The organism is Pseudomonas lundensis (genome assembly GCF_002269125.1).
Lineage (GTDB): Bacteria > Pseudomonadota > Gammaproteobacteria > Pseudomonadales > Pseudomonadaceae > Aquipseudomonas > Aquipseudomonas lundensis_A.
The window spans coordinates 1-48,275 of the sequence record NZ_NQKI01000035.1 but is presented as its reverse complement, the minus strand read 5'-3'; the positions used below and the strand labels follow the sequence as shown (position 1 = coordinate 48,275).

Below are 48,275 nucleotides of genomic sequence, written 5' to 3'. Positions count from 1 at the left end.
CCATCTTGGCCTCCTGGCTTTAATGGCGGTGTATTTTACAGAAAATCGTATTTCTTGGGTTTACGTACAGAGCCTAGAGCAACGGAGTGGGACAATCCACAGATCCTGTGGATAAGTCAGTGGACAACCCCCTTTTGCCCTCGTCAAACCCCCACAGGGCGGGGGTCAGGGTCAAACTGACGATTTTTTCACCAATTAAAAAAAACGATGTTTTTCATTGACTTAAATTTGCGAAACAGGCTAAGCGCCTGCGTGGCTTTCTGCCTGCAGTGCGTTTATATGACGCACTGCAAATGTGCACAAGTTCACACTCAGCAGCAGGAATGGACTCAAAACGTACTGAAATCTGTAGGACTGCGACCCCACTGGGTTCGTCATTCAAAGGCGTTCGCTAACCCTTGTACCCCTGCCCTATCGAGTGGCATTTTGACAAAAACCGACTAACGGCTCACGGCCGCACTTCAGCAGGCACAGAAAGTATTTTGGCTAGCACAGTTGCGTTTATTTTTTCAAGCCGTTAGTATCCGCAGCGTTAGTACCAAGCTGAAAGTCAATTCGGGCCGAACAAATCCCCCAGCCACCTTCCCTAAAGAGAAGCCACGCTGATACACACGGGATCGACCCCCTCGATGGTTTCCAGGTAAATCTTGCGACGATACGGCCTTTGAACAAACACAAAGGGTATCGCCAAGCGCTTTTACTCTGACAGAACCAACCTGCCAATTGATCAGGATCTTCACCCCGAGCACGGAACCTTAGCTCTTGTTGTGATTGCCTGCCCTCCTAAGTACCTACCTGCCAGCCCAAGCGCCACATACTTAAATGCGCTCCAACTGGCGGCTTTGTTCCAGTCAGGTTCTTCGTCACGCCAAAGATGGCTCGACGTCACTGGAACGTTTTAACGTTGCACGGATCATATCCGTGTCATTTGCAGGAACACCTAATAACTATGTCTACTCAAATCCATACTCAGGATGCCATTCGCACCCTAACCAACGCCTTCGCTCCTATGAACTGCCTGATTATGGCCGCTCGCAAAGGCTGCTTTAGCTTCACACTGGTCAACGAACACGGCATCGCACGTCACAGCGAACGCCTGTACCCGGATCAATATTCCAGCGCAGAACCCCTGCAAGCTGTGATTGACCGGACACGTCAGGCATTGATCGCCTGACAACGCGCCCAGCGTCTATACAACAAGCCCTGCTCCAATAGTGGGGCTTTTTGTTGTCTTGAATTTAAGAAATATACCGCATTATTTAATTACTTGCGGGTATATAGCTACAGCCTAGATGCTGCAAATGTTTTAAAAACAGTCCGTTACAGCAAAGATATGACACTACACTTCAACTCAAGCGGTTCATTCCGCTTCCGGCGAACCCTACCGACTCATCGCTGCCAAGCGCCTGGGTGTAGCCGGCCAATTTCAGGCTTCGAGGTTGCCATGGGTATTGCTGCCAGGGAGTTGAGACTTTACGTGATCCGGCCAACGCTTCTTTATTTAGGCATGAACAATCCTGATGCAGAGGCGTTGTTGCTGGGCATTGCTGCAAGTCAGTCCAACTTGGGCTCCGCACTCCACGACCGACGCGGGCATGGTCTTTACAGTATTCGTGAACCTCGACACGCCGCGCTGTGGGATGACTACCTCGCACATGACCCGGATCTGGCAAGCCTTGTAAGGGGGCTCGCCAGTCAACACGCTTTTTTATGCAGTCCTCACCTCGAGCTAACTGTAAATTTGCGTTACGCCACCGCAATCGCATGGATGTTGATTGAAGAGCAAAAAGCCATCATCCCGAAAACCAACGATGTAGTGGGCATGGCCAAAGTTTGGCGCCAAGTCTTTGAGCCACAAGGACGTTTACGTGACTTCGCTCATGCTTGGCGCATCTGCGTTACACATCTCAACCAGGTGGCCTGAGATTTCCAACCGCCTTAACAACTAGAAAAAGACCTAAAACCGGTAGGATTGTCCTACAAAACAACGCTATCTCCTGCGATTTGGCCTATAGCGCTTAAACAAAAATGTTGGTAGCTTTCCACCCGGTGATCAAAAGGAGTTCTAATAATGAAAAAAGTAATGCTCAAGACCACACTTAGCCTCGCCGTCACTTTGGCTTCCAGCCAGATTTTCGCCAGTGGCTTCGCCCTCAACGAACAAAGCGTCAGCGGTATGGGGACCGGTTTCGCAGGTCGTTCGTCTCAAGCGGATGATGCAAGCACCGTATTTGGTAACCCTGCCGGTATGTCCCGCCTACAAGGTCAGCAAGTGACCGGTGGCGTTGCAGTCATTGACGCAACAACCGATATCAAAGATGCGCGAGGTAATGCCCGGGGAACCAACAAAGGTGACATGGTTCCCTTCACCGGTGTTCCAATGGGTTTCTACACGAACCGCATCAATGATCAGTGGGCTGTAGGTTTCGGTGTATACGCGCCCTTTGGCCTCGCCACTGAATATGAAAAAAGCTTCCAGGGTCGCGCTTTCGGCAGTACTAGCGACGTTGCAGTTGTCACCTTCCAACCGACCGTCAGCTACGCGTTCAATGACAAGGTGTCGATCGGTTTCGGTCCAACCATCAACCGCATTGCCGGCAAACTGGAATCCGATCTTGCATTGGTACCAGGAACACCTGAAGCCCATGTAAAGATCAAAGGTGATGACACCGCTCTGGGATGGAACGCCGGTATTTTGGTGCAAGCCACTGACACTACCCGTGTCGGCCTGACCTACCACTCCAAAGTCAGCTACAAGCTCAAAGGCCACACCGACATTGAAGCGGGCGCGGGTACTCCGCCTCAATTGCTGAAAAGCAACCGCTATGATGCTTCGTTGTCGATCGACACCCCTGAATCCTGGGATCTGTCCGTCACACAAGACCTGTCTGATGCTTGGAAAGTCTATGCCGGTTCTACCTGGACACGTTGGAGCCGCCTGAAAGACATAACCGTTAAAAACGAAGGCGTTACGGTTGCCAACGCAGGTCCGGGCGGCGCTCAGGCGTTCACCACCATCAAAGAAGAGCAAAACTGGCATGACACTTGGGCTTACGCCATCGGTACGTCTTATCAGTTGAACAAACAGTGGATTGTGCGTACCGGTCTGACATGGGACCAGTCGCCTACCAACAACACCAACCGTTCGCCACGTATTCCTACCGGTGACCGGACAATCTTCAGCCTGGGTGCTGGCTACGCAATCACTGACGACCTGACTATTGACGTGGCTTACTCTTACCTCAAAGAAGAGTCCGTGAAAGTCAACGACGCGAAGGGCATCAACCGTTACAGCGCCAAATATGAAAACAGCGCAAACGGCTTTGCAGTGGGTGCAACCTACAAGTTCTAATTCGCGACGAACCTCACGGTTCATCTGCTGAATTAAAAAATCCCCGCCTCGGTGACGAGCGCGGGGATTTTTTATTGGCCGTTAATCAGGGTTTTGAAGCAATGGCCTTTTCGATCGCCTCGATCAGCTCCGGACTGTCGGGCTTTGTCAGGCTGGAAAAGTTGGCAATCACATTGCCCTGACGGTCCACCACGTATTTATAGAAGTTCCACTTTGGCGCGCTGCTTTGCTCAGCCAGCACTTTGAAGAGGTGCGTTGCATCTGCCCCACGAACTTTCTGCGGATTGGTCATGGTGAACGTCACGCCGTAGTTCACGTAACACACCTTGGCAGTCTCTTCCCCATCCTTGGCCTCTTGCTTGAAGTCATCCGAGGGCACGCCAATCAGCTCAAGCCCCTGATCCTTATAGCGTTGATTCAACGCTTCAAGCCCTTTGAATTGGGGCGCGAACCCGCAGAAACTTGCGGTATTGACAATGACCAGCGGCTTTCCGGCAAAGCGTTGGCACAAGTCGATGGACTCTTTTGATCGCAACTTGGGCAACGAACCTTCGAGCAGCGGCGGGCATTGTGCCGCCCAAACAGGTCCTGCACACGCCAACAACAGTACGGGCATCGCAATCCAGCGCTTGAGCATCATTGGTGTCCTTTTAAAAAATACAGGCCCTGAACTTACGCGCCCGGCCCATGAACTAGCAAGTAGCCATGCCCAGTTGCAGCAACGCCAGTCCACCCTGATGCCAGCCCCACCATGCCAGAGCGATAAGGGCCGACCCCGCACCCAAGCCACCCAGCCAGATCCAGGTTGAACTCACACCCCACGCTCCTGCAATTGCAAACGCGCAACGGGCCGCTCGCGCACCGGTAAATTAAGGGCCGCCGCCAACAGGCTCAAAACAATCGAAACCTGCCAGATCAAGTCATAACTCCCGGTTTGATCGTAGACCACACCGCCGAGCCAGCCACCCAAAAATGCCCCCAACTGGTGGAACAGAAAAACGATGCCGCCCAGCATCGACAGGTTACGCACACCAAACAGTGTCGCTACCGTACCGTTGGTCAGGGGCACCGTCGACAGCCACAAAAAACCCATGGCCATACCGAACAAGTAAGCACTGAACTGCGTAACCGGCGCCCACAAGAACAGCACGATGACCACCGCCCGCGCTAAATAGAGGCCGGTCAACAAGCGTGGCTTGGACATCCGCCCGCCCAGCCAACCTGCCGTGTAGGTGCCAAAGATATTGAACAGACCGATCAGTGCCAGCACAGACGTACCGACAGTCGCAGGCAGATGCTGATCAACCAGATAGGCCGGCAAATGAATGCCGATAAAGACCACCTGAAAACCGCAGACGAAAAAACCAAAGGCCAAAAGCCAGAACCCCGAGTGGCTGCACGCCTCGTGCAACGCTTGTTTGAGGGTCTGTTCGCCGCCCAGTGCGGGCATGGGGCGATCTTTGAGCATGCTCACCAGCGGCACGATCAGCGCAACCAACAGGCCTAACACCAATAAGGCCGTTGACCAACCGAGCCAGCCGATCAGCCCCAGCGTGCCAGGCAGCATGGCGAACTGCCCGAAGGAACCTGCTGCGCTGGCGATCCCCATGCCCATGCTGCGCTTTTCAGGCGGCAAGGCACGCCCTACGACACCGAGGATCACGGAGAACGAAGTGCCCGACAGGCCAATCCCGATCAGCAGCCCTGCGCTCAATGACAGCGACAGCGGCGAATCGGACATCCCCATCATGACCAGACCCACCGCGTATAGCACGCCGCCGACGATCACGACCTTGGCCGCGCCAAACCGGTCCGCCAGCGCCCCGGTGAAAGGCTGCGCCAAGCCCCAAATCAAATTTTGCAAAGCGATAGCGAACGCAAAGACTTCTCGGCCCCAGCCGAACTGCGCACTCATCGGCGGCAGAAACAGGCCGAAGCCATGCCTCACGCCCAAGGACAGCGCCAAGATCAGCGCGCTGCCCAGCAAGACCCAACCGCTATTACGCCACACCGTTGTCATTTTTATTCTCCGGGAGCGGGTATAAACCCTTTGAAGACACGCGACTTACCCTTAGTCAGTGCCTGCCAATTCGTTCAACAGTTCTAAAAGTTGGGCGCGTCGCGCGTCACCCAAGCGGTCCATCAAGCGTTGCTGCGCGCGCTCCCACGCGGGCAGGGCCGCAGCAAGACGCTCATTACCCGCCTCGGTCAGGCACACCAGTCGGTTACGCTGATCAGCGCCTTCAGAGAGCTTCACCAACCCCATCCCCTCAAGCACCCGCAAATTGCGGCCCAGCGTGCTGCGGTCCAGCCCCATCGCTTCGGCAAGGCTGGAAATGCTCGGTCGGTCCATACGCTTGAGGTTGCAGAGCAGTGAATACTGGGCAACGTTGATCCCCAAGCCATCCAGGGCGCCGTCGTAATGCCTGCTGACGCCACGCGCCGCACGCCGCAGGTTGGTGCATAAACACTGGGTTGGTAACATTTTGTATGTATATACCCGCAATAAAAGAGTTACAAGAATAAAACCTTAGCCGCTGTGGAAGCCTAAGCCAGCCCGAAATACGCCGCGACTGCCCCGGCGGCTCATTCCCGTTCAAAACGGTGGCTACCCGATCAGGGCCAGACCGACCAATACCCACACCTCAAGCAACTCCAGTAGCGCGCCGGCGGTATCGCCGGTGGTGCCGCCCAATCGACGCATCATCATTCGGCGCAACCACGCAAACCCGATGATGGCCAAGACCAGCGACCACACGCCACTCATCCCCCCCAGCAGCACACCAACCAACGCGCTGACGCCCAGCACCCACCAGCCTGTCGAGCGCGGCAAATGATCGGCCAGCGCCTGCCCCAGCCCACCGGCGCGCACATAAGGTGTGGTCAAAAACACACCCAGCAACGCACTGCGCCCGATCAGCGGCACAATCAGCAACGCCACGTACTGTTGCTGCTCGATCATCGCCAGCAAGGCAGAGAACTTAAGCAGCAGCACCAACACCAAGACCACCACGGCAATCGGGCCGCTGCGTGGGTCTTTCATGATGGTCAGCGTGCGCTCGCGATCACCAAACCCGCCCAACCACGCATCAGCGCTGTCCGCCAGGCCGTCCAGGTGCAACCCGCCGCTGAACAGCACCCACACCGTTAGCAGCAGGGCGGCATGTAACATGAGCGGCGCGCCTGACAAGCACACGTTCACGCCCCACAAAACAGCGCCCAACAGCAGGCCCACCAGCGGGTAATACAGGAGCGAACGGCCGGTTTCCCGAGGTGACGGCATACCGGGCAACCGCACCGGCAAACTGCTCAAAAATTGCAAGGCAATCCAGAACGGCCCCCTCATGCGCTCACCTCATGCAACTCACCCTCAGCGCTCACTTGCACGTGCAGCAAGGCGCCGTGGGGCACCGCGACGTTCAGCAACTGTTCGCGGGGCAAGCCGCGAGCTTGAGCCAATAACCGTTTGATCACACCACCGTGGCAAACCACCAGCACTTTTTGACCCGCGTACTGGTGTTGCAGCCGCAGAACCGCTGCCATCACACGCTCGGCAAACTCCAGCACCGGCTCCCCTTCAGGCGGGGTAAAGGCATACGGGTCTGACCAGAACAAGCCCAACGCCTCAGCATCGGTTTCCATTAAGGCCGCCGCGCTCTGCCCTTCCCACACGCCAAAGTGCAACTCCTGAAGATCCTTGTCGAGGGTCAACGGCAGGTCCAGGGACGCAGCCAGATCCTGCGCAAACAGGCGGCAGCGCTGTAATGGCGAGCTGACAATCCGCTCCCACGGCCCCTGTCCCTGAACCGCCTCGCGCATTTGCGACCAGCCCAGTTCGGTCAGCGCATCGTCCAGACTGCCGCGCAGGCCACCGCCCAGTTCGGTTTCCCCATGGCGCAACAGGTCCAGGCGCACAATCATGCCGGGCGATCCGCCACGGCTGCTTCGGCAAACGTCGCCATTTGCCCATGCAGGTCACAGGCCAGCCGCAGCAACGGCACCGCCAGTGCCGCCCCGCTGCCTTCGCCCAGCCGTAGGCCAAGATCAAGCAGAGGCTCTGCTGCGAGGCTCTCGAGCACGTGACGATGCCCCTGTTCGGCTCCGCGATGGCTGAAGACCATCCATTGACGGCACTCGGGATTCAAACGCACGGCAACCATCGCCGCGACCGTACAGATAAAGCCATCCACCAACGCCACAAGCCCTTCTTGGGCGCAGGCCACATACGCGCCCGCCAGCGCGGCGATTTCAAAACCACCGAGACGGAATAACGTTTGCAGCGGATCGTCCAGCCAGCCAGCATGGAACGCCAACGCCTGCTCAATTACCCGTGCTTTGTGGCTGACGCCCGCAGCGTCCAGCCCTGTACCGGGGCCCGTCAACAACGATGCCGGGCATTGAAGCAACGCGCTGGCCACCGCACTGGCGGAGGCGGTGTTGCCAATACCCATTTCGCCGCCGATAAACAGTTCCCCACCGTCCTCACGGGCCCGTATCACGCTGTCGCGCCCTGCTTGCAAGGCCTTCAGGCCTTGTGCGTCCGTCATGGCCGGCCCCGTGGCGAAGTTCGCCGTGCCCGCCCCCAATTGCAAATGACGGACACCCGCCAGATCGAGCATCGGCGTGACCGTCCCCAGGTCAACCACGTCCAGTTGCGCGCCCAATTGCCGTGCCAGCACACTGATCGCCGCACCGCCACTGACAAAATTGTGCAGCATTTGCCCGGTCACGGCTTGTGGGTACGCTGAAACACCCTCGGCCACCACCCCGTGATCTCCGGCGAAAAGGGCGATCCATAACTGATCGACACGCGGTTTGACCCGCCCTTGCAGCCCGGCCAGTTGAATCGCCAGGGTTTCGAGCTGCCCCAGTGAACCAGCAGGTTTGGTCAATTGCTGTTGACGCTCGGCAGCTGCCTTTTGTACGTCACGGTCAAGGGATTTACACGGGCGCAGCCACCACGGCGTGTTCATAAGGCAGTTCCTTTCAACGTCAGGGGCAAGCCTGCGACGGTCAACACAACCCGCTCACAGCGCTCGGCCAAAGCTTGATGCAGCCAACCGGCTTCATCGACATAACGGCGCGTCAACTCGCCCAGCGGCACGACACCCATTCCGGTTTCATTGCTGACAAAAATGATCTCTCCCGGCAGCGCTGTCAGGCACGCCAGCAAGGCATCACGCTCAGCGATCAGGCGTTGCGGGTCTTCGAGCATCAACAGGTTGGTCAACCACAACGTCAAGCAGTCCACCAGCAGGCATGTATCGGCACGGGCACTTTCGCGCAGCACGCGGGCCAATGCCAACGGCTCTTCAATCAACCCCCAATCGGCAGGACGCCGCTCGCGGTGGTGACGAACACGGTCATTCATCTCCAGGTCAAGCGGTTGGCTGGTGGCGATGTAGGTCACCGCGCACCCCGAGCCGGCTGCCAGCGTTTCTGCCAGACGGCTCTTACCCGAACGGGCACCGCCCAAAATCAGTTGCAGCATGTTCATGAACCTCTAAAAAATCAGCCTGCGGCAGCGATCACCGGGTTATTCAAGCCCGCACAGCTGGCGCAAGCGGTCGGTGTCCAAATGGTTTTCCACCAGATCAGCCAACCGCTCAATATCGCGCTCACGCAGCGCGTGGTAGTCCACAGACTGGACGTTGCGCAGGCCGGCCCAGCGCAGCAGGGCACTGCACGCTGCGGGCGACTCGAACAGGCCATGCACGTAAGTCCCGATGATTTGCCCGTCTGCGCTAAGCGCGCCATCGCATCGGCCGTCTTCGAGCCGCACCGCGGGCTGTTCAAGGGCTGGCCCGCTGGTTACCCCGGCGTGAATCTCATAACCACTGACCTCGGCGTTTTCCAGCGCAAGCCGCCCGCGGACATTACGCAGTTGTTTTTCAGCTTCCAGCTGCGTGCTAAACGCCAACAGGCCCAGCCCGTCGCTGGAACCCGGCGCGTCTTCGAGGCCCAGCGGGTCGTGTACCTGTTCGCCAAGCATTTGCAAGCCACCGCAAATCCCCAACACCCGGCCGCCATAGCGCAAATGCCGCTCAATGACCGCGTCCCAGCCATTGGCGCGCAGGTAGTCCAAGTCACTGCGCACGCTTTTGGAACCCGGCAGGATGATCAGGTCGGCGGCTGGAATCGACTGGCCCGGCCCGACAAACTGCACATCCACTTGGGGATGCAAACGCAGCGGGTCAAAATCGGTGTGGTTGCTGATGCGCGGCAGCACCGGCACCACCACCTTCAGCACATGCCCCTCTTTACTGATCTGACGCTGATCGATGCCGTCTTCGGCTTCAAGGTGCAGGTCCATCACATAAGGAAGCACTCCGATCACCGGCTTGCCCGTCCGTTGCTCCAGCCAGTCGAGCCCCGGTTGCAGCAATGCGATATCGCCGCGAAAACGGTTAATGATAAAACCCTGAACCCGTGCCTGTTCGCTTTCCGACAGCAGTTCGAGGGTGCCGACCAAATGGGCGAAAACGCCGCCGCGATTGATGTCGGCAATCAGAATCACCGGGCAATCCACCGCTTCGGCAAAGCCCATGTTGGCAATGTCGCCTGCGCGTAAATTGATCTCGGCCGGCGACCCCGCGCCTTCGACCATCACCACGGGATAGGCCGCACTCAGACGTGCATGGGAGGCCAGCACAGCCTCCATCGCGATGGTTTTGTAATCGTGATAAGCCACCGCGTTCATGCTGGTCACGGCACGCCCGTGAATGATCACTTGCGAGCCGGTGTCGCTGTTGGGTTTGAGCAATACCGGGTTCATGTCGGTGTGCGGCGCCAGCCCGGCAGCCTGCGCCTGAACGGCCTGGGCGCGACCGATCTCGCCGCCCTCAGCTGTCACCGCACTGTTGAGCGCCATGTTCTGCGGCTTGAAAGGCACCACACGCACGCCTTGACGGGTCAACCAACGGCACAACGCCGTTACCAATGTACTTTTGCCCGCATCGGACGTGGTGCCTTGCACCATCAACGTGCTCATGGGATTTCCTTGGTGTAAGCCTGCAAAGCCAGGTCCAGCTTCAGCCAATGGGCCTCCTCGGCGGGAAGGCCAAAACGCAGGCTGCTGTTATGGGCAAACAGGCGCAGGAGTATGCCGCGCCGGGCCATGAAGTCGTAGAGGTGCTCAGCGTGCGGGGTGATCAGCCACTGAAACAGTGCACAGCCGCCCTGTGCAGGCAACCCGTACTGACTGAGCATCGCCACCAGACGCTGGCTGGCCTGCTCGCTGCGCTGGCGTTGCCGGGCATGCGCCTCGGTGTCGAGCAGGCACGCTTGCCCCAGCACCCGCGTCGGTCCGCTGACAGCCCACGGGCCGACGTGCTCAGCGAGCAACTTGAGCAGCTTGAGTTCCGCCAGCACAAAGCCAAGACGCACCCCCGCCAGCCCGAAAAACTTGCCGAACGAACGCAGCACAATCAGGCCGGTACGCTGGCTCTGCGGCGCCAGGCTCAACTCAGGGGTGTTGTCCATGAACGCTTCGTCCACCACCAGCCAGCCGCCGCGCTGTACCAGGCGCGCATGCCAGTCCAGCAACCGTTCGGGTGACAGGCTCAGGCCCGTCGGATTATTGGGGTTGACCACCACCAGCACGTCCAGCGTGTCGAGATAAAAATCGACTTCCTGCTCCAGGATTTCGCGCACGATGTGCCCGTTGCGGCGCCAGGCCTCTGCATGCTCGGCATAACACGGCGACAGCACGCCGACCTTGCCACTGCGACGCAGACGGGGCAGCAACTGGATCGCACATTGCGAACCCGGCACAGGCAAGACTTCAGGGGCGCCGTAATAGCTGCACGCGGCCTGTTCAAGACCGTCATCGGTTTCGGGCAAGCGCGCCCAGGCCCGCTCGGGAATAACAGGGATTGTGAAGGGCCAGGGCGCCAGACCGCTGGACAGGTCCAGCCAGTCAGCTTCGGCAATCCCGTATTGCAGGGCTGCCTGTCGCAAACGTCCACCGTGCTCAAGCATAAAACTCACTCCCGACACACAGAATCAGCAGCCACAGCCACACGCCACGCTGCACCAATTGCCAGCCGCGCCCGATGGAATCGGCGTCGGCGGGCGGGCCTTCACCCAACTGCGGGCGCTCGTGCAATTCACCGTGGTAAATCGCCGGGCCACCCAGTGCGACCCCCAGCGCGCCAGCACCGGCCGCCATGACCGGGCCCGCGTTGGGGCTGTCCCAGTGCGGCGCCTGCGTTCGCCAACACTGCATGGCGAGCCGAGTTTTGCCCAGCAGTGCGTAGGTCAGGGCGACCAGACGCGCAGGCACGTAGTTAAGCAAATCGTCGATGCGCGCAGCAGCCCAGCCAAAACGTTCGAACCGTTCAGTGCGATAGCCCCACATGGCATCGAGGGTATTACTCAAACGATAGAGCACCACGCCGGGAGCACCCGCCACGACAAACCAGAAAATCGCTGCAAACACCGCGTCGCTGCCGTTTTCCAGCACCGACTCGGTGGCGGCCCGCGCCACTTCGGTCGAGTCCAGTTCGCTGGTCTGGCGGCTGACCAGATAACCCACACGGGTGCGGGCGTGATCCAGATCCTGACTGCGCAACGCCTCAGCCACAGGTTGCACGTGTTCGCCAAGGCTGCGCATGCCCAGCGCGCAATACAGCGCCAGAATGTCCACCAGCCAACCGATATAAGGCAGCCATGACAACGCCGTGGCCAAAATCGTCAACGGAATCACGGCCAACACCCAAGCGGTCACGCCGTGACTGCGCCAGCCACGTCCACCGGAATTAAAACGCTGTTCGATGCGGTCTGCCATACGGCCGAACGCAACCAGCGGATGCCAGCGTTTGGGCTCACCCAGCAATGCGTCCAACGCCACCCCGGCGACGCACAGCAACGCCACACTCATGGGCTCACCCCCCAATAGTTCTCGTACACCAATTCGTTGAGAGGACGCGCCTGCGCCCACCCTTCCAGCACCAGCATAGGCGCCGGATAAAACGCCTCGACCGGCCCCAGGCACAACACCGCCAACGGTTTTGCGCCGGCAGGCAGGCCCAGCAGATCCGCCAGTGCTTGCGGCTCGAACAACGACACCCAGCCCATGCCCAACCCTTCAACCCGGGCCGCCAGCCACAGGTTTTGAATGGCACAGGACAACGACGCCATGTCCATCTCCGGCAACGTGCGGCGCCCGAAAATATGCTTCTCGCGATCGTCCATTAATGCGGCAACCAGCACTTCGGCGCAGTCGTTGATGCCTTCGACCTTAAGGGTCATGAATTCATCAGAACGCTCGCCCAGCGCTTGGGCGGTGCGTACACGCTCCTCTTCCACCAGCGCCTGAACCTTGGCGCGCAGTTCACGGTTGGTGATGCGGATAAACCGCCACGGCTGCATCAAACCCACGCTGGGGGCTTGGTGCGCCGCTTCGAGCAAGCGGGCCAGCAGTTCGGGGGCGACCGTTCCCCCACTGAAATGGCGCATATCGCGGCGCTCGGCGATGGCGCGATACACCGCTGCGCGCTCTTGGGAACTGAATGCGTTGTCGCTCATGGCACCTTCACAGCACAGGGCGCGAACAGCGCAGCCACGGCCTTGGGATTGGAGGGAAAGTAAAAGTGCACATAAGACGCCGTCATACGGCCTTCGCGATACACCGCTTCGGCACCGCGCCCCCCGTTAGGGCTCAGGCCGCGGGCAATGGGTTGCAGCTCAGTGCTGGTCAGCGAGTGGTGATAGGTATGACCGCGCAGCAGGCCTTCGGGCATGTCAACAGCTTGCAACGCCAGTGCCGCGAGACGCTTTTGCATGGTTGCCTCCCCCGCCAGCACGCCCACCAATTCAGCACGCTGGCCGTCGACATCCGTCAAGGCATCGAGCAGGTACAGCATGCCGCCACACTCCGCCAGTAACGGCTTGCCTGCAGCGTGGTGAGCGCGAATCGCGTCGAGCATCGCGTGGTTACGCGACAGCTCAAGGTGATGCAACTCCGGGTAGCCTCCCGGCAAATACAGGCTGTGCGCCGCAGGAAGCTGCGTGTCGCGGATCGGCGAAAAGAACAGCAGCTCAGCGCCCATGTCGCGCAGTAAAGCCAAGCTCGCGCCGTATGTAAAAGCGAACGCTTCATCCCGCGCCACGGCAATCCGGACGCCCGCCAACAATGGCTCGACCTTTACCGGCTCGGGCGCCGCGAACTCAACAGCGGGTGGCAGCGCTACCTCGCAGGTGCTGGCGAGGGCGTCGGCGGCCGCATCCAGGCGTGCGTCCAGGTCATTCAACTCGCTGGCCTGCACCAGCCCCAAGTGACGACTGGGCAATTCGATGCCGGTTTCCCGGGACAGCGCGCCATACCAGCGCAACCCTTCGGTCAAACTGCCTTCAAGCAATTGCGCGTGACGCACCGTACCCACCCGATTGGCCAACACCCCGGCAAAGGGCAGGTCCGGCTGATACCGCGCAAGCCCTAGCGCCAAGGCGCCGAAGGTTTGAGCCATTGCGGTGCCATCAATCACGCCCAGTACCGGCACCCCGAAGTGACGCGCCAGGTCAGCGCTGGACGGCGTGCCATCAAACAGCCCCATCACCCCTTCAATGAGGATCAGGTCTGCCTCACCCGCGGCGTCCCACAGCAGACGTCGACTTTCCTGCGCGCCCACCATCCACAAATCGACCTGATACACCGGCGCACCGCTGGCACGCTCCAGAATCATCGGGTCGAGGAAATCCGGGCCACATTTAAACACCCGCACCTTGCGCCCCTGATTGCGGTGCAGTCGGGCCAAAGCGGCGGTAACGGTGGTCTTGCCCTGACCGGAAGCCGGCGCGGCGATCAACACCGCCGGGCAATGACGCGACTCTCTCATGCTTGAACACTCACAGTTCGATGCCTTTCTGGGCTTTGATGCCGGCCTGGAAAGCGTGTTTAACCACATTCATTTCCGTCACGGTGTCGGCCAGATCAATCATTTCAGGTTTTGCACCGCGTCCGGTGACCAGTACGTGCTGCATCGGCGGACGGGCTTGCAGGTCAGTCAGCACCTGTTCCAGATCGAGATAGCCGTGTTTGAGCGCAATGTTCAACTCATCCAGCACGACCAGCCCGATGGACGGATCACGCAGCATTTCGCGGGACACTTCCCACGCAGCCTCGGCAGCGGCGATGTCGCGCTGACGGTCCTGCGTCTCCCAGGTAAAGCCCTCGCCCATCACGTGATAGCGCACTTGCTCCGGGAAGCGACGGAAGAAGAGTTCTTCGCCGGTGCTGTTGCGTCCCTTGATGAACTGCACCACGCCACACTGCATGCCGTGGCCCATGGCGCGGGCCAGCATGCCGAAGGCCGAGCTGCTCTTGCCTTTACCGTTGCCGGTCAACACCAGCAACAGACCACACTCATTGGGTGCGCTGGCAATGCGCTCGTCCATGACGGCTTTTTTGCGCAGCATGCGCGCCTGATGACGTTCGTCGCGTTCGGGGGATTCATTCATGGCAGCTCTCCGTTGGGGCTGAAAAAAGCAAACGGGAGGCGGGGGAGATTTAACAAAAGCGACACACCGTCGCCCGCCGCGAGGTGCTGGATGGATCAGGCCGGTCTCCGGGCTCATGAGCGGGCCGCCTGTACACAAGCAGCCCTGACCGCGCGCCTTCCCGTGAACAGACACAGTGGCACTTAGCGTGGTGTTGACTCATTTACCGTTGCGGGGGCAGCGCCGGAATCGTGGCCCCGGCGCACTGCACCTGAACCCTCACCGGCTTCCCTGTTTCACCCTGCCAGCCCATGGCTGCAGAGCACCTGAAACAAGCGGCGAAGGTTAGAGGGTTGGGGGTGGAGCGTCAATTAAAGGTAGTGCACATACCCACAGCAAAATGGCATTACCCTGAACCTTTGCCTCGCCAAGCTTCTCTATCACTTACACCCCTACTCATGGAGATTCACATGCTCAAGCGCCAGCACGCTGTTGTCATCGTACTTGCAGCAGGATTAGCCGCCTGTGGTGAGAGTTCGACTTTGCAAGTGGCGGATGGCACTGGCCCGTCGCCCAAGCTGCCTGAACCTAACAAGACGCTGATCCCGACGGTCAATATCGCCCCCGCCGTGGGTTGGTCGCAGGGAGCCAAGCCGATTGCTGCCGAAGGCCTGCAGGTCAGCGCCTTTGCCGAGGACCTTGATCACCCGCGCTGGCTGTATGTGCTGCCCAACGGCGATGTGCTGGTGGCGGAAACCAATGCCCCGCCCAAACCGGACGGCAGTAAAGGGATTCGCGGCTGGGTGATGGAAAAGGTCATGGGTAAAGCTGGCGCGGGCGTGCCCAGTGCGAACCGGATCACACTATTACGCGATGCCAATCACGATGGCATCGCCGAAACCCGCAGCGTGTTTTTGCAGAACCTGAACTCGCCATTTGGCATGGCCCTGGTCGGCAACGATCTGTACGTGGCCGACTCTGACAAACTGCTGCGCTTCCCGTACCAAGCCGGTGAAGACAGCATCAGCGCTCAGCCGACCAAAGTGGTCGACCTGCCAGGCGGCCCGCTGAACCACCACTGGACCAAAAACGTGATTGCCAGCCCCGATGGCAAGAAGCTCTACGTGACCGTTGGCTCTAACAGCAACGTGGGCGAGAACGGCATGGACAAGGAAGAAGGCCGCGCGGCGATCTGGGAAGTGGACCCCACCACCGGCAGCCACCGCATTTTCGCGTCCGGCTTGCGCAACCCCAATGGCATGGGCTGGGAACCGTCGACCGGTAAACTCTGGACGGCAGTCAATGAGCGCGACGAGATTGGCAGCGACCTGGTGCCGGACTACATCACGTCTGTCAAAGACGGTGGCTTTTATGGCTGGCCCTACAGCTATTACGGTCAACACGTCGATGCCAGGGTGAATCCGCAAAACCCTGAGCAAGTAGCAAAAGCCATAGCGCCTGACTATGCACTCGGCCCGCACACCGCTTCATTAGGGTTGAGCTTTGCCGACGGCAGCAAGTTGCCGAACTTCACCGAAGGGGCTTTTGTCGGCCAGCACGGCTCATGGAATCGCAAACCCCATAGCGGTTACAAAGTCATTTTCGTACCGTTTGCCGATGGCAAACCGACCGGGATGCCGATGGATGTATTGACCGGGTTCCTCACCGCCGATGAAAAAGCGATGGGCCGTCCGGTGGGCGTAGTGATCGACAAGCAAGGAGATCTGTTGGTGGCAGATGATGTCGGCAACAAGATCTGGCGGGTGTCCGCGAAGTAAGGTACTGCTGCCCGGAATAGAAAAAGAGGCTGTGTGATCACAGCCTCTCTCTGTATAACAGGCCCGCTTAAGGATTGCGGGCCAGGTGCTGCTCGGTTGGCAGTACACGCTTGGCATTCAGGTAGGCTTTTTGCCAGTAGGCTTTGGACAGGCTGTCGAGCTTGACGGTACCGCCGGTGGCTGGCGCGTGTACGAAGCGCCCTTCTCCCACGTAAATTCCCGCATGACTGACTTGCGTCCCGCCACTGGTAGCGAAAAACAGCAAGTCTCCGGTTTGCAGCTTGTCTTTACCCACATTCGGCGCACTCATCACGATCATCTCGCGGGTCGAGCGCGGCAACGAAATCCCGGCAGCGTCGTTGTAGACGTACTTGATCAGGCCACTGCAATCAAAGCCCGAGTCAGGGGTGTTGCCGCCCCAACGATAAGGCGTGCCCACCAGACCCAGCGCACGGAACAACACATCGGCGGCGATGGGCGAGAAATCTTCAGAGGGATTGGCAAATACCACCGGCTTTTTGGCCACTGGGGCGGGCGGCGGGTTACTGGCGCAAGCACTGAGCAGGGCTGCTAGAGTCAAAACTGAGAAGCGGGCCATGATTGACATAAACAGAACGTTCCTGATTCTGGATACGGCAACTCGGCCGCGAAACCTGAAACCGCGACAGGTAATACCTTCGCGGCTCAGGAATTTAACAATGCGACTGAATTCTAGCCCTTAGAGGCCAAACTTCAAGTGAAGCTTTAACTTTACTTGCGGGCGATTACGCTCGTTGGCGCCATGGCCAGTGCACGCTTGGCTTCAATGAAAGTTTTGCTCCAGTAGGTATCGCCCAACTTGTCGATACGCACACCACCGCTGCGGCGGCTGCTGGAGTGGATGAACTGGTCATCACCCAGGTAAATCCCCGCGTGACTGACACGACCGCGGCCGTTGGTGCTGAAGAACAGCAGGTCACCCGGCTTGAGTTTGTTGCGAGCAACCAGCGGCGCATCAACGTTGATCATCTCGCGCGTTGAACGCGGCAATTGCATGCCAGCCTCTTCGCGGAACAGATAACCGATAAAGCCGCTGCAGTCGAAGCCTGCTTCCGAGGTGCCGCCAAAACGGTAACGGGTACCGATCAGGGACATGCCACGCTCAAGAATGCTGTCAGCCAACGCTGGCAACTCGTAAGGCTTGCTGTTCTCGGAGAATTGCGCCAGTTCTTTTTCGGTCGCCAGTTCTTCCTGATAAAGAGCGGAATCCTGGGACACTGATGACTTATGAGCCTGCTGGTCGACCACTTGCTGAGACACTGGCGAGTGCGCAGCGCAACCAAATAACAGGGTAACGAGTGCGAGGGGCACGAGGGGTGCGAAGCGATTTAGCATGGGCACGACCGTGGCTTGTGGGAAAAGTAGCCGCGACTATGCCAACTATGATCCTCATTTGCAAATTCAATCGATCTAAATGTGACTCGCCAGTTTTGTCATGACATCTAAGGTTTTACACCCCTGACGATAAATTCTGCGTTTGCCACCCTTCTGGCACGCGGGTTTTCTGACGCCTGTCATTTGTCGAAACGGCTTGAAACGGCGTGTTTACCAGCCCAGGGTTTCTTTCAGGAAAGGGATGGTCAATTTGCGCTGGGCTTGCAAAGAGGCCTGATCGAGCTGCTCCAGCAGGTCAAACAGCGCACTCATGCTGCGGGTGCCACGGGTGAGGATAAAGTGCCCGACTTCGTCGGTCAGGTGCAGGCCACGACGCGAAGCTCGCAACTGCAAAGCACGCAGCTTGTCCTCGTCGGACAGCGGTCGCATCTGGAAGATCAGGGCCAGGGTGAGGCGGGATTTGAGGTCAGCCAGTTTGATCGGCAGCTCTCGCGGTGACGCCGAAGCCGCAATCAACAGCCGTCGCCCGCTGTCGCGCAGACGGTTGAACAGGTGGAACAGTGCTTCCTCCCAGTCCGCGCGACCGGCGACTGCCTGAAGGTCATCCAGACACACCAGCTCATACTGTTCGAGGTTATCGAGGATTTCGATGCCGCGATCCATCAATTCGCCCAACGGCAGGTACACAGCAGGTTCGCCCATCTGTTCAAAACGCAGGCAGGCTGCCTGCAACAGGTGCGTACGTCCTACGCCATGCTTGCCCCACAGGTAAATCAGACTTTCTGTCCAGCCGGCGTCGGCTTCGCATAGACGCTCGACATAGCCGAGTGCAGCGGCATTGGCGCCTGGATAGTAGTTTATGAAGGTAGCGTCATCACGCAGACGCACACCTAGGGGCAGCTGAATCGGTTTCATGCTGACTGAACAGTTCAAACGAACCGTTAGTGGCCTCTGTGTAAAGTTTGCAAAGTTTATACCCGTTGTAGCCGGGCGCACAATGTAACAGACCACGAGCAAAATCAAAGGTTTGCGTTAAGGCCTTGGATTATTTGAGTTTTTTCCAATTCCAACGGGCCATGCGGTGCAACAAAAAAGGCAGGTCCGTCAAACGACCGGCCTGCCTTTTTCTCACGTGACGAGACCTATAACTCCGGGTCTTCCTCGCCTTTGTACACCTGCGACTCCTTGTACATGTCCTGCACATGGCGGACCAGCACCATGATCACGGCGGCGACCGGCAAAGCCAGCAACACCCCGGTAAACCCAAACAGTTCACCCCCGGCCAAAATCGCAAAAATCACGGCCACCGGGTGCATACCGATTTTGTCACCCACCAGTAAAGGCGTGAGCACCGTACCTTCCAACGCCTGGCCGACCATGAACACCGCCACGATCCCGAGCATCGGGTACAGATCACCACCAAACTGGAACAGCCCGGCAGTTAATGCCGCGCCAATGCCGATGATGAACCCCATGTACGGCACGATGGCCGCGATACCCGCCATCAAGCCGATCAACAACCCCAGCTCCAGCCCGACCAGCATCAGGCCTGCGGAATAAATCACCCCGAGCGCAAGCATTACCAACAACTGCCCACGCACAAACGCGCCGAGTACGTCATGGCACTCTTTGGCCAGCGAAACGATTTGTTCTTCGCGGTCGCGCGGCAGCAAGCCACGGATCTTGGCCAGCATGATGTCCCAGTCGCGCAGCAGGTAGAAAGCCACCACCGGGATCAACACCAGATTGGCCAAAAAGCCGATCAGCGCCAGGCTGGACGCCGTGGCCTGCGACAGCACCACCCCGACGATATCGGACGCCTGCCCCATATGCTCAGTGATAGCGGCCTTGATCTTGTCGAACTTCCAGAAGCCGTCGCTCAGGCCGAATTTGCTTTGCGCCCACGGCACCGCCGTGTGCTGCAACCAGTCCAGCACTTGGGGCGCCAGTTGATAGAGCTTCATCAACTGCTTGGCCAGCAAGGGCACCAGGATCAGCACCAGCCCCGTTACGATCACCGTGAACAGCGCAAATACGGTCACGACGCCCCAGGTTCTGGAGAAGCCGAACTTCTCCAGACGGTCCACCACAGGATCGAACATGTACGCCAGTACGATAGCAACCAGAAACGGCGTGAGTATCGGATGCAAGAAATACACAAACAGGGCGAACACCAGCGCCATGCCCCACCATACCCATCGCCGCGAATCCGTCATCAAGCGTCCATCCTTTATATAGAAGAGAAAAACCTACCAGCGAAAGCGTAGCTGCGCGGCAGGCGTAGCGGGCGTCTGACCCGCCTCAGTCACCGGAGCGCTTTCACTCGTCGGGATTTCCTGCAAATGCGCCAGCCCTAATTGAGAGCGCAACTGCTCGGCGCTGCCATTGACCTGATACACGCTACGGTCGCCGTCCATGCGCACGAGTTGCCCACCAAACGGTTCAAGCAAACGCCCCAGCGAGGCATAACGCTCTAGGGTCATGCCCTGCACTTCCAGCAACTGCTCAGTGGAAACGCCCGGCTTGACCACGTAACGCGGCGCCAGGCGCTCACTCACGGCCAGCATCACTGCATCGGCCAGTGCCGCCTGATCCGCCGCCTGCGCGCTGCCCTGCTCTTGTTGATCACCCAGCCACATGCGCCATTTAGCTTGCCACTGGCCGCCCTCTTCACGGGCATGTACCGCCAGCAACGCATCGGCGCCATAACGCTCGGATGCTTCACGCAACGGGGCAGGATTGGAGCCTTCAATATTGTCGACCGTGCCGACCAGTTGCTCACTCAAGTCAGCCAGCGGCAAACGCAAGGGCAAACCCCTGTGTTGCGCTGCACGGCGCAGGGGTTCGGCGGCCGACTGCCCGTCACCTACCAGGCTTGAGCCTTCAACCGAGTCGCTCAGCCACCAGCTCAACAACGCCGGGCGATTGCTGCCCCACAACGACAGGCCCGCCTGCCGCAACGCACGTTCGGTGCTCACAGGATCGAAATCCACTTGCAGGCTTTCGGGCGGCCCGGCGTCATATCCGTATTGACGAATGATTTGCTGGGGGTCTTTACGCACCGGCTCCAGACCAGGATTTTGCAGCGCCTTGGCATCGCCGGTCAGGCGGATCACCAGTGTTTCCAATGCTTTTTGCGTGGCTTGGGTGCGCTCTTCGGGAGACTGACTGCTCACCGGCTCACGCACTTGATACAAATTGGTCAGAATTTCGGCATGGCTCGCCAGACTAAAAAAGGACAAACAGCCTGCGGCTAAAAGGTGATGAAAACGCATGAAATATTCCTGACGACAAAAAAGCAGTCTTGAAAGACCCGATAAATCCACTGCTGCAGGTTTCAGACAGGGCGCAAGCCAAATCATTCACCGCGGCGGCAGCGTTTTCACGCGGTCATAAAAAATCAAAAGTGAACCCGTATACCTTATACAGGCCTGCCCGCAGCGGCCAGTACGACTAAAAAAGGTTTTTTTCGCGCTATATAACCCTGCCCGTCGGCCCGAGGATGGCCGCTGCCCTTCAAGCCTGATAAAATCGCGCGCCTTCGCAGACCGGCGACAGCCGGGCACCCGGCAAATGCTTCATTCACAGCGATGAGCACTTGCCAGCGGGCCCTCTGAGATCGGTCGACCTCCCCGAATCCCCCCTAAAGGCCTGGATTATGAGCAAGCAACCATCCCTGAGCTACAAAGACGCCGGTGTAGACATCGACGCCGGTGAAGCATTGGTCGAACGCATCAAGAGCGTGGCCAAGCGCACTGCACGCCCGGAAGTGATGGGCGGCCTCGGCGGTTTTGGCGCCCTCTGCGAAATTCCTGCCGGTTACAAGCAGCCTGTTTTGGTCTCCGGCACCGACGGCGTTGGCACCAAGCTGCGTCTGGCCCTGAACCTGAACAAACACGACAGCATCGGCATCGACCTGGTGGCCATGTGCGTGAACGACCTGATCGTGTGCGGCGCCGAGCCACTGTTCTTCCTCGATTACTACGCCACCGGCAAACTCAACGTTGAAACCGCGACCCAGGTGGTAACCGGTATCGGCGCAGGTTGCGAGCTGTCCGGCTGCTCGCTGGTAGGCGGCGAAACCGCTGAAATGCCAGGCATGTACGAAGGCGAAGACTACGACCTGGCAGGTTTCTGCGTTGGCGTGGTCGAAAAATCCGAAATCATCGACGGCTCCAAAGTGGCTGCCGGTGACGCCCTGCTCGCCCTGCCGTCTTCAGGCCCGCACTCCAACGGTTACTCGCTGATCCGCAAGATTATCGAAGTGTCCGGTGCAGACATCGAAAACATCCAGCTCGACGGCAAGCCGCTGACCGACCTGCTGATGGCCCCGACCCGCATCTACGTGAAGCCGCTGCTCAAGCTGATTAAGGAAACCGGCGTGGTCAAGGCCATGGCGCACATCACCGGCGGTGGCCTGCTCGACAACATTCCGCGCGTGCTGCCTAAAGGCGCCCAAGCCGTGGTGGACGTGGCCAGCTGGCAGCGCCCTGCGGTATTCGACTGGCTGCAGGAACAAGGCAACGTGGCCGAAACCGAAATGCACCGCGTACTGAACTGCGGCGTCGGCATGGTGATCTGCGTGGCTCAGGCTGACGTAGAAACCGCTCTGAACGTGCTGCGTGAAGCCGGTGAACAGCCTTGGGTCATCGGCCAGATCGCAACCGCCGCAGAAGGCGCTGCGCAAGTCGAGCTACAAAACCTCAAGGCACACTGATGCCTGACACGTGTGATGTAGTGGTGCTGCTTTCCGGCACAGGCAGCAACTTGCAGGCCTTGATCGACAGCGATGACATCAAGGCTAGCCCGGCCACCCTGCGCGCGGTGATTTCCAACCGCGCTGACGCACCGGGCCTGCAACGCGCCAAGAACGCGGGGATCGACACCCGCGTTCTGGATCACAAAGCATTCGAGGGCCGCGAGGCCTTCGATGCTGCACTGATCGAAATCATCGACACTTTCAATCCGCACCTGGTGGTACTGGCCGGCTTCATGCGCATACTCAGCGCTGACTTCGTGCGCCATTATCAGGGGCGCCTGCTGAATATCCATCCGTCTTTATTGCCCAAACACAAAGGCCTGCACACGCATCAACGTGCACTGGAAGCGCAGGATCGTGAGCATGGTTGCAGCGTGCACTTCGTAACCGAGGAACTCGATGGCGGCCCTCTGGTCGTACAGGCAGTGCTACCTGTCGAGCCTGAAGACACGCCAAGCAGTCTGGCGCAACGGGTTCACGCCCAGGAGCACCGGATTTACCCCCTTGCAGTGCGCTGGTTTGCCGAGGGCCGCTTGTCTCTCGACGAACAAGGTGCATTATTGGACGGTCAATTACTCCCGGCCAGCGGCCACCAGATACAAATCTAGGAGATTTTATGCGTCGTGCCCTGCTCCTTGCCCTTAGCCTGCTAGCCATCCCAGCAGTGCAAGCGGCCGATCTTCAGCCTTTCACGGCCAGCTACACCGCCGACTGGAAACAGTTGCCGATGAGCGGCTCCGCGGAACGCAGCCTGGTCAAAGATAAAGAAAAAGACAACGTCTGGACCTTGAACTTCAAGGCCTCGATGCTGGTAGCGAGCCTGAGCGAAGTAAGCAAACTCAAGCTGGAAAAAGACCAGCCGGTTCCTCTGAGCTATCACTTCGAACGGGGAGGCTTGGGTAAAGTCAAAAATGTAGACCTGAACTTCAACTGGAAGGACATGACGGTTACCGGGACCGACAACAAGACGCCTGTGACGGTAAAACTGCTGACCGGCATGCTCGACAAGTCGACGTACCAACTGGCCCTGCAGCGCGACGTACTGGCCGGCAAAAAGTCGATGAGCTACCAGGTGGTTGATGGCGACGAAGTAGACACTTACGACTTCCGCGTAATCGGCCCCGAAGTAGTCACCACCAAAGCCGGTAAAATCAACGCCATCAAGGTTGAGCGCGTGCGCGATCCAGCCCAGAACAAGCGCATCACCGAAATGTGGTTCGCCAAGCAATGGGATGGCCTGCTGGTTGCCTTGCGTCAGGTCGAAAAAGACGGCAAGGAATACAACATCATGCTGCTCGACGGCACGGTGGACGGCAAGACAGTCAAAGGCGAATGAGCCGCGACTGACAGTGCCAGACAAAAAACCTCGCTCCGGCGAGGTTTTTTTTGACCTTGAAACCCCGGCAAAGATGAAACTTTTCAGAACCCCCCTACAACTTGCCTCTAACTCTTGCAATAGGATGCTCGAAAACTACAAAGAGTGGCACGTATGGCTAACCATGGTTACATGACGATCACCGGCAAGGCTCAAGGCCTGATTTCGGCGGGCTGTTCAACCCAGGACTCCATGGGTAATAAGTATCAGACAGCGCATACTGATGAAATCATGGTGCTGTCCTGCAACCATAATATGGCCAATGTCGGCAATATTAATAAACCAACACATCATCCAATTATCATATCCAAAAATATTGATAAATCTTCGCCGCTACTGGCTCAAGCACTCTCAAGTAGAGAAGAAATAAACTGCATCATCAGCTTTTACCGCGTTTCGCCCTATGGAAAGCAGGAGAAATTTTATTCTATCTCGATGAATAGCGGAATTATTGCTGACCTGACATTTGAAATGCCTCACGCTATTTTGCTGCACGATGCAGAACCGCAAGAACATGTCGCCATCCGTTATCGAGACATCACGTGGACCCACCATTCTGCCGGCACCAGCGGATACAGTACGTGGGGGGAATACGAGTGAAGCCAACCATTGAAAGTTGTATGCCTGGTAGCTGTGACTATTGGATGGTCAGTGCCGCAGCTGGAAAGCTTGGAAGCCAAGCCAGCACATTGGGTGTCCGGCACATTAAGGACGGCGCACTGCGATTACAGTTCAATCGCGAAGTCGCTTACTATGCCAAAAGCATTGTTGATGATGTCTCGCAGGGCAAAAAAAGCCCTGAGCAGGGCTTACAAGATATTGAAAACGAACAGAGAAGCCTGCTGAACCAGTCAATGGAAATTGCTCAAAAAGGCGTGGGAGCAATCGCCGGGGCATTTCAAATTGCCGCAGGGGTCGGGATCTGTTACGCCTCAGCAGGTATCCTGTGCGTAGTTGCAGGCGCACCCATGATGGCCCATGGTGCTAATAATCTTTATGAAAACAGTCGTAACCTCTTAGAGAGTCGTTCTGATACCCAAGGCCCCGTCAGAAAGCTTTATCACGAGGGCGCTAAACTACTCGGCGGCAGCGCACATGATGGGAATATGGCCTATGGCACGGCTGATTTGGGACTTTCTGCATATGCCGTAGGAAGAATGGTATTAAAACCAGATGCCTGGCGCCTATTCAGGTATATAAAAACCGATTACGCCAGGTCATATAAAATAATGGGGAGTCGCGCTCTTGTATTCGAAGGGATTAGCGATAGCGTGACAGGTAGATCAATGTACCAAGAGCACAAAAACAATGATAAATAGCACTCTAGTTTCCTTTTTATACCTAACACTCTCTCTGACAGCACTGTCCTCTTTATATTTTTTTTCACGCTTTTTCTCTGGTAAAAAATTCAAATGGCGATGGTTTTTTTTATGCTTGCTCTTAACTCTTTTTGTTGGATCTTTCCATATGAGCACAGTGAAGTACGGATATGACATTATCTTTCCTGCACTAAAACCTATCCTTAAGGATAATGATGCAGTTGGATGGATCGCATTTGTAAGTATCTTTCTCCATACAGCCTGTATCCCCACCCAATATGAGCCCAAGCGATGGTTTTACCGAAAATAAACTCACATCCAATCAGTCTCGCCAAGAGGTGTGAGCAGGCCGAGGGAGCGATAGGATCATTTGATCAAGGGCCGCCATCGCATACCTTCCACCACTGCTTTTGAAGGTTGATATCCCTGAAGGAAAGCCAAATCGCACTCCGCAGGGAAGCACTTCACTCTGAGCTGAGTACCACGTCAGCCGAGCTTGTTGGAGGTGCACGTGTAGCGTAAACATGCTCCGGCGACGGGTTGTGTCTGCTTTAGCGGGTTTGGACGCGAGCTGAGACTCTACGCAGCCAATCATGTAATCGTCAGCAATGTCAAAAACAGCCTTGGTCGGTATGTTCCACCGCGAAAGCGACGCCCGGGACTACAAGGCCGAGCTGGAAAAGCTGGAAGCGCAACAGCGCCGGTCCTGAAGCATTGATACGACCCTCTTGAAAACAACAAACCCCGCCGAAGCGGGGTTTGTTATGACAGCCATGAAGGCGTGCTTACCACATCAGATCATCTGGGATCTGGTACGCCGCATACGGATCGTCTTCTTCAGGTGTTTTCGGCTCAACCAGAATGTTGAGCTGCACGATCCGGCGCGGGTCGCGCTCCTGAATTTTCAATGCCGCTTCACGCGGGATAACTTCGTAGCCACCCTGATGCTGCACGATCGCCAGCGAGCCATTGGCCAGCTTGTTGCGCATCAGCGTGTTGACCGACAGGCGCTTGACCTTCTTGTCGTCCACGAAGTTGTAGTAGTCCTCAGTGCTGAGCTTGGGCAAGCGCGAAACTTCGATTAATTGCTTGATCTGAGCGGCACGGGCCTTTTGTTCAGCCTTCTCCTGTTGCTGACGGTTCAGCTCCTGGTCGCGCTTGATCTTCTCGGCTTTGGCTTCGGCCGCCAGGCGCTGCTGAGTGTCATCCAGCTCGATCTGGCCTTTATGGGCCAGACGCTGCTGCTTCTGCTTTTCTTTACCGGCCTGCTTGGCCTGTTTCTCGTTGACCAGTCCGGCTTTGAGCAACTGGTCGCGTAGGGAAATGCTCATCTACTTACTCACTTAGGCAAACTCAGCCGCAGCTGGGTAAATTCTTTTCCTGGCGCTTGGCTTCACCCCAGAGGGCGTCCAGGTCTTCAAGGGTGCAATCTTCAATGGGTCGCAGGGTATCGCGCAATGCCTGCTCGATAAACCTGAAACGCCTGTCAAATTTGGCATTTGCCCCACGCAAGGCCGTTTCAGGGTCAACTTTCAGGTGTCGCGCCAGATTCACCACGGAAAACAGCAGGTCACCGACCTCGTCATGGATGGCAGTCGAGTCGTTGTCCGCCATGGCTTCCAGCACTTCGTCGAGTTCTTCACGCACCTTGTCCAGCACCGGCAGGGCCGCAGGCCAGTCGAAGCCTACCTGAGCGGCGCGCTTCTGCAATTTGGCGGCCCGCGATAAGGCGGGCAACGCCACGGGCACGTCATCGAGCAAAGACAACTGATGGGGCGCCGACGCTTTTTCGGCCCGTTCTTGAGCCTTGATTTCATCCCAACGCTGCTTGACCTGTTCTTCGCTCAGGCGCGGCACGTCCAGCGGGGCATACAGATCGCCCGTCGGAAATACATGGGGATGGCGGCGGATGAGCTTGCGGGTGATGCTGTCAATGACCCCGGCAAATTCAAAGCGCCCTTCTTCACGGGCTAACTGGCTGTAATAAACCACTTGAAACAACAAGTCGCCCAACTCGCCTTGCAAGTGCTCGAAGTCGCCCTGCTCGATGACGTCCGCGACTTCATACGCCTCTTCAAGGGTGTAAGGCACGATCGTGCGGTAGGTTTGCTTGATGTCCCACGGGCAGCCGTACTGCGGGTCACGCAGCCGGGCCATGAGGTGAAGCAAATCGTCGAGGTTGTACATCACGGATCTCTTCTACAAAACGCTATGAGCAGGGCCGCACGCAACGCCAGTTACCCGCCTCCAGTGGCTGAAAGCGGGGTTCCTCAGACCTTATCGCGGCTCACTGCGCCCGATACGCCGGGTTTCAATGATGTTGGGCAGTTGCGAGATTTTTCCCAACAGACGCCCCAGCGAATCGAGCCCCGGAATCTCGATGGTCAAGGACATCAGCGCGGTGTTGTCCTCTTTGTTCGAGCGGGTGTTGACCGCCAATACGTTGATCCGCTCGTTGAGCAGCACTTGCGACACGTCACGCAGCAACCCGGAACGATCGTACGCCCGAATCTCGATATCCACCGGGTAGGTGGAGACCGGGATCGGCCCCCAGTTGACCTGAATCATCCGCTCCGGCTCACGACTGCCCAGTTGCAGCACCGAAGCGCAATCCTGACGGTGAATACTCACGCCACGCCCCTGGGTGATGTACCCGACGATGGCATCGCCGGGCAGCGGCTGACAACAACCGGCCATTTGCGTCAGCAGGTTACCCACGCCTTCGATCTGGATGTCGCCGCGTTTGCCCGGCTTGTAGCCTGTGGCCTTGCGTGGAATCAGCTCCATCTGCTCGTTGCCGCGTTCGGGCTCGACCATTTGCTGCGCAAGATTGATCAACTGCGCCAGACGCAAGTCGCCCGCGCCCAGTGCCGCGTACATGTCCTCGGCGGTTTTCATGTTGGCCTTGTCGGCCAGCTTCTCGTAATCCACCGCAGGCAGGCCCAAGCGGCCCAGCTCGCGCTCAAGCAGGGTTTTACCCGCGGCCACGTTCTGGTCACGCGCCTGCAACTTGAACCAGTGCACAATTTTGGCCCGCGCCCGCGACGTGGTGATGTAACCCAGGTTCGGGTTAAGCCAGTCGCGGCTCGGAGTGCCGTGCTTGCTGGTGATAATCTCGACCTGCTCACCCGTTTGCAGGCTGTAGTTGAGCGGCACGATACGCCCGTTGATCTTGGCGCCACGGCAGTTATGGCCGATTTCGGTGTGCACCCGATACGCGAAGTCCAGCGGTGTCGCACCCTTGGGCAAATCGATGGCATGCCCGTCCGGGGTGAAGATATAGACACGGTCCGGTTCGATATCGACCCGCAACTGCTCGGCCAGCCCGCCGATATCGCCCAGTTCCTCGTGCCATTCCAGCACTTGGCGCAGCCACGAGATTTTCTCTTCGTACTGGTTGGAGCCCGCCTTGACGTCAGTGCCCTTGTACCGCCAATGCGCGCACACGCCGAGTTCGGCCTCTTCGTGCATGGCGTGGGTGCGGATCTGCACCTCAAGCACCTTGCCCTCCGGCCCGATCACGGCGGTATGCAGCGAGCGGTAGCCGTTCTCTTTCGGGTTGGCGATGTAATCGTCGAATTCTTTCGGGATATGACGCCACAAGGTGTGGACGATGCCCAGCGCGGTGTAGCAATCGCGCATTTCGGGCACCAGCACCCGCACGGCACGCACGTCATAGATCTGGCTGAAGGCCAGACCCTTGCGCTGCATTTTGCGCCAGATGGAATAGATGTGTTTGGCCCGGCCACTGATGTCAGCATCAACCCCGGTGGCTTCCAGCTCCGTACGTAACTGATTCATGACCTCGGAGATGAAACGCTCGCGATCGAGACGACGCTCATGCAGCAAAGTCGCGATCTGCTTGTACTGCTCAGGCTCAAGGTAACGGAAGGACAAGTCCTCCAGCTCCCACTTGATATGGCCAATGCCCAAGCGGTGCGCCAATGGCGCGTAAATATCGAACACCTCGCGTGCGACGCGATTACGTTTTTCATCCGGGGCGTTTTTGACGGCGCGAATGGCGCAGGTGCGCTCGGCCAGCTTGATGAGCGCGACGCGCACGTCATCGACCATGGCCACCAGCATTTTGCGCAGGTTCTCGACTTGGCCCTGGGTGCCCAGCACCATCGACTGACGCGGGCTCAGGCTGGCGCTGATCGCGGCCATGCGCAGTACGCCATCAATCAACTTGGCCACCACTTGGCCGAATCGCTGAGTAACGGCGGGGAGCTGAATCTGGCCTTCACGCACGCCGCGATAGAGAATCGCCGCGACCAGCGAATCCTGATCCAGCTTCAGATCCGCGAGAATTTCAGCGATTTCAAGCCCGGTGCGAAAGCTCGAGGTGCCTTCGGTCCACAGGTTTTTCGCGGCGTTCGCTTGCTGTTCGGCCTCGCGTGCAAACTCACAGGCTTCTTTCAAGGCTTCACGGTCCAGCGCGACATCCACACTCACGGCATGATCAAGCCATGCCTCGAGGTTGAGACTGCCGTCGGTGTTGATCGGCTGGTGTGCTCTGACCTGTACCATCTTGCTTACCTTCCCTACGGCGCACATTCAATGCGCCGAAATCACCGGCCCGAATCCCGATTCCACGCCACTGGGCCAAGTCGCGTGGAACTGCGGGCCCGTAGAAATAGACAGACCGTCCTAGTCTGCTTCAAATAACGCCATTGCCTCGACATGCGCGGTTTGCGGAAACATATCGAGGATTCCGGCACGTTTTAACCGATAACCCTGTTTCATCAGTTCAACCGTGTCACGCGCCAGCGTAGCCGGGTTGCACGACACATACACCAAGCGTTTGGCCCCAAGGGCAGACAGCTTGCGCACCGCTTCATAGGCACCGTCACGCGGCGGATCCAGCAGCACAGCAGAAAAACCGTCGTTGGCCCACGCTGCTTGCGCCAGCGGCTGCGACAGGTCGGCCTGAAAAAACGCTGCATTATGCAGGTTGTTACTGACCGCGTTTTGCTCAGCGCGTTCGACCATAGTCGCAACCCCCTCAACCGCCACCACGTCGCGGACCTGTTTGGCCAACGGCAACGCGAAGTTACCCAGCCCGCAAAACAAGTCAAGAACCCGCTCGTCGGTTTGAGGCGCCAGCCACTCCAGCGCCTGAGCCACCATGGCTTCGTTGACCCCCGCGTTGACCTGTACAAAGTCGCCGGGACGGTAGGCCAGTTGCAAATCCCATTGTTCTAAACGGTAGCCCAAGGTTTGGGTCAAATCGACAGGTTGCGGCTCACCTTCGCCATGCAACCACAATTGGGCACCGTGGGTCAGGCAAAACGTCTGCAACACCAGCATGTCGGATGCGGTGAGCGGTGCCATGTGGCGCAACAGCACGGCAATGGCCGAACCGCTGAACAGCTCGACATGGCCCAACGCCCGAGGGTTGCTCAACTGGCGCAACATGGCAGGCAGCCCGGCCATAATAGGTTGCAAAGCCTGTACCAGAACCAAACAGTGATCGATGGCCACAATGTCCTGACTGCCCGCCGCACGAAAACCGACCTCCAGCTGTTTGGCACGCGCATCCCAACGCACCGCTATGCGGGCGCGGCGGCGATAGCCAAACTCGGGACCGGTCAAGGGCGCTGCCCACTCGTCAGGTTCGACTCCCGCCACCCGCGACAACTGCTCGGCCAACATGCGCTGTTTCAGTGCAAGCTGCTCCTCATGGGGCATATGTTGCACGCTGCAGCCACCACAGCGCCCGGCGTGGGCGCAAGGGGCGACGCGACGCACATCATTGGCTGTGAAGACGCGTTCGGTGCGGGCCTCAACGATTTTACCGTGGGCGCCCAGCACCCGCGCCTCAACCTCTTCGCCGGCCAGTGCCCCGGCCACGAACCAGGTACGCCCGTCGATGAACGCGATGCCGCGCCCATCGTTGGCCAGACGCTCAATGCGCAAACGCTGCTTTTTGCCCGTGGGCACTTGCGGGGCCTTGGTGCCGCCAGCCGGCTGAAACCGCAGGCCTCTTTCTTGCTTAGCCATCAGTTAGGCGCATCGTAAATGCCGGTCGACAGGTAACGGTCGCCACGGTCACAAATGATCGCGACGATCACCGCGTTTTCCACCTCTCGGGACAACCGCAGCATCGCGGCCACTGCACCGCCAGAAGAGACACCACAGAAGATGCCTTCTTCACGGGCCAGACGACGCATCACGTCTTCGGCTTCGCGCTGAGCCATGTCGACAATCCGGTCGACCCGGTCAGCCTGGTAAATCTTCGGCAGGTACTCGGTCGGCCAACGGCGAATGCCGGGGATGGCTGCGCCTTCCATCGGTTGCAGGCCAATGATCTGGACGTTGGGGTTTTGTTCTTTCAAATAGCGCGACACGCCCATGATGGTGCCGGTGGTGCCCATCGAGCTGACAAAGTGGGTGACGGTGCCTTGGGTCTGATGCCAGATCTCCGGGCCGGTGCTGGTGTAGTGCGCTTCAGGGTTATCGCCGTTGGCAAACTGATCGAGCACCTTGCCACGACCTTCGGCCTGCAGCTTATCGGCCAGATCGCGTGCACCTTCCATGCCGTCTTCCTGGGACACCAGAATCAGCTCCGCGCCATAGGCCGTCATGGCCGCCTTACGCTCGGCACTGGAGTTGTCAGGCATGATCAGGATCATCTTGTAGCCTTTGATCGCAGCGGCCATGGCCAGTGCGATGCCGGTATTGCCGGACGTGGCTTCAATCAGGGTGTCGCCGGGCTGGATCTGGCCGCGCGCTTCGGCGCGGGCAATCATCGACAGCGCCGGGCGGTCTTTGACCGAGCCCGCCGGGTTATTCCCTTCGAGCTTGAGCAATAACGTATTGGTGGTGTCGCCGGCCAGGCGCTGCAAGCGCACCAGCGGCGTGTTGCCGACGCAGTCGGCGATAGTGGGGTACTGCAAAGTCATGGCGTATTCGCAATCCGGACTGCGGGGGCGCACATCATACCGACAAACGCCAATTGGCCATATCACGCAAAGTACGGAGCTTATGGCGAAAGGCTATAAGCCCACATGACGAATGCGGTGTCATCGCTGTCGGACAGCGATTTACAGGCGGTGCGGCAAGTGGCAGGGCAAGCGCAGGTGCACCCGCAAACCCTGCCCCGTGTTTTCTGCCCATAAGCTGCCGCCTTGCAGTCGCAATGCATTGCGCGCAATGCTCAAGCCCAATCCAAAACCGCCATCGCCGGGTCGCGAACCATCGAGCCGGATAAACGGCGCAAAGATGCGCTCCAGCTCTTGCGGCGCCACACCGCCCCCCTGATCGTCGATCCACAAATGCCACTGGTCGCCTTCACGCAGGCCACTGAGGCTGACTAGCCCTGCGGGCGGGGAATGCCGAATGGCATTGCGCAGGATGTTTTCCAGAGCTTGCGCCAGGCTGTTCAGATGCCCGTGTACCCAGCACTCGGCGCCCACAAAACATGGCAGGCGCGATTCAGGCCAGCCGCTTTCAAAGCAGGCGTTTTCGCTGATCATTTCCCACAGCGCCTGGACCTGAATCGCTTCCACCGGCAGTGGTCCGCGCTCAGCGTCGAGCCAGGCCAGTTGCAGGGTGTCTTCCACCAAACGCTGCATGCCATCGACTTCGCGGCTCAAACGCTCGCGCAACGCGGCTTGGCCCTGCTCGCTGTCGCACGCCACGCGTAAACGGCTCAACGGTGTACGCAGCTCGTGGGACAGGTCACGCAGCAACTGCTGCTGTTGGCTGACGGTGTTTTGTAATCGCTCCGACATTTGATCGAACGCACGCCCCAAATCACCCAACTCATCCTGCCGGCTGGTGGTCTGGCTCGACAGGCGTGCACCCAATTGGTCGGCGCGCCAGGCGTGAGCCTGCTCTCGCAGTTGATTGAGCGGCACGATCAGCAAGCGATAAAGGCCTGCACACAGCAATAAGGTGAACAGCCCCGGAATCACACCGTTAATGATGATCCGCCAGACGAGCTGCGAATGCCCCGGCATGAAACGCTGCGGCAGCTCAATGACTAAAAAACCCGTGGACGAGTCCCGCACAAACGGCACTTTCATCCACGGGCGGGCGTTTTTCAAATGGCTGATGGGCCAGTCCACCCCGCGCAGAAAGGTCAGGCGCTGGTTTTCAAGCGCATTGAGCGGGTAACTGCTTAGCGACTGCAAATCCTGCCCGATGACGCCGATCCAGCCACTTTCCACGTGCCCCATCGCTTGCAGCCATTGATCGACACCCGCCTCTCCAGCGTGCTCCCAGGCGGTTTGCGCCTCACCGGCATACCGCATCAGCGTGCTGCGGGCTTCCTGGGAGAGAAATCCGGTGCGTTTGTCCATGTAGCGGCCCCACGACCAGCTCAGCCAGATCATCAGCAAGCAAAAAGCCACCAGCAGACACGCCAGCTTCCAGAACACCGAGTGTTTGCCGGGGACCTTATAAGGCATCGCTGGCACTCAGCACGTAACCTTTGCCCCACACCGTGCGCACTTCCCGGGCGTGATAACCGACGCTCTTGAGCTTGCGGCGAATCTGGCTGATGTGCATGTCGAGGCTGCGATCGTGGGGGGCGTAGCCGCGTTGCAGCACATGCTGGTACAGAAAGGCTTTGCTCAGCACTTCATCGGCATGGCGATTAAGGGTGTCGAGCAGGCGAAATTCGCTGCGGGTCAGGCCTGCGTACTGCGCGCCATGGCGCACGTCGCTGGCAGCGTCATCGAAGACCAGCCCGGTTTCAAGGTCGACCGGCAGTGACACCGCACTGGCACGGGGCGTGCGGTCCAGCGCCACCCGCCGCAAGATGGCTTCGATACGCACTTTCAGTTCGGCCATGCTGAACGGTTTGGGCAGGTAGTCATCGGCGCCCAACTGAAACCCGTTGATGCGGTCTGCTTCGGCGCCCAGGGCCGACATCAGAATGACCGGTAATGCATGGGTCTGGCGCAACTGCGTAAGCACCTGCAAGCCATTCATACCGGGCAGCAAAATGTCCATCAGCACCACGTCAAAGGGCTGCTGTTGCGCAAGGCTCAAACCGTCCTGGCCGTTCTGACACCAGACCACGTCAAACCCGGCGCGCTGCAACTGCTCCTGCAGGTAAGGGCCCAACACGGGATCGTCTTCGATGGTCAACAGGCGGTAAGGATTAATCAGGGCGGGAGTCATTAGCGTCTGCAAGTCATTCTCAATCGCTGATTATTCAAGATTGAACCGACGCGGGCAACCGGCACGACGCTGACTGTCGACTGATGTCGATCAACACCACGCTCCACAGGGTAAATTTCTGCACGTCGGGCACGGGGCAAATCGCTACACTGCCAGGCAAACCTGCGCCGGATGCGCCGGGCAAGATCAGAAAAACGTGGAGCTGGAGAATTGCGTGCTTAAAAATCTGGGAATCAAAGGCCGCGTATTGCTGCTCACGTTACTGCCCGTCACCTTGATGGCGATGGTGCTGGGCGGCTACTTCACCTGGGTGCAACAGTCAGAGTTGCAGTCCCAACTGTTGCAGCGCGGCGAAATGATTGCCGAGCAGCTCGCTCCACTGGTCGCACCCGCACTCGGCCGCCACGACACCGCCCTGCTGGCGCGCATCGCCACCGAGTCCCTGGAGCAACAGGATGTGCGGGCCGTGTCGTTCCTCGACGCTAATCACAAAACCCTCGCCCACGCTGGCCCGATCATGCTCAATCAGGCGCCGTTGGGTAACAGCACACAATTGCTGCAACGTACCGACAACGACGCCACACGCTATTTGCTCCCGGTCTTTGGTCGTCATCGCAACCTGGCGGGCGACGTGATTCCCAACGAAGCCCATCGGCTGCTGGGCTGGGTCGAGCTTGAACTGTCCCACAGCAACATGTTGCTGCGTGGCTATCGCAGCTTGTTTGCCAGTTTGCTGCTGATCGCCAGCGGGCTGGCGTTCACCGCCTTGCTGGCCTTGCGCATGAGCCGCACGATCAATGCGCCGTTGGGGCAGATCAAGCAGGCCGTCGCGCAACTCAAGGACGGGCGACTGGAAACCCGCCTGCCACCGTTGGGCAGTCATGAGCTGGACGAACTGGCTTCGGGCATCAACCGCATGGCCGAAACCCTGCAGAACGCGCAGGAAGAACTGCAAAACAGCGTCGATCAGGCCACCGAAGACGTGCGCCAGAACCTTGAGACCATCGAAATCCAGAACCTTGAGCTGGACCTGGCGCGCAAAGAGGCACTGGAAGCCAGCCGCATCAAGTCCGAGTTTCTGGCCAACATGAGCCACGAAATCCGCACCCCGCTCAATGGCATTCTGGGCTTCACCCATTTGCTGCAAAAAAGCGAGCTGACCCCGCGCCAGTTCGATTACCTGCACACCATCGAAAAATCGGCCGACAACCTGCTGGGCATCATTAACGAAATCCTCGACTTCTCGAAAATCGAAGCCGGCAAGCTGGTGCTCGACAGCACCCCGTTCAACCTGCGTGATTTGTTGCAAGACACGCTGACCATCCTCGCCCCGTCCGCCCACGAGAAGGGTCTGGAGCTGGTCAGCCTGGTGTACCGCGACACCCCCCTGTCGTTGATTGGCGACCCGCTGCGGCTCAAACAAATCCTCACCAATCTGGTCAACAACGCGATCAAGTTCACCCGCGAAGGCACCATCGCCGTGCGCGCCATGCTCGAAGACGAGGATGAGGACGACGGCAGCGTGCAACTGCGCATCAGCGTTCAGGACACTGGCATCGGCCTGACCAGTGAAGATGTGCGGGCGCTGTTTCAGGCCTTCAGCCAGGCAGACAACTCGCTGTCGCGCCAGCCCGGCGGGACGGGGCTGGGCCTGGTCATTTCCAAGCGCCTGGTGGAGCAGATGGGCGGTGAAATCGGGGTCGAGAGCACGCCCGGCGAAGGGTCGGTGTTCTGGATCAGTGTCAAGCTGCCCAAAGCCCGGGACGACGTGGAAGACCTGCCGAGTGCGCCGCTGCTGGGCCGTCGCGTGGCATTGCTGGAAAAACATGACCTGGCCTGCCAGGCCTTGCAGCATCAGCTCGAAGACTGCGGGCTGGACGTCACGCCCTTCAATACCCTCGAAAACCTGTGCAACGGTGTGACCAGTGCCCATCACACCGAACAGGCCTTCGATCTGGCGGTGTTTGGCGTCACCGCCTCGGATTTGCCGCCGGAACGGCTGAATCAGCACATCTGGGACCTCGACCGCATGGGCTGCAAGGTGCTGGTGCTGTGCCCCACCACTGAACAGCAGTTATTTGCCGCAGCGGTGCCCAACTCCCATGAGCAGTTGCAATCCAAACCCTTCTGTACCCGCAAGTTACGTCGCACGCTGGCGGAGCTGGTCCAGCCCCGTCACACCCGCAGCGAGCGTGGCGAGTTACTGGCCAGCCGCGCCCCGCGAATCCTGTGTGTCGACGACAACCCGGCCAACCTGCTGCTGGTGCAAACCCTGCTCGAAGACATGGGCGCCAATGTCACAGCTGTGGACAGCGGCTATGCGGCAATTGATGCGGTCAAGGCCCACGCCTTCGATTTGGTGCTGATGGATGTGCAAATGCCGGGCATGGACGGCCGCGAAACCACTGAGTTGATTCGCCAATGGGAAAGCGAGCGCCAGTCCACCTCGCTACCCATTGTGGCGCTCACTGCCCACGCCATGGCCAACGAGAAACGGGCCCTGCTGCAAAGCGGTATGGACGACTACCTGACCAAACCCATCAGCGAACGCCAACTGGGCCAAGTGGTGTTGAAGTGGACCGGGCTAGCGCTGATCAACCAGGTCAGCGATCACCCTCAAGAGCCGCCGACCACTGACACACACCTTCAGGTGCTGGATCACGAGGAAGGCCTGCGTCTGGCGGCGGGTAAGCCGGATTTGGCCGCTGACATGCTGGCCATGCTGCTGGCCTCGCTGGAGTCCGACCGCGAAGCGATCCGTCAGGCCCGTCAAGCCAACGACAACAGCGCCCTGATCGAACGGGTTCACCGCTTGCATGGCGCCACCCGCTACTGCGGCGTACCGCAATTGCGCGCCGCCTGCCAGCGTACCGAAACACTGCTCAAGCAACAGAGCTCCAACGCGTACGCTGCACTGGACGAGCTGGATCACGCGATTGTCCGGCTCGCCACTGAAGCCCGCAGCGCCGCTTGATACCTTCTGCACTTAACCCAGGAAGACTCCCATGCGCATCCTTCTGTTCAGCAGCCAGACCTACGACCGCGACAGCTTCACCGCTGCCGCGCAACACGACGACCTTGAGCTGCACTTCCAGCCCGCGCGCCTGAACCTCGATACCGTGGCCCTGGCCCATGACTACGACGTGGTCTGCCCATTCATCAATGACGATTTGAGCGCCCCGGTGCTGGAGCAACTGGCCCTCGGCAAAACACGCCTGATCGCCCTGCGTTCGGCCGGTTACAACCATGTCGACCTGCCTGCCGCCAAGCGTCTGGGCCTAAGCGTGGTGCGCGTACCGGCGTATTCGCCACATGCCGTGGCCGAGCATGCAGTGGCGCTGATTCTGGCACTCAACCGTCGCCTGCACCGCGCCTACAACCGCACCCGCGAGGGCGACTTCACCCTGCATGGCCTGACCGGCTTTGATGTGGTGGGTAAAACGGTGGGCGTGGTCGGCACCGGGCAAATTGGCGCCACCTTCGGCAAAATCATGGCCGGCTTCGGTTGTAAGCTGCTGTGTTTCGACCCTTACCCAAACCCGGATCTACTGGCCCTGGGCGCCGAATACGTAAGCCTGCCCGAATTGATCGCGGGCTCACACATCATCAGCCTGCATTGCCCGCTGACCGCAGAAAACAAGCACATGATCAACAGCGAGAGCCTCGCCACCCTGCAACACGGCGCCATGCTGATCAACACCGGGCGCGGTGCACTGGTGCATACGCCGTCCCTGATCGAAGCCCTGAAAAGCGGGCAACTCGGGTACTTGGGGCTGGACGTGTATGAAGAAGAAGCCCAGCTGTTTTTTGAAGACCGTTCCGACCTGCCATTGCAAGACGATGTGCTGGCACGCCTGCTGACCTTCCCCAACGTCATCATCACGGCGCATCAGGCATTTCTGACCCACGAAGCCCTTAGCGCGATTGCCGGCACCACGCTGGACAACATCGCGGCCTGGAAAGCCGGATCGCCCCACAACCTGATCGAAGGTTAAGCGCCCACGCCTCGAGGTTTGGAGTCTGCGTGCTAGCATAGCGGCCTATTTGGAGGACCCATGGTCGAACACGATTTCCGCTACAACCTGCTTAGCCCGCAGCACACCCTGATCGAATGCCGCGCCCTGATGCACGGCCGCTATCAAGTCACCGGGAACGGTGGCTCGATTCAGAACAATGACGTGCTGCTGGTCACCCTCAAGGGCAGTAAAGACCTGGCCATGCGCCTGACCGTCGAAAAAGTTCGTCACTTGATCAACCCTCGCGGCCAATGGGTGGCCGTCGCCCAAGGCCCGGTGTTTGGCGAACTGGCGGTTCACACCTGGCAGGTCAACTGCGACGGCTGCGCCAAAGAACTGAAGTTTGAATTCGCCGTTGACGCGAAGCTGGGCGTCAAGGCGCAAAAACCGGCCGCCAGCGCGCGCATTGCCGAGTTGGGCTGGCGCACCGAAGGCAGCAAGCACCTGTGCCCAACATGCCAAAAGGAAGCTGCATGAAGCGTTTGACCCTGATTGCCCTGCTGGGCGCCAGCCTGATGGGCTGCGCGGGTGACCCGGTGAAATTGCAGCAGAACCACACGTACGTACTGGAGTGGATCGGCGACCGCCCGCTGATCGACAACAGCCACCTGACCGTGACCCTGGACGATGCGGGCCGCGCCTATGGCAGCGGCGGTTGCAACCACTGGTTCGCGCCCTACACGCTGGACGGCCACAGGCTGACCTTCGGCGGCGTCGGCAGCACCCGCAAAGCATGCGCGCCAGCACTGATGGAGCAGGAGCACCGCTTCTTCGAAGCGCTGCAAACCGTGGAACGCTGGGATATCTCGCCCATTGAGCAAGTGCGCTTCTGGCCTGCCGAAGGCAAGCCGTTACGCCTGTGGCCCGAAGAAAGCTGATCGCGCCTCATCGGTAGCCGCAGCCCAAGGCGGCTACCGTGCTTAATGCCCGCGCAGTTCCTTGATCTTGGCCATCACCCCTGCGGCGGTCTGTTCACCCATCAACTGCGCCTGCACTTTGCCCTTCTCATCGAGAATGTAGGTCACCGGCAGCGCTTCACTGCGCGGCAAGTCAAAGACCTCAGCCGGGTCCTGAGCCAGCACCGTGAAGGTAATCCCCAACGCGGTGGCTGCATCGCTCAGCTCCTTGCCTTGCAAACCATCGAAGTTCACCCCGAACACCCCCACGGACTGCCCTTGCAGCTGTTTTTCCAGCGCATTGAGTTCCGGGATCTCGACCCGGCACGGCCCGCACCATTCGGCCCAGTAGTTGATGACCTTCCACTGCTTGTCGAGGCGCTCGGACGCCACTTTTTCGCCGTGCTGGTCCACCCCGTAATCATTGCCGCAACCCGCCAGCATTAACGTGGCAGTGATGGCAGCGAGCGCGATGAGTCGCTTAAACATGCGTTGATCCTTCTCGATAAGACACACAAATAACCGGGGGACGGCGGCCAATTACCGCACAAGGTTCAGGCGCGGCCGTCAGGCGGGTAGAATAGCCGCCACCTTACCCAAGATGCGACCCGCACATGACCGATCTGACGCTTTATCACAACCCGCGCTGCTCGAAATCCCGCGGTGCGCTCGAACTCCTTGAAGCCCGCGGCCTGACGCCAACCGTGGTGCGTTACCTCGAAACACCACCCACCGCTGATGAATTGACCGACCTGCTGGCCAAGCTGAAGATCAGCGCCCGCCAGCTGTTGCGCACCGGCGAAGATGAATACAAAACCCTTAACCTGGCCGACAACAGCCTCAGCGACGCGCAGCTGATCGACGCCATGGCCGCTCACCCCAAATTGATCGAACGCCCGATTCTGGTGGCGGGCGACCGCGCAATCATCGGTCGACCGCCTGAAAACGTACTGGAGATCTTGCCATGAGCGCGCCTTACATTCTGGTTCTGTATTACAGCCGAAACGGGTCTACCCATGACATGGCCCGGCATATCGCACGCGCAATTGAACAGGGCGGCATGGAAGCGCGCTTGCGCACGGTGCCTGCCATTTCCACCGAGTGCGAAGCCGTTGCCCCGACGATTCCGGCAGAAGGCGCGATGTACGCCAGCCTCGATGACCTCAAGCACTGTTCAGGATTGGCACTGGGCAGCCCGACCCGTTTCGGCAACATGGCCGCGCCCCTGAAGTACTTTCTCGATGGCACCAGCAATTTGTGGCTGACCGGCGCACTGGTGGGCAAACCCGCTGGCGTGTTCACCTCCACCGCCAGCCTGCATGGCGGTCAAGAAACCACCCTGCTGTCCATGCTGCTGCCGCTGATGCACCACGGCATGTTGATCACCGGCCTGCCTTATAGCGAGTCAGCGTTGTTGCAGACCACTGCGGGCGGCACGCCCTACGGGCCAAGTCACCACGCCGGCGCCGATGGCAAACGCGGGCTGGATGAACACGAAATCGCCCTTTGCCGCGCCCTCGGTCAGCGTCTGGCCAGCATCGCGTTGAAACTGGAGACCCCCCGTGGCTAAAAAGCCCAAAGTGTTGCCGTCCATCGAATGGCTACAACCTCGGGTGCGCTTGATGCGCGTCTTGAGCCTGGTGTGTTTCTTTGGCTTTATCGGCTTGCTGTGCGTGTATTACCTGATGTTCGCCGACTTGCACGGCGCACGCCCATGGGTGATTTTGCTGATCGAATTGGTGCCGCTGATGTTCCTGGTGCCGGGCATGCTGATCGGCAATCCGCGCGGCCATTCCTTCACGTGTTATGTAATCAACCTGTACCTGATCAAAGGCGCCCTGGCGGCGTTCGATCCCAATCGGCAAGTGTTCGGCCTGCTGGAGATCGCCGGGAGTGTGGCGGTGTTTGTCAGCGCGATGCTGTTTGTGCGCTGGCGCCATCAGCTGGATCGACGGCTGGCAGGGGAATAGCCGTCCACCTTGCGCCGCACCGGCGAGCTCAGGTCAATGATTGACGGTCAGTGCCAGCATCTGTGACAGCTGGCACATCGGCCGCCCGCTCTCGGCGTGCCACTGGTTGAACGCATTTTGCACAATCGCCAGATCCCGCAGGCTGGTGGGCGCCTTGTCCACCAGCTTCTGCGCATTCAATGCAGCCACGACATCATCGCTGGGCACGAACGTGTCTTTACCGACCATGCGCAAAAACCGAGGCGCCGACAGACCGCCCAACTGATGCCCGTGTTTGGCCAGATACTTCCACAGCCCGACAATGTCAGTCACCGGCCATTGAGCGATGAATGCGCCAAAGCTGCCGTGTTCGTGAGCGATGTCGAGCACCATCTGTGCATTGCGCGGCACGCTTTTAAGCTTGCCCAAATGGCGAATGATCCGCGCATCCTGCATCAGTCGCTCCAGGTGTTCTGCACCCATCAGCACTACTTTTTCCGGATCGAAACCAAAAAACACCTCTTCGAACACGGGCCACTTCGCGTCGACCACGCTGTGCTTGAGCCCGGCACGAAAGACCCGCAGGGCCAGGGTCGAGAGATAACGGTCGTCGGGAATCGCCCGCAATTGCGCGGCCGTTCGCGGCACCGGCAACCGGGCTTCGAGCGCGGCTGCCGAACCAAAGCGGTTCAAACAATATTCGTGCAGCCATTTGTAGTCGCGCATGCCCTCTCCTCTTGGCAAATAGGGTGTCACTTCGGGATCAGAGCCCTGTTCAGGCCTAGAGGTTCAGCAAATTGACGAAGCGCGGCGTGGCCGTTTCGTCGATTTTCAGGCTGGCGAAGTCAAACAGACTGCGGTCGGCCAACTGGGACGGGATCACATTCTGCAAGCTGCGGAAGATGCTCTCGGTGCGGCCCGGCGTCTTGCGGTCCCATTCCTGAAGCATGTCCTTGACCACTTGACGTTGCAGGTTTTCCTGCGAGCCGCACAGGTTGCACGGGATGATCGGGAACTGCTGCAAATCGGAGTACGCCTGGATGTCTTTCTCGTTGCAGTACGCCAGCGGACGGATCACCACATTACGGCCGTCGTCGGACAGCAGCTTGGGTGGCATCGCCTTGAGGGTGCCGTTGAAGAACATATTGAGGAAGAACGTCTCGACGATGTCGTCGCGGTGATGCCCCAATGCCATCTTGGTCGCACCGATTTCATCGGCAAACGTATAGAGCGTGCCGCGACGCAAGCGCGAGCACAGCGAACACGTGGTCTTGCCTTCCGGAATCAGTTCCTTGACCACCGAGTACGTGTCTTTTTCAACGATGTGGTATTCCACGCCCAACGTCTTGAGGTAGGCCGGTAATACATCTTCCGGGAAGCCCGGCTGTTTCTGGTCCATGTTCACGGCAACGATTTCGAAGCTGATCGGCGCCACTTTCTGCAAGTGCAACAGCACGTCGAGCAAGGTGTAGCTGTCTTTGCCGCCCGACAGACAGACCATCACCTTGTCACCGTCTTCAATCATGTTGAAGTCGGCGACAGCCTCACCGGTCAATCGGCGCAGGCGTTTCTGGAGTTTAATTTGAGAGACCGAAAGAGTGCCCATAGCGCTTCAATTCCGCGAGTTAAGACAAAAAGGCGGCGATTTTACCCTTAAAGCGCCCGCGTACGAACCCCCTCTGTCCGCCCATAAGACGTGACCGCAATTACGCGCCGGACTGACAGCACAATATGCTCTAAGGCCCTGGCTTCATGAGCCGGAAGGTTTCCTATACTGCGACTTAAGGCCGCAAGCCCTGCTTGAAACTCATAGTGTCTGGCTGCGCGACCGGTACGCGTCCCACTGGGGGCGATGCGTTTCATTACAGGAGCGACAGCCATGATCCATCACGTTGTGGGCCTCTTTACCCACCCCGATCAAGAGTGGCGGCAAATCCGCAGTGATGCCGAAGAAAGCATCAGCCACATGTACCTCACCCATACCCTGATCCTGGCCGCGATCCCGGCCATCTCGGCGTTTATCGGCACCACCCAGGTCGGGTGGGTCATCGGCAACCGGGCCCCGGTGATGCTCACGATTGACAGCGCGCTGTGGATGACAGTCATGTCTTACTTGTCGATGCTGGTGGGGGTCGGCGTAATGGGCGCATTCATTCACTGGATGGCGCGCACCTACGATGCCCAACCCAGCCTGGCGCGGTGTGTCGCCTTCGCCACGTACACCGCCACACCGTTGTTTATCGGCGGGCTGGCGGCGCTGTATCCGCACATGTGGCTGGGTATGGTCGTGGGCACGGCTGCGATTTGCTACACCGTGTATTTGCTGTATGTCGGCCTGCCCACCTTCATGAACATCGACCCTGATGAAGGCTTTTTGTTTTCGAGTTCGGTGCTGGCGGTCGGTCTGGTGGTGCTGGTAGCGATCATGGCATTTACCGTGATCGTTTGGGGGTTGGGCGTCGGCCCGGTCTACACCAACTGACAAGCGCATCCTGTAGCCGCGCCCTGTGCCCGCGGCTACAGGATGTACAGCCGGGCGAACCGCTCGGCACTTTGACCCTTCGCCTGCTTCAGGCTTGCGGCATAATCGCGGGCTCTGGAGAACCGAACCGCATGCCCGAGTTGCTCAATACCCGCGTTGAAGACTGTTTCAAACAAGCCGAAGCGTTTTTCAAACGACCTTTCAAGCGCCCCGTGGTCAGCTTCAAGCTGCGCGGCCAAAAGGCGGGCGTGGCGCATCTGCATGAAAACCTGCTGCGCTTCAATCCACAGCTGTACCGCGAAAACAGCGACGATTTCCTCAAGCAAACCGTGGCCCACGAGGTCGCGCACCTGATCGCCCATCAACTGTTTGGCGACCGCATAGCGGCCCATGGCGAAGAGTGGCAATTGATCATGCGCGGGGTGTACGAATTGCCGCCCAACCGCTGCCATACGTATGACATCAAACGCCGTAGCGTCACCCGTTATATCTATCGTTGCCCCTGCCCGGACAGCGACTTCCCTTTTACCGCCCAACGCCACGGGCTGGTCAACAAAGGCCGACGGTACCTGTGCCGTAACTGCCGCAACACACTGGTCTTCACGGGCCAGACCCGGATCGAATAAACGGGTATAAAAATTTGGGGGAGGTTCACCGACGCATATCCGAACATTGGATAACCCAAGCAGTTAACCAGGGCTGGAGCGTTGTTCTTTGACTTCCCCCCCACGCGCTGTACTGCGCCCTCCAGGCGATTTGGCCGGTGTGGTCGGTCAGTTCTTGTGGCGTGCCCAAGTGGTCGCACTGGTACCACGCCAGTACGTCTATCGGCAGCGCTTGCGGGGTGTGGGTCCACAGCGGGTCTTGGTCGATGTCGTAGGCACCGGTGTAACTCGGCTGGGCCAGCAGGCGCATCGGTTGGTGGCGCAGAGCTTGGGCCACGGGGACGAAGCTGTCGGGTTCGTAGAGGTAGTGGACGGTTTTGCCACTGGCGCCGTCAGCCTGTGCAGGGCTGCTTTCCCAGGCGAGGGTGTCGCCGTCCAAGCCGTAGTGGGTGAAGCAGCAACCCCAAGAAAAGGATTACTGGACTCAGCAATATATAAATTACTCTCGCAAGTACGCAGAGACTTTGTCCACATTTACAGTCAGGGCTCGAAAAGACGCTTCTGAATCTCCTGTTATATCAATTCTAAAAAATCCATCTTCCGCAACAAACTCTATCTCAAGATTGCATTTGTTTCCCCGTCCAAATTTATTCAGACTCACTTCACTCAAAGGAAAAATCGAAAGCTCAACTAGCACTGCATTGAGCCCTTCCCACTTCCTAGGCGGAGCTAAAGGAAAATTTTTCATGCTAAATCGCAATCTAGCAATTGGACCATCCCACCCAAAGCCAACTTCCTGTAAGTCCACGCCATCAAAACTCAGGCTTTCGCCATAAAGGCTATTAAGAAACTCACTACCACCTAGATAATCTTTAATCAATATCATCACTACTCTCGTCCAAATGGATAGTGTGCTGCTGTGCCGGGCACAGATCCGGTTCGAGTATTCTCTTGTGGCCTCACATTGAAATGAGAGTTCTGATCGCCAATACCACCTTCACCAAAATTATGGCCTGCACTATGATCTTGAATCACTACCTTACTCCCGTCTTCTCGGGCAAACATATATTCTCTTGTTTCTACACGCTTACCGTCGCATATTACAGGGCAGCCACCCCGCGTAGTCATCGGTACTTTAACAATACTATCCGGTTGCTGAGACACCGGAACTCTCGCATCACGCTTTGCTTGCTTAAACGCGCCACGGCGACCTGAAAGCCCCAACGCATCAACCCACTCCACCGGATTCGGCGCATACGCATAAAGATTCAACCCACCCGCATAACTGATCGGGTCTTTGCTGACAAACCGTCCGGCCCGTGGATCATAGTACCTATACCGATTGTAGTGCAGCCCTGTTTCGTGATCGTGGTACTGGCCCTGAAAACGAATCGGATTCTTTAGCCCTTGGCGTTGTGCCCATTCCGAGCGTTGTTCTTTAACTTCACCCCACGCTTTGTACTGCGCGCTCCAGGCGATTTGGCCGGTGTGGTCGGTCAGTTCTTGTGGTGTGCCGAGGTGATCACACTGGTACCACGCCAGTACGTCTATCGGCAGCGCTTGTGGGGTGTGGGTCCACAGCGGGTCTTGGTCGATGTCGTAGGCACCGGTGTAACTCGGCTGGGCCAGCAGGCGCATCGGTTGGTGGCGCAGGGCCTGGGCCACGGGGACGAAGCTGCCGGGTTCGTAGAGGTAGTGGACGGTTTTGCCACTGGCGCCATCGGCCTGTGCGGGGCTGCTTTCCCAGGCGAGGGTGTCGCCGTCCCAGCCGAATAAGGTGAAGCCGCACCCCAGTTCGCGCTGTTTGCGGGCCTGTTCGTTTTGGTTCCACTGCGAGCCCGCTTCGTTTCGGTGTGGGTGGTGGGCGTTGGAGTATTTGTAGAGGCGTCTTCCCAGCGGGTCGTAGGCGTAGTCGACGCGCAGTCGGTTGTCTTCAAAGCGCACGAGACGGTCGAACAGGTCCCAGTGCAGGCGGCTGTACCAATCGATATGCATCGCTGGGTATCAGTACGTCAAAGTTAATTGTTAAAGAGCGCCAGTGCAGTTCTTGCAAATATAAAGTGCCTCTTGTTGCTATCTACTCGTCGAATGAGGAAAGGAAATGTCTTTTTGTCTCAGTAACTGCATTTCTAAGTTTCTCTATGTCGCTGTTAGGGATTTTGAACTTGCTCATCATTTCGGTCATCCTTTCAATGGCATTCAATACCAAGGATATTTGATCCTTTTCATTGGAGTGTAAGAGCTTTTCAAATGGTATAGAGATTCGAAACTCTAAAGCTCTATTTTTTTATGAGGCTTTGCCACTTCAGGATAGTCGGCGGAAAATTATTCAGGCATAATGATTGATATATAATTCCAGCGCTCTAGATCAAATTTAAGATCTAGTTTTTCTAGACTCCTATCTAGAGTTGGCATATTTTTATTTCTCGCTATATGTTCTGCAGTTCCAACTGCAGCTTCTTTTTCGCAGACATTGAAAAATTCATGAATCACCGACAATAGTCGTTTTTTTTAATTTGGGACGCTTCCCTTCATGCTGCGCTTCGCACTCTAAAATACGTTCATATTGTCACATGTGCATTTCATGCTTTGATCCACTTACTTTCTTTGTGAAGACCACTTTTTTTGTCAATGCACGATCCAGAATAACGCTTTCTTACTTTTTTGGTCAGACATTTGTACTATTCTGAGTGGATGTAAGCCGTTCTGGATAAATACCTAGCTAGGCGGATAAATGCGACCGATTCGTCTTTTGGAAAAGGCGAGTATAATATGCTACTAAGCAGATGAAGATTCATTGTCTTCCTTACCGAATCCGTTGCTATATTTTTGAAAGTATGCATCCCACTAAAATCGCTTTCGATTGTTCCTACATGATATCCTCCGCGCTTATCCCACTGATTAAACCTAATTACAATGCTGCCGCCTATTATTACGGCCCCTTCTTCTTTATCATCAGAAAAATACAATTTTATATCGTTTTTCTTGGTTTTGTCACTTGAGCAAGTAGAGCTATACCACTTAAGCACAGATACTAGCCTCAAGCCAGGACCTAAATAGAAGCCATTGCCAATATCGTTTGCCGAATGAAAATAATGTTTATGTACGACGTCTAGTGCGCCGCGATGATAGGGGGCCCTATAGCTTTTCTCATAAAAGTGCAGGTCATATCGCTCGCCAACCAGTTCGTAGTTATTTCTCTCCAACTCGGCGGAGGAGAAATTTTCGAGACCAAAAACACTTGGCTGAATAGTGGCCGGGGATCTAAAAAAAATATCCAGAATTTCAAGAAATGGTAAAGCTAACATTTTTATCGTTTACCTTTTACAGGGTTGGTTCCGGCAGCAAGATGTTGGCGAAGAATATTTCCTATCTCTTTGAGTTCCCCTACACGATCAGACCTCGGATGACTATCAGCTCCAGCTTGAGCTGACTTTGCGAGTCGATCAACATTGCCCGGTGTTTCAAGATAGTTCTCCACACAGCTACAGGCCTTACCCCATTGTGAGGTAGACATATCTCTTGTAGCTTTATCGGCGGGTACCAAAACAATATGAGTACTTGCATCATTGGGTTTCAAACTTATATGGCCGCCCTTGGTGGGTAATCCAGGTCCATTGACATTTACGTGAACACCTCTTGATAGGACATCGCTCCCAGCAGTATTTGATTTAATTTTATGTCCGGCCAACCCCAGCGCATCAACCCATTCCACCGGATTCGGCGCATACGCATACAGGTTCAACCCACCCGCATAGCTGATCGGGTCTTTGCTGACAAACCGTCCGGTCCGTGGATC

Annotated in this window: 51 protein-coding genes, 2 pseudogenes and 1 riboswitch; of the genes and pseudogenes, 18 read left to right on the top strand and 35 right to left on the bottom strand. The window is 58.0% G+C overall.

What is annotated here, in order from left to right:
* Window positions 1-949 precede the first annotated feature (949 nt).
* From CJF39_RS18525 to CJF39_RS18515, 3 genes are all read left to right on the top strand, one after another.
* Window positions 950-1,174: a hypothetical protein gene (locus tag CJF39_RS18525; protein WP_034156218.1), complete on the top strand. Its 225-nt coding sequence runs from the start codon at window positions 950-952 to the stop codon at window positions 1,172-1,174.
* A 270-nt stretch (window positions 1,175-1,444) separates the two neighbouring features.
* Window positions 1,445-1,924 (top strand): hypothetical protein, encoded by a 480-nt coding sequence (locus CJF39_RS18520; protein ID WP_094994746.1) that lies wholly within the window; start codon window positions 1,445-1,447, stop codon window positions 1,922-1,924.
* 147 nt (window positions 1,925-2,071) lie between these two features.
* Window positions 2,072-3,352, top strand: coding sequence for an OmpP1/FadL family transporter (locus CJF39_RS18515; RefSeq protein WP_094994745.1), 1,281 nt, complete (start codon window positions 2,072-2,074; stop codon window positions 3,350-3,352).
* 85 nt (window positions 3,353-3,437) lie between these two features.
* On the opposite strand, the gene CJF39_RS18510 is transcribed toward CJF39_RS18515, so the two are convergent.
* The 14 genes from CJF39_RS18510 to cobO all read right to left on the bottom strand — a co-directional run bounded on the left by CJF39_RS18510 (window position 3,438) and on the right by cobO (window position 14,812).
* Window positions 3,438-3,989: a glutathione peroxidase gene (locus CJF39_RS18510; protein WP_094994744.1), complete on the bottom strand. Its 552-nt coding sequence runs from the start codon at window positions 3,987-3,989 to the stop codon at window positions 3,438-3,440.
* Window positions 3,990-4,044: 55 nt separating this feature from the next.
* Complete coding sequence (locus tag CJF39_RS23515; protein ID WP_262373569.1) at window positions 4,045-4,167, bottom strand: hypothetical protein; 123 nt, start codon at window positions 4,165-4,167, stop codon at window positions 4,045-4,047.
* Window positions 4,164-5,372, bottom strand: coding sequence for an MFS transporter (locus CJF39_RS18505; RefSeq protein ID WP_094994743.1), 1,209 nt, complete (start codon window positions 5,370-5,372; stop codon window positions 4,164-4,166). The genes CJF39_RS23515 and CJF39_RS18505 overlap by 4 nt, the downstream gene beginning before the upstream one ends.
* 51 nt (window positions 5,373-5,423) lie before the next feature.
* Complete coding sequence (locus CJF39_RS18500; RefSeq protein WP_094994742.1) at window positions 5,424-5,837, bottom strand: MarR family winged helix-turn-helix transcriptional regulator; 414 nt, start codon at window positions 5,835-5,837, stop codon at window positions 5,424-5,426.
* 123 nt (window positions 5,838-5,960) lie between these two features.
* Window positions 5,961-6,698, bottom strand: a complete 738-nt coding sequence (locus CJF39_RS18495; RefSeq protein WP_094994741.1) for an adenosylcobinamide-GDP ribazoletransferase — start codon at window positions 6,696-6,698, stop codon at window positions 5,961-5,963.
* On the bottom strand, window positions 6,695-7,273 hold the full coding sequence (gene cobC, locus CJF39_RS18490) for an alpha-ribazole phosphatase family protein (RefSeq protein ID WP_094994740.1): 579 nt from the start codon (window positions 7,271-7,273) through the stop codon (window positions 6,695-6,697). Before cobC ends, CJF39_RS18495 begins: the two co-directional genes overlap by 4 nt.
* Entirely contained in the window at window positions 7,270-8,325 is a 1,056-nt protein-coding gene (cobT, locus tag CJF39_RS18485) for a nicotinate-nucleotide--dimethylbenzimidazole phosphoribosyltransferase (RefSeq protein ID WP_094994739.1), read from the bottom strand. The genes cobC and cobT overlap by 4 nt, the downstream gene beginning before the upstream one ends.
* Complete coding sequence (gene cobU, locus CJF39_RS18480; protein ID WP_094994749.1) at window positions 8,322-8,843, bottom strand: bifunctional adenosylcobinamide kinase/adenosylcobinamide-phosphate guanylyltransferase; 522 nt, start codon at window positions 8,841-8,843, stop codon at window positions 8,322-8,324. The genes cobT and cobU overlap by 4 nt, the downstream gene beginning before the upstream one ends.
* A gap of 45 nt (window positions 8,844-8,888) precedes the next feature.
* Window positions 8,889-10,343 (bottom strand): cobyric acid synthase, encoded by a 1,455-nt coding sequence (locus tag CJF39_RS18475; RefSeq protein ID WP_094994738.1) that lies wholly within the window; start codon window positions 10,341-10,343, stop codon window positions 8,889-8,891.
* Window positions 10,340-11,332: a threonine-phosphate decarboxylase CobD gene (gene cobD, locus CJF39_RS18470; protein WP_094994737.1), complete on the bottom strand. Its 993-nt coding sequence runs from the start codon at window positions 11,330-11,332 to the stop codon at window positions 10,340-10,342. The genes CJF39_RS18475 and cobD overlap by 4 nt, the downstream gene beginning before the upstream one ends.
* The gene (cbiB, locus tag CJF39_RS18465; RefSeq protein ID WP_094994736.1) at window positions 11,325-12,233 is read right to left on the bottom strand and encodes an adenosylcobinamide-phosphate synthase CbiB; all 909 of its coding nucleotides are present in this window, start codon (window positions 12,231-12,233) and stop codon (window positions 11,325-11,327) included. The genes cobD and cbiB overlap by 8 nt, the downstream gene beginning before the upstream one ends.
* Complete coding sequence (bluB, locus tag CJF39_RS18460) at window positions 12,230-12,880, bottom strand: 5,6-dimethylbenzimidazole synthase (RefSeq protein WP_094994735.1); 651 nt, start codon at window positions 12,878-12,880, stop codon at window positions 12,230-12,232. The genes cbiB and bluB overlap by 4 nt, the downstream gene beginning before the upstream one ends.
* A complete protein-coding gene (locus CJF39_RS18455) occupies window positions 12,877-14,190 on the bottom strand; it encodes a cobyrinate a,c-diamide synthase (RefSeq protein WP_094994734.1) in 1,314 nt (437 codons plus the stop codon). Before CJF39_RS18455 ends, bluB begins: the two co-directional genes overlap by 4 nt.
* Window positions 14,191-14,200: 10 nt before the next feature.
* Window positions 14,201-14,812, bottom strand: a complete 612-nt coding sequence (gene cobO, locus CJF39_RS18450) for a cob(I)yrinic acid a,c-diamide adenosyltransferase (protein ID WP_094994733.1) — start codon at window positions 14,810-14,812, stop codon at window positions 14,201-14,203.
* 81 nt (window positions 14,813-14,893) lie between these two features.
* A riboswitch (cobalamin riboswitch) is annotated at window positions 14,894-15,136 on the bottom strand.
* Between the two features lie 125 nt (window positions 15,137-15,261).
* Between cobO and CJF39_RS18445 the strand changes: the two genes are divergently transcribed.
* The gene (locus CJF39_RS18445) at window positions 15,262-16,569 is read left to right on the top strand and encodes a PQQ-dependent sugar dehydrogenase (protein WP_094994732.1); all 1,308 of its coding nucleotides are present in this window, start codon (window positions 15,262-15,264) and stop codon (window positions 16,567-16,569) included.
* A 67-nt stretch (window positions 16,570-16,636) separates the two neighbouring features.
* Here the strand turns inward: CJF39_RS18445 and CJF39_RS18440 are convergent, their stop codons facing one another.
* The 5 genes from CJF39_RS18440 to CJF39_RS18420 all read right to left on the bottom strand — a co-directional run bounded on the left by CJF39_RS18440 (window position 16,637) and on the right by CJF39_RS18420 (window position 21,218).
* The gene (locus tag CJF39_RS18440) at window positions 16,637-17,176 is read right to left on the bottom strand and encodes a C40 family peptidase (RefSeq protein ID WP_094994731.1); all 540 of its coding nucleotides are present in this window, start codon (window positions 17,174-17,176) and stop codon (window positions 16,637-16,639) included.
* Window positions 17,177-17,319: 143 nt separating this feature from the next.
* Window positions 17,320-17,943 carry a C40 family peptidase gene (locus CJF39_RS18435; protein ID WP_094994730.1) on the bottom strand — a complete coding sequence of 208 codons (624 nt, stop codon included), beginning with the start codon at window positions 17,941-17,943 and terminating at the stop codon, window positions 17,320-17,322.
* Between the two features lie 210 nt (window positions 17,944-18,153).
* On the bottom strand, window positions 18,154-18,858 hold the full coding sequence (hda, locus tag CJF39_RS18430; protein WP_047276383.1) for a DnaA regulatory inactivator Hda: 705 nt from the start codon (window positions 18,856-18,858) through the stop codon (window positions 18,154-18,156).
* Window positions 18,859-19,085: 227 nt separating this feature from the next.
* Complete coding sequence (locus tag CJF39_RS18425; protein WP_094994729.1) at window positions 19,086-20,159, bottom strand: AI-2E family transporter; 1,074 nt, start codon at window positions 20,157-20,159, stop codon at window positions 19,086-19,088.
* Window positions 20,160-20,192: 33 nt separating this feature from the next.
* The gene (locus CJF39_RS18420) at window positions 20,193-21,218 is read right to left on the bottom strand and encodes a DUF2066 domain-containing protein (protein WP_094994728.1); all 1,026 of its coding nucleotides are present in this window, start codon (window positions 21,216-21,218) and stop codon (window positions 20,193-20,195) included.
* 383 nt (window positions 21,219-21,601) lie between these two features.
* Here CJF39_RS18420 and purM point away from each other — a divergent pair, with 383 nt between their 5' ends.
* The 5 genes from purM to CJF39_RS18395 all read left to right on the top strand — a co-directional run bounded on the left by purM (window position 21,602) and on the right by CJF39_RS18395 (window position 25,396).
* Window positions 21,602-22,660, top strand: a complete 1,059-nt coding sequence (gene purM, locus CJF39_RS18415) for a phosphoribosylformylglycinamidine cyclo-ligase (protein WP_047276389.1) — start codon at window positions 21,602-21,604, stop codon at window positions 22,658-22,660.
* Window positions 22,660-23,310, top strand: coding sequence for a phosphoribosylglycinamide formyltransferase (gene purN, locus CJF39_RS18410; protein ID WP_094994727.1), 651 nt, complete (start codon window positions 22,660-22,662; stop codon window positions 23,308-23,310). Before purM ends, purN begins: the two co-directional genes overlap by 1 nt.
* Before the next feature lie 8 nt (window positions 23,311-23,318).
* Entirely contained in the window at window positions 23,319-24,038 is a 720-nt protein-coding gene (locus CJF39_RS18405; protein ID WP_094994726.1) for a DUF3108 domain-containing protein, read from the top strand.
* 153 nt (window positions 24,039-24,191) lie between these two features.
* On the top strand, window positions 24,192-24,677 hold the full coding sequence (locus CJF39_RS18400; protein ID WP_094994725.1) for an Hcp family type VI secretion system effector: 486 nt from the start codon (window positions 24,192-24,194) through the stop codon (window positions 24,675-24,677).
* Between the two features lie 44 nt (window positions 24,678-24,721).
* Window positions 24,722-25,396: a DUF4225 domain-containing protein gene (locus CJF39_RS18395; protein WP_094994748.1), complete on the top strand. Its 675-nt coding sequence runs from the start codon at window positions 24,722-24,724 to the stop codon at window positions 25,394-25,396.
* A gap of 785 nt (window positions 25,397-26,181) precedes the next feature.
* Here CJF39_RS18395 and CJF39_RS18385 read toward each other — a convergent pair.
* The 7 genes from CJF39_RS18385 to CJF39_RS18355 all read right to left on the bottom strand — a co-directional run bounded on the left by CJF39_RS18385 (window position 26,182) and on the right by CJF39_RS18355 (window position 34,528).
* Window positions 26,182-26,727, bottom strand: coding sequence for a DUF2058 domain-containing protein (locus tag CJF39_RS18385; protein ID WP_047276399.1), 546 nt, complete (start codon window positions 26,725-26,727; stop codon window positions 26,182-26,184).
* A gap of 22 nt (window positions 26,728-26,749) precedes the next feature.
* On the bottom strand, window positions 26,750-27,583 hold the full coding sequence (gene mazG / locus CJF39_RS18380; protein WP_094994724.1) for a nucleoside triphosphate pyrophosphohydrolase: 834 nt from the start codon (window positions 27,581-27,583) through the stop codon (window positions 26,750-26,752).
* Between the two features lie 90 nt (window positions 27,584-27,673).
* Window positions 27,674-29,926: a GTP diphosphokinase gene (gene relA, locus CJF39_RS18375; protein ID WP_094994723.1), complete on the bottom strand. Its 2,253-nt coding sequence runs from the start codon at window positions 29,924-29,926 to the stop codon at window positions 27,674-27,676.
* Between the two features lie 120 nt (window positions 29,927-30,046).
* A complete protein-coding gene (gene rlmD / locus CJF39_RS18370; RefSeq protein ID WP_094994722.1) occupies window positions 30,047-31,399 on the bottom strand; it encodes a 23S rRNA (uracil(1939)-C(5))-methyltransferase RlmD in 1,353 nt (450 codons plus the stop codon).
* On the bottom strand, window positions 31,399-32,301 hold the full coding sequence (cysM, locus tag CJF39_RS18365) for a cysteine synthase CysM (RefSeq protein WP_094994721.1): 903 nt from the start codon (window positions 32,299-32,301) through the stop codon (window positions 31,399-31,401). Before cysM ends, rlmD begins: the two co-directional genes overlap by 1 nt.
* Before the next feature lie 141 nt (window positions 32,302-32,442).
* The gene (locus CJF39_RS18360) at window positions 32,443-33,810 is read right to left on the bottom strand and encodes a sensor histidine kinase (RefSeq protein WP_094994720.1); all 1,368 of its coding nucleotides are present in this window, start codon (window positions 33,808-33,810) and stop codon (window positions 32,443-32,445) included.
* A complete protein-coding gene (locus CJF39_RS18355; protein WP_094994719.1) occupies window positions 33,800-34,528 on the bottom strand; it encodes a response regulator transcription factor in 729 nt (242 codons plus the stop codon). The genes CJF39_RS18360 and CJF39_RS18355 overlap by 11 nt, the downstream gene beginning before the upstream one ends.
* A gap of 214 nt (window positions 34,529-34,742) precedes the next feature.
* Here CJF39_RS18355 and CJF39_RS18350 point away from each other — a divergent pair, with 214 nt between their 5' ends.
* From CJF39_RS18350 to CJF39_RS18335, 4 genes are read left to right on the top strand one after another with little or no spacing between them, the layout of a single operon-like run.
* Window positions 34,743-37,502, top strand: coding sequence for a response regulator (locus CJF39_RS18350; protein WP_094994718.1), 2,760 nt, complete (start codon window positions 34,743-34,745; stop codon window positions 37,500-37,502).
* A gap of 31 nt (window positions 37,503-37,533) precedes the next feature.
* Window positions 37,534-38,523, top strand: a complete 990-nt coding sequence (locus tag CJF39_RS18345; protein WP_094994717.1) for a 2-hydroxyacid dehydrogenase — start codon at window positions 37,534-37,536, stop codon at window positions 38,521-38,523.
* A gap of 60 nt (window positions 38,524-38,583) precedes the next feature.
* Complete coding sequence (locus CJF39_RS18340) at window positions 38,584-39,021, top strand: hypothetical protein (protein ID WP_094994716.1); 438 nt, start codon at window positions 38,584-38,586, stop codon at window positions 39,019-39,021.
* Window positions 39,018-39,422 (top strand): META domain-containing protein, encoded by a 405-nt coding sequence (locus CJF39_RS18335; RefSeq protein ID WP_094994715.1) that lies wholly within the window; start codon window positions 39,018-39,020, stop codon window positions 39,420-39,422. The genes CJF39_RS18340 and CJF39_RS18335 overlap by 4 nt, the downstream gene beginning before the upstream one ends.
* A gap of 42 nt (window positions 39,423-39,464) precedes the next feature.
* Here CJF39_RS18335 and CJF39_RS18330 read toward each other — a convergent pair whose 3' ends face one another.
* Complete coding sequence (locus CJF39_RS18330) at window positions 39,465-39,929, bottom strand: TlpA disulfide reductase family protein (RefSeq protein ID WP_094994714.1); 465 nt, start codon at window positions 39,927-39,929, stop codon at window positions 39,465-39,467.
* 125 nt (window positions 39,930-40,054) lie between these two features.
* On the opposite strand from CJF39_RS18330, the gene arsC reads away from it, so the two are divergent.
* Genes arsC through CJF39_RS18315 form a run of 3 tightly spaced genes read left to right on the top strand, consistent with a single transcriptional unit; the run spans window position 40,055 to window position 41,410 of the window.
* The gene (arsC, locus tag CJF39_RS18325; protein WP_094994713.1) at window positions 40,055-40,408 is read left to right on the top strand and encodes an arsenate reductase (glutaredoxin); all 354 of its coding nucleotides are present in this window, start codon (window positions 40,055-40,057) and stop codon (window positions 40,406-40,408) included.
* Window positions 40,405-41,010: an NAD(P)H:quinone oxidoreductase gene (gene wrbA, locus CJF39_RS18320; protein ID WP_094994712.1), complete on the top strand. Its 606-nt coding sequence runs from the start codon at window positions 40,405-40,407 to the stop codon at window positions 41,008-41,010. Before arsC ends, wrbA begins: the two co-directional genes overlap by 4 nt.
* Window positions 41,003-41,410, top strand: a complete 408-nt coding sequence (locus CJF39_RS18315; RefSeq protein ID WP_094994711.1) for a DUF2069 domain-containing protein — start codon at window positions 41,003-41,005, stop codon at window positions 41,408-41,410. The genes wrbA and CJF39_RS18315 overlap by 8 nt, the downstream gene beginning before the upstream one ends.
* A gap of 33 nt (window positions 41,411-41,443) precedes the next feature.
* Here CJF39_RS18315 and CJF39_RS18310 read toward each other — a convergent pair whose 3' ends face one another.
* Together CJF39_RS18310 and ttcA are read right to left on the bottom strand one after the other, a co-directional pair.
* Window positions 41,444-42,115 (bottom strand): DNA-3-methyladenine glycosylase I, encoded by a 672-nt coding sequence (locus CJF39_RS18310; protein ID WP_094994710.1) that lies wholly within the window; start codon window positions 42,113-42,115, stop codon window positions 41,444-41,446.
* Between the two features lie 55 nt (window positions 42,116-42,170).
* The gene (gene ttcA, locus CJF39_RS18305) at window positions 42,171-42,995 is read right to left on the bottom strand and encodes a tRNA 2-thiocytidine(32) synthetase TtcA (protein ID WP_094994709.1); all 825 of its coding nucleotides are present in this window, start codon (window positions 42,993-42,995) and stop codon (window positions 42,171-42,173) included.
* A gap of 273 nt (window positions 42,996-43,268) precedes the next feature.
* Between ttcA and CJF39_RS18300 the strand changes: the two genes are divergently transcribed.
* Window positions 43,269-43,871 carry a Yip1 family protein gene (locus CJF39_RS18300; RefSeq protein ID WP_094994708.1) on the top strand — a complete coding sequence of 201 codons (603 nt, stop codon included), beginning with the start codon at window positions 43,269-43,271 and terminating at the stop codon, window positions 43,869-43,871.
* Window positions 43,872-44,002: 131 nt separating this feature from the next.
* Window positions 44,003-44,497 carry a SprT family zinc-dependent metalloprotease gene (locus CJF39_RS18295; RefSeq protein ID WP_094994707.1) on the top strand — a complete coding sequence of 165 codons (495 nt, stop codon included), beginning with the start codon at window positions 44,003-44,005 and terminating at the stop codon, window positions 44,495-44,497.
* Between the two features lie 25 nt (window positions 44,498-44,522).
* Here the strand turns inward: CJF39_RS18295 and CJF39_RS18290 are convergent, their stop codons facing one another.
* From CJF39_RS18290 to CJF39_RS18270, 6 genes and pseudogenes are all read right to left on the bottom strand, one after another.
* Window positions 44,523-44,915 (bottom strand): RHS domain-containing protein, encoded by a 393-nt coding sequence (locus CJF39_RS18290; RefSeq protein WP_349290212.1) that lies wholly within the window; start codon window positions 44,913-44,915, stop codon window positions 44,523-44,525.
* A 60-nt stretch (window positions 44,916-44,975) separates the two neighbouring features.
* Window positions 44,976-45,362 carry an Imm50 family immunity protein gene (locus CJF39_RS18285; RefSeq protein WP_094994706.1) on the bottom strand — a complete coding sequence of 129 codons (387 nt, stop codon included), beginning with the start codon at window positions 45,360-45,362 and terminating at the stop codon, window positions 44,976-44,978.
* Between the two features lie 2 nt (window positions 45,363-45,364).
* Window positions 45,365-45,556 (bottom strand): annotated as a pseudogene (locus tag CJF39_RS23765) (HNH/endonuclease VII fold putative polymorphic toxin); the annotation flags it as partial.
* A gap of 132 nt (window positions 45,557-45,688) precedes the next feature.
* Window positions 45,689-46,453 (bottom strand): annotated as a pseudogene (locus tag CJF39_RS18280) (RHS repeat-associated core domain-containing protein); the annotation flags it as partial.
* A 704-nt stretch (window positions 46,454-47,157) separates the two neighbouring features.
* Window positions 47,158-47,784, bottom strand: a complete 627-nt coding sequence (locus tag CJF39_RS18275) for a hypothetical protein (protein WP_094994704.1) — start codon at window positions 47,782-47,784, stop codon at window positions 47,158-47,160.
* 2 nt (window positions 47,785-47,786) lie between these two features.
* A partial coding sequence (locus tag CJF39_RS18270; RefSeq protein ID WP_141232203.1) for an RHS repeat-associated core domain-containing protein occupies window positions 47,787-48,275 on the bottom strand: 489 nt, incomplete at its 5' end.

What these genes read in the sequence shown, in the direction of transcription:
- CJF39_RS18525 (WP_034156218.1), top strand. Translation starts at nt 950, where the DNA reads ATGTCTACTCAAATCCATACTCAGGATGCCATTCGCACCCTAACCAAC.
- CJF39_RS18520 (WP_094994746.1), top strand. Translation starts at nt 1,445, where the DNA reads ATGGGTATTGCTGCCAGGGAGTTGAGACTTTACGTGATCCGGCCAACG.
- CJF39_RS18515 (WP_094994745.1), top strand. Translation starts at nt 2,072, where the DNA reads ATGAAAAAAGTAATGCTCAAGACCACACTTAGCCTCGCCGTCACTTTG.
- CJF39_RS18510 (WP_094994744.1), bottom strand. Translation starts at nt 3,989, where the DNA reads ATGCTCAAGCGCTGGATTGCGATGCCCGTACTGTTGTTGGCGTGTGCA.
- CJF39_RS18505 (WP_094994743.1), bottom strand. Translation starts at nt 5,372, where the DNA reads ATGACAACGGTGTGGCGTAATAGCGGTTGGGTCTTGCTGGGCAGCGCG.
- CJF39_RS18500 (WP_094994742.1), bottom strand. Translation starts at nt 5,837, where the DNA reads ATGTTACCAACCCAGTGTTTATGCACCAACCTGCGGCGTGCGGCGCGT.
- CJF39_RS18495 (WP_094994741.1), bottom strand. Translation starts at nt 6,698, where the DNA reads ATGAGGGGGCCGTTCTGGATTGCCTTGCAATTTTTGAGCAGTTTGCCG.
- cobC (WP_094994740.1), bottom strand. Translation starts at nt 7,273, where the DNA reads ATGATTGTGCGCCTGGACCTGTTGCGCCATGGGGAAACCGAACTGGGC.
- cobT (WP_094994739.1), bottom strand. Translation starts at nt 8,325, where the DNA reads ATGAACACGCCGTGGTGGCTGCGCCCGTGTAAATCCCTTGACCGTGAC.
- cobU (WP_094994749.1), bottom strand. Translation starts at nt 8,843, where the DNA reads ATGCTGCAACTGATTTTGGGCGGTGCCCGTTCGGGTAAGAGCCGTCTG.
- CJF39_RS18475 (WP_094994738.1), bottom strand. Translation starts at nt 10,343, where the DNA reads ATGAGCACGTTGATGGTGCAAGGCACCACGTCCGATGCGGGCAAAAGT.
- cobD (WP_094994737.1), bottom strand. Translation starts at nt 11,332, where the DNA reads ATGCTTGAGCACGGTGGACGTTTGCGACAGGCAGCCCTGCAATACGGG.
- cbiB (WP_094994736.1), bottom strand. Translation starts at nt 12,233, where the DNA reads ATGAGTGTGGCGTTGCTGTGCGTCGCCGGGGTGGCGTTGGACGCATTG.
- bluB (WP_094994735.1), bottom strand. Translation starts at nt 12,880, where the DNA reads ATGAGCGACAACGCATTCAGTTCCCAAGAGCGCGCAGCGGTGTATCGC.
- CJF39_RS18455 (WP_094994734.1), bottom strand. Translation starts at nt 14,190, where the DNA reads ATGAGAGAGTCGCGTCATTGCCCGGCGGTGTTGATCGCCGCGCCGGCT.
- cobO (WP_094994733.1), bottom strand. Translation starts at nt 14,812, where the DNA reads ATGAATGAATCCCCCGAACGCGACGAACGTCATCAGGCGCGCATGCTG.
- CJF39_RS18445 (WP_094994732.1), top strand. Translation starts at nt 15,262, where the DNA reads ATGCTCAAGCGCCAGCACGCTGTTGTCATCGTACTTGCAGCAGGATTA.
- CJF39_RS18440 (WP_094994731.1), bottom strand. Translation starts at nt 17,176, where the DNA reads ATGTCAATCATGGCCCGCTTCTCAGTTTTGACTCTAGCAGCCCTGCTC.
- CJF39_RS18435 (WP_094994730.1), bottom strand. Translation starts at nt 17,943, where the DNA reads ATGCTAAATCGCTTCGCACCCCTCGTGCCCCTCGCACTCGTTACCCTG.
- hda (WP_047276383.1), bottom strand. Translation starts at nt 18,858, where the DNA reads ATGAAACCGATTCAGCTGCCCCTAGGTGTGCGTCTGCGTGATGACGCT.
- CJF39_RS18425 (WP_094994729.1), bottom strand. Translation starts at nt 20,159, where the DNA reads ATGACGGATTCGCGGCGATGGGTATGGTGGGGCATGGCGCTGGTGTTC.
- CJF39_RS18420 (WP_094994728.1), bottom strand. Translation starts at nt 21,218, where the DNA reads ATGCGTTTTCATCACCTTTTAGCCGCAGGCTGTTTGTCCTTTTTTAGT.
- purM (WP_047276389.1), top strand. Translation starts at nt 21,602, where the DNA reads ATGAGCAAGCAACCATCCCTGAGCTACAAAGACGCCGGTGTAGACATC.
- purN (WP_094994727.1), top strand. Translation starts at nt 22,660, where the DNA reads ATGCCTGACACGTGTGATGTAGTGGTGCTGCTTTCCGGCACAGGCAGC.
- CJF39_RS18405 (WP_094994726.1), top strand. Translation starts at nt 23,319, where the DNA reads ATGCGTCGTGCCCTGCTCCTTGCCCTTAGCCTGCTAGCCATCCCAGCA.
- CJF39_RS18400 (WP_094994725.1), top strand. Translation starts at nt 24,192, where the DNA reads ATGGCTAACCATGGTTACATGACGATCACCGGCAAGGCTCAAGGCCTG.
- CJF39_RS18395 (WP_094994748.1), top strand. Translation starts at nt 24,722, where the DNA reads ATGGTCAGTGCCGCAGCTGGAAAGCTTGGAAGCCAAGCCAGCACATTG.
- CJF39_RS18385 (WP_047276399.1), bottom strand. Translation starts at nt 26,727, where the DNA reads ATGAGCATTTCCCTACGCGACCAGTTGCTCAAAGCCGGACTGGTCAAC.
- mazG (WP_094994724.1), bottom strand. Translation starts at nt 27,583, where the DNA reads ATGTACAACCTCGACGATTTGCTTCACCTCATGGCCCGGCTGCGTGAC.
- relA (WP_094994723.1), bottom strand. Translation starts at nt 29,926, where the DNA reads ATGGTACAGGTCAGAGCACACCAGCCGATCAACACCGACGGCAGTCTC.
- rlmD (WP_094994722.1), bottom strand. Translation starts at nt 31,399, where the DNA reads ATGGCTAAGCAAGAAAGAGGCCTGCGGTTTCAGCCGGCTGGCGGCACC.
- cysM (WP_094994721.1), bottom strand. Translation starts at nt 32,301, where the DNA reads ATGACTTTGCAGTACCCCACTATCGCCGACTGCGTCGGCAACACGCCG.
- CJF39_RS18360 (WP_094994720.1), bottom strand. Translation starts at nt 33,810, where the DNA reads ATGCCTTATAAGGTCCCCGGCAAACACTCGGTGTTCTGGAAGCTGGCG.
- CJF39_RS18355 (WP_094994719.1), bottom strand. Translation starts at nt 34,528, where the DNA reads ATGACTCCCGCCCTGATTAATCCTTACCGCCTGTTGACCATCGAAGAC.
- CJF39_RS18345 (WP_094994717.1), top strand. Translation starts at nt 37,534, where the DNA reads ATGCGCATCCTTCTGTTCAGCAGCCAGACCTACGACCGCGACAGCTTC.
- CJF39_RS18340 (WP_094994716.1), top strand. Translation starts at nt 38,584, where the DNA reads ATGGTCGAACACGATTTCCGCTACAACCTGCTTAGCCCGCAGCACACC.
- CJF39_RS18335 (WP_094994715.1), top strand. Translation starts at nt 39,018, where the DNA reads ATGAAGCGTTTGACCCTGATTGCCCTGCTGGGCGCCAGCCTGATGGGC.
- CJF39_RS18330 (WP_094994714.1), bottom strand. Translation starts at nt 39,929, where the DNA reads ATGTTTAAGCGACTCATCGCGCTCGCTGCCATCACTGCCACGTTAATG.
- arsC (WP_094994713.1), top strand. Translation starts at nt 40,055, where the DNA reads ATGACCGATCTGACGCTTTATCACAACCCGCGCTGCTCGAAATCCCGC.
- wrbA (WP_094994712.1), top strand. Translation starts at nt 40,405, where the DNA reads ATGAGCGCGCCTTACATTCTGGTTCTGTATTACAGCCGAAACGGGTCT.
- CJF39_RS18310 (WP_094994710.1), bottom strand. Translation starts at nt 42,115, where the DNA reads ATGCGCGACTACAAATGGCTGCACGAATATTGTTTGAACCGCTTTGGT.
- ttcA (WP_094994709.1), bottom strand. Translation starts at nt 42,995, where the DNA reads ATGGGCACTCTTTCGGTCTCTCAAATTAAACTCCAGAAACGCCTGCGC.
- CJF39_RS18300 (WP_094994708.1), top strand. Translation starts at nt 43,269, where the DNA reads ATGATCCATCACGTTGTGGGCCTCTTTACCCACCCCGATCAAGAGTGG.
- CJF39_RS18295 (WP_094994707.1), top strand. Translation starts at nt 44,003, where the DNA reads ATGCCCGAGTTGCTCAATACCCGCGTTGAAGACTGTTTCAAACAAGCC.
- CJF39_RS18285 (WP_094994706.1), bottom strand. Translation starts at nt 45,362, where the DNA reads ATGATATTGATTAAAGATTATCTAGGTGGTAGTGAGTTTCTTAATAGC.
- CJF39_RS18275 (WP_094994704.1), bottom strand. Translation starts at nt 47,784, where the DNA reads ATGTTAGCTTTACCATTTCTTGAAATTCTGGATATTTTTTTTAGATCC.